This window comes from Nonomuraea sp. PA05 (assembly GCF_008086045.1).
GTDB lineage: Bacteria > Actinomycetota > Actinomycetes > Streptosporangiales > Streptosporangiaceae > Nonomuraea > Nonomuraea monospora.
Map to the genome: position 1 here is coordinate 1 of NZ_VSEY01000057.1, position 56,211 is coordinate 56,211.

Annotated in this window: 54 protein-coding genes (1 of these 54 only partly in view); 23 read left to right on the forward strand and 31 right to left on the reverse strand. The window is 72.5% G+C overall.

Going from position 1 to position 56,211, the window contains the following annotated elements; genetic code table 11:
- Together gndA and FXF51_RS53175 are read right to left on the reverse strand one after the other, a co-directional pair.
- On the reverse strand, positions 1-1,317 hold a 1,317-nt coding region (gene gndA / locus FXF51_RS53170; protein ID WP_148442495.1), incomplete at its 3' end, for an NADP-dependent phosphogluconate dehydrogenase.
- A gap of 62 nt (positions 1,318-1,379) precedes the next feature.
- Positions 1,380-2,072 carry an HAD family hydrolase gene (locus tag FXF51_RS53175; RefSeq protein ID WP_148442496.1) on the reverse strand — a complete coding sequence of 231 codons (693 nt, stop codon included), beginning with the start codon at positions 2,070-2,072 and terminating at the stop codon, positions 1,380-1,382.
- 23 nt (positions 2,073-2,095) lie between these two features.
- On the opposite strand from FXF51_RS53175, the gene FXF51_RS53180 reads away from it, so the two are divergent.
- Both FXF51_RS53180 and FXF51_RS53185 read left to right on the forward strand, forming a co-directional pair.
- Positions 2,096-2,752, forward strand: a complete 657-nt coding sequence (locus tag FXF51_RS53180; protein ID WP_148442497.1) for an SDR family oxidoreductase — start codon at positions 2,096-2,098, stop codon at positions 2,750-2,752.
- Between the two features lie 74 nt (positions 2,753-2,826).
- Positions 2,827-5,328, forward strand: coding sequence for an ATP-dependent Clp protease ATP-binding subunit (locus FXF51_RS53185; RefSeq protein ID WP_148442498.1), 2,502 nt, complete (start codon positions 2,827-2,829; stop codon positions 5,326-5,328).
- Between the two features lie 69 nt (positions 5,329-5,397).
- Here the strand turns inward: FXF51_RS53185 and ptsP are convergent, their stop codons facing one another.
- The 8 genes from ptsP to FXF51_RS53220 all read right to left on the reverse strand — a co-directional run bounded on the left by ptsP (position 5,398) and on the right by FXF51_RS53220 (position 11,962).
- Positions 5,398-7,032 carry a phosphoenolpyruvate--protein phosphotransferase gene (gene ptsP / locus FXF51_RS53190; protein ID WP_148442499.1) on the reverse strand — a complete coding sequence of 545 codons (1,635 nt, stop codon included), beginning with the start codon at positions 7,030-7,032 and terminating at the stop codon, positions 5,398-5,400.
- Positions 7,025-7,306 (reverse strand): HPr family phosphocarrier protein, encoded by a 282-nt coding sequence (locus FXF51_RS53195; protein ID WP_148442500.1) that lies wholly within the window; start codon positions 7,304-7,306, stop codon positions 7,025-7,027. The genes ptsP and FXF51_RS53195 overlap by 8 nt, the downstream gene beginning before the upstream one ends.
- Positions 7,307-7,319: 13 nt before the next feature.
- Positions 7,320-8,324: a zinc-dependent dehydrogenase gene (locus FXF51_RS53200; protein WP_148442501.1), complete on the reverse strand. Its 1,005-nt coding sequence runs from the start codon at positions 8,322-8,324 to the stop codon at positions 7,320-7,322.
- Positions 8,321-8,749, reverse strand: a complete 429-nt coding sequence (locus tag FXF51_RS53205; RefSeq protein WP_148442502.1) for a PTS sugar transporter subunit IIA — start codon at positions 8,747-8,749, stop codon at positions 8,321-8,323. Before FXF51_RS53205 ends, FXF51_RS53200 begins: the two co-directional genes overlap by 4 nt.
- On the reverse strand, positions 8,742-9,050 hold the full coding sequence (locus FXF51_RS62250) for a PTS lactose transporter subunit IIB (protein WP_222871875.1): 309 nt from the start codon (positions 9,048-9,050) through the stop codon (positions 8,742-8,744). The genes FXF51_RS53205 and FXF51_RS62250 overlap by 8 nt, the downstream gene beginning before the upstream one ends.
- A 3-nt stretch (positions 9,051-9,053) precedes the next feature.
- Entirely contained in the window at positions 9,054-10,148 is a 1,095-nt protein-coding gene (gene mtlA / locus FXF51_RS53210; protein ID WP_222871876.1) for a PTS mannitol transporter subunit IICB, read from the reverse strand.
- 96 nt (positions 10,149-10,244) lie between these two features.
- Positions 10,245-11,204: a 1-phosphofructokinase gene (gene pfkB, locus FXF51_RS53215; protein ID WP_148442503.1), complete on the reverse strand. Its 960-nt coding sequence runs from the start codon at positions 11,202-11,204 to the stop codon at positions 10,245-10,247.
- Positions 11,201-11,962: a DeoR/GlpR family DNA-binding transcription regulator gene (locus tag FXF51_RS53220; protein ID WP_148442504.1), complete on the reverse strand. Its 762-nt coding sequence runs from the start codon at positions 11,960-11,962 to the stop codon at positions 11,201-11,203. The genes pfkB and FXF51_RS53220 overlap by 4 nt, the downstream gene beginning before the upstream one ends.
- 102 nt (positions 11,963-12,064) lie before the next feature.
- On the opposite strand from FXF51_RS53220, the gene FXF51_RS53225 reads away from it, so the two are divergent.
- Positions 12,065-12,958, forward strand: coding sequence for a hypothetical protein (locus FXF51_RS53225; protein ID WP_148442505.1), 894 nt, complete (start codon positions 12,065-12,067; stop codon positions 12,956-12,958).
- Positions 12,959-13,037: 79 nt separating this feature from the next.
- Here the strand turns inward: FXF51_RS53225 and FXF51_RS53230 are convergent, their stop codons facing one another.
- Together FXF51_RS53230 and FXF51_RS53235 are read right to left on the reverse strand one after the other, a co-directional pair.
- Entirely contained in the window at positions 13,038-13,649 is a 612-nt protein-coding gene (locus tag FXF51_RS53230) for a class I SAM-dependent methyltransferase (RefSeq protein ID WP_148442506.1), read from the reverse strand.
- Between the two features lie 2 nt (positions 13,650-13,651).
- Positions 13,652-14,284, reverse strand: a complete 633-nt coding sequence (locus FXF51_RS53235; RefSeq protein WP_148442507.1) for a TetR/AcrR family transcriptional regulator — start codon at positions 14,282-14,284, stop codon at positions 13,652-13,654.
- 110 nt (positions 14,285-14,394) lie between these two features.
- Here FXF51_RS53235 and FXF51_RS53240 point away from each other — a divergent pair, with 110 nt between their 5' ends.
- Positions 14,395-14,835, forward strand: coding sequence for an iron chaperone (locus FXF51_RS53240; protein WP_148442508.1), 441 nt, complete (start codon positions 14,395-14,397; stop codon positions 14,833-14,835).
- A gap of 133 nt (positions 14,836-14,968) precedes the next feature.
- On the opposite strand, the gene FXF51_RS53245 is transcribed toward FXF51_RS53240, so the two are convergent.
- The 5 genes from FXF51_RS53245 to FXF51_RS53265 all read right to left on the reverse strand — a co-directional run bounded on the left by FXF51_RS53245 (position 14,969) and on the right by FXF51_RS53265 (position 18,825).
- Entirely contained in the window at positions 14,969-15,325 is a 357-nt protein-coding gene (locus FXF51_RS53245; RefSeq protein WP_148442509.1) for an MmcQ/YjbR family DNA-binding protein, read from the reverse strand.
- 17 nt (positions 15,326-15,342) lie between these two features.
- The gene (locus FXF51_RS53250; RefSeq protein WP_148442510.1) at positions 15,343-15,759 is read right to left on the reverse strand and encodes a CBS domain-containing protein; all 417 of its coding nucleotides are present in this window, start codon (positions 15,757-15,759) and stop codon (positions 15,343-15,345) included.
- Between the two features lie 104 nt (positions 15,760-15,863).
- A complete protein-coding gene (locus FXF51_RS53255; RefSeq protein ID WP_148442511.1) occupies positions 15,864-17,270 on the reverse strand; it encodes a pyridoxal phosphate-dependent decarboxylase family protein in 1,407 nt (468 codons plus the stop codon).
- The gene (locus FXF51_RS53260) at positions 17,263-17,883 is read right to left on the reverse strand and encodes a helix-turn-helix domain-containing protein (RefSeq protein ID WP_148442512.1); all 621 of its coding nucleotides are present in this window, start codon (positions 17,881-17,883) and stop codon (positions 17,263-17,265) included. The genes FXF51_RS53255 and FXF51_RS53260 overlap by 8 nt, the downstream gene beginning before the upstream one ends.
- A 39-nt stretch (positions 17,884-17,922) precedes the next feature.
- On the reverse strand, positions 17,923-18,825 hold the full coding sequence (locus FXF51_RS53265; protein WP_187415057.1) for a pyridoxal-phosphate dependent enzyme: 903 nt from the start codon (positions 18,823-18,825) through the stop codon (positions 17,923-17,925).
- Between the two features lie 157 nt (positions 18,826-18,982).
- On the opposite strand from FXF51_RS53265, the gene FXF51_RS53270 reads away from it, so the two are divergent.
- Genes FXF51_RS53270 through FXF51_RS53295 form a run of 6 tightly spaced genes read left to right on the forward strand, consistent with a single transcriptional unit; the run spans position 18,983 to position 27,949 of the window.
- On the forward strand, positions 18,983-19,717 hold the full coding sequence (locus FXF51_RS53270) for a hypothetical protein (protein ID WP_148442514.1): 735 nt from the start codon (positions 18,983-18,985) through the stop codon (positions 19,715-19,717).
- A gap of 11 nt (positions 19,718-19,728) precedes the next feature.
- Entirely contained in the window at positions 19,729-20,808 is a 1,080-nt protein-coding gene (locus FXF51_RS53275) for a hypothetical protein (RefSeq protein ID WP_148442515.1), read from the forward strand.
- Positions 20,809-20,815: 7 nt separating this feature from the next.
- Positions 20,816-22,072, forward strand: a complete 1,257-nt coding sequence (locus FXF51_RS53280; protein WP_148442516.1) for an ATP-grasp domain-containing protein — start codon at positions 20,816-20,818, stop codon at positions 22,070-22,072.
- Positions 22,069-23,385, forward strand: a complete 1,317-nt coding sequence (locus tag FXF51_RS53285; RefSeq protein ID WP_187415058.1) for an ATP-grasp domain-containing protein — start codon at positions 22,069-22,071, stop codon at positions 23,383-23,385. The genes FXF51_RS53280 and FXF51_RS53285 overlap by 4 nt, the downstream gene beginning before the upstream one ends.
- Positions 23,382-24,608, forward strand: a complete 1,227-nt coding sequence (locus FXF51_RS53290) for an MFS transporter (protein ID WP_148442518.1) — start codon at positions 23,382-23,384, stop codon at positions 24,606-24,608. Before FXF51_RS53285 ends, FXF51_RS53290 begins: the two co-directional genes overlap by 4 nt.
- Before the next feature lie 47 nt (positions 24,609-24,655).
- Positions 24,656-27,949 (forward strand): AfsR/SARP family transcriptional regulator, encoded by a 3,294-nt coding sequence (locus FXF51_RS53295; protein ID WP_187415059.1) that lies wholly within the window; start codon positions 24,656-24,658, stop codon positions 27,947-27,949.
- Positions 27,950-28,026: 77 nt separating this feature from the next.
- On the opposite strand, the gene def is transcribed toward FXF51_RS53295, so the two are convergent.
- Positions 28,027-28,572, reverse strand: a complete 546-nt coding sequence (def, locus tag FXF51_RS53300) for a peptide deformylase (protein WP_262380476.1) — start codon at positions 28,570-28,572, stop codon at positions 28,027-28,029.
- A 137-nt stretch (positions 28,573-28,709) separates the two neighbouring features.
- Here def and FXF51_RS53305 point away from each other — a divergent pair, with 137 nt between their 5' ends.
- The gene (locus FXF51_RS53305; RefSeq protein ID WP_148442520.1) at positions 28,710-29,516 is read left to right on the forward strand and encodes a methyltransferase domain-containing protein; all 807 of its coding nucleotides are present in this window, start codon (positions 28,710-28,712) and stop codon (positions 29,514-29,516) included.
- Positions 29,517-29,534: 18 nt separating this feature from the next.
- Here the strand turns inward: FXF51_RS53305 and FXF51_RS53310 are convergent, their stop codons facing one another.
- Together FXF51_RS53310 and FXF51_RS53315 are read right to left on the reverse strand one after the other, a co-directional pair.
- Positions 29,535-30,050 carry a hypothetical protein gene (locus FXF51_RS53310; protein WP_148442521.1) on the reverse strand — a complete coding sequence of 172 codons (516 nt, stop codon included), beginning with the start codon at positions 30,048-30,050 and terminating at the stop codon, positions 29,535-29,537.
- Between the two features lie 57 nt (positions 30,051-30,107).
- Positions 30,108-31,037, reverse strand: a complete 930-nt coding sequence (locus tag FXF51_RS53315) for a hypothetical protein (RefSeq protein ID WP_148442522.1) — start codon at positions 31,035-31,037, stop codon at positions 30,108-30,110.
- A 133-nt stretch (positions 31,038-31,170) separates the two neighbouring features.
- Here FXF51_RS53315 and FXF51_RS53320 point away from each other — a divergent pair, with 133 nt between their 5' ends.
- Complete coding sequence (locus tag FXF51_RS53320) at positions 31,171-32,112, forward strand: GNAT family N-acetyltransferase (RefSeq protein WP_148442523.1); 942 nt, start codon at positions 31,171-31,173, stop codon at positions 32,110-32,112.
- Between the two features lie 36 nt (positions 32,113-32,148).
- Here the strand turns inward: FXF51_RS53320 and FXF51_RS53325 are convergent, their stop codons facing one another.
- Positions 32,149-32,802, reverse strand: a complete 654-nt coding sequence (locus FXF51_RS53325; protein ID WP_262380477.1) for a nucleotidyltransferase domain-containing protein — start codon at positions 32,800-32,802, stop codon at positions 32,149-32,151.
- A 45-nt stretch (positions 32,803-32,847) separates the two neighbouring features.
- On the opposite strand from FXF51_RS53325, the gene FXF51_RS53330 reads away from it, so the two are divergent.
- Both FXF51_RS53330 and FXF51_RS53335 read left to right on the forward strand, forming a co-directional pair.
- A complete protein-coding gene (locus FXF51_RS53330; protein WP_148442525.1) occupies positions 32,848-34,713 on the forward strand; it encodes a propionyl-CoA synthetase in 1,866 nt (621 codons plus the stop codon).
- Positions 34,714-34,808: 95 nt separating this feature from the next.
- Positions 34,809-37,637 carry an NACHT domain-containing protein gene (locus FXF51_RS53335; protein ID WP_148442526.1) on the forward strand — a complete coding sequence of 943 codons (2,829 nt, stop codon included), beginning with the start codon at positions 34,809-34,811 and terminating at the stop codon, positions 37,635-37,637.
- Here the strand turns inward: FXF51_RS53335 and FXF51_RS53340 are convergent, their stop codons facing one another.
- From FXF51_RS53340 to FXF51_RS53365, 6 genes are all read right to left on the reverse strand, one after another.
- Positions 37,638-38,828: a sensor histidine kinase gene (locus FXF51_RS53340; protein WP_262380478.1), complete on the reverse strand. Its 1,191-nt coding sequence runs from the start codon at positions 38,826-38,828 to the stop codon at positions 37,638-37,640.
- A gap of 8 nt (positions 38,829-38,836) precedes the next feature.
- Positions 38,837-39,493 (reverse strand): response regulator transcription factor, encoded by a 657-nt coding sequence (locus FXF51_RS53345; RefSeq protein ID WP_148442528.1) that lies wholly within the window; start codon positions 39,491-39,493, stop codon positions 38,837-38,839.
- Positions 39,494-39,682: 189 nt separating this feature from the next.
- A complete protein-coding gene (locus FXF51_RS53350; protein WP_222871877.1) occupies positions 39,683-40,276 on the reverse strand; it encodes a response regulator transcription factor in 594 nt (197 codons plus the stop codon).
- Between the two features lie 26 nt (positions 40,277-40,302).
- Positions 40,303-41,421, reverse strand: a complete 1,119-nt coding sequence (locus FXF51_RS53355) for a sensor histidine kinase (protein ID WP_148442529.1) — start codon at positions 41,419-41,421, stop codon at positions 40,303-40,305.
- Positions 41,418-42,137 (reverse strand): ABC transporter permease, encoded by a 720-nt coding sequence (locus FXF51_RS53360; RefSeq protein WP_148442530.1) that lies wholly within the window; start codon positions 42,135-42,137, stop codon positions 41,418-41,420. Before FXF51_RS53360 ends, FXF51_RS53355 begins: the two co-directional genes overlap by 4 nt.
- Complete coding sequence (locus FXF51_RS53365; protein ID WP_148442531.1) at positions 42,137-43,027, reverse strand: ABC transporter ATP-binding protein; 891 nt, start codon at positions 43,025-43,027, stop codon at positions 42,137-42,139. The genes FXF51_RS53360 and FXF51_RS53365 overlap by 1 nt, the downstream gene beginning before the upstream one ends.
- 176 nt (positions 43,028-43,203) lie before the next feature.
- Between FXF51_RS53365 and FXF51_RS53370 the strand changes: the two genes are divergently transcribed.
- From FXF51_RS53370 to FXF51_RS53395, 6 genes are all read left to right on the forward strand, one after another.
- Positions 43,204-44,331, forward strand: a complete 1,128-nt coding sequence (locus FXF51_RS53370) for a sensor histidine kinase (RefSeq protein ID WP_148442532.1) — start codon at positions 43,204-43,206, stop codon at positions 44,329-44,331.
- On the forward strand, positions 44,328-44,990 hold the full coding sequence (locus FXF51_RS53375) for a response regulator (protein ID WP_148442533.1): 663 nt from the start codon (positions 44,328-44,330) through the stop codon (positions 44,988-44,990). The genes FXF51_RS53370 and FXF51_RS53375 overlap by 4 nt, the downstream gene beginning before the upstream one ends.
- 206 nt (positions 44,991-45,196) lie before the next feature.
- The gene (locus FXF51_RS53380; protein ID WP_148442534.1) at positions 45,197-47,266 is read left to right on the forward strand and encodes an MMPL family transporter; all 2,070 of its coding nucleotides are present in this window, start codon (positions 45,197-45,199) and stop codon (positions 47,264-47,266) included.
- A 141-nt stretch (positions 47,267-47,407) separates the two neighbouring features.
- Positions 47,408-48,199 (forward strand): hypothetical protein, encoded by a 792-nt coding sequence (locus FXF51_RS53385; protein WP_262380480.1) that lies wholly within the window; start codon positions 47,408-47,410, stop codon positions 48,197-48,199.
- Positions 48,200-48,232: 33 nt separating this feature from the next.
- Positions 48,233-49,141: a hypothetical protein gene (locus tag FXF51_RS53390; protein ID WP_262380481.1), complete on the forward strand. Its 909-nt coding sequence runs from the start codon at positions 48,233-48,235 to the stop codon at positions 49,139-49,141.
- A 21-nt stretch (positions 49,142-49,162) separates the two neighbouring features.
- The gene (locus tag FXF51_RS53395) at positions 49,163-50,047 is read left to right on the forward strand and encodes a hypothetical protein (protein ID WP_262380482.1); all 885 of its coding nucleotides are present in this window, start codon (positions 49,163-49,165) and stop codon (positions 50,045-50,047) included.
- 39 nt (positions 50,048-50,086) lie between these two features.
- Here FXF51_RS53395 and FXF51_RS53400 read toward each other — a convergent pair whose 3' ends face one another.
- Together FXF51_RS53400 and FXF51_RS53405 are read right to left on the reverse strand one after the other, a co-directional pair.
- On the reverse strand, positions 50,087-51,217 hold the full coding sequence (locus FXF51_RS53400) for a UDP-N-acetylglucosamine--N-acetylmuramyl-(pentapeptide) pyrophosphoryl-undecaprenol N-acetylglucosamine transferase (RefSeq protein ID WP_148442535.1): 1,131 nt from the start codon (positions 51,215-51,217) through the stop codon (positions 50,087-50,089).
- Positions 51,218-51,221: 4 nt separating this feature from the next.
- Entirely contained in the window at positions 51,222-52,037 is an 816-nt protein-coding gene (locus tag FXF51_RS53405) for a formylglycine-generating enzyme family protein (protein ID WP_148442554.1), read from the reverse strand.
- A 302-nt stretch (positions 52,038-52,339) separates the two neighbouring features.
- Here FXF51_RS53405 and FXF51_RS53410 point away from each other — a divergent pair, with 302 nt between their 5' ends.
- Positions 52,340-53,302 (forward strand): Ppx/GppA phosphatase family protein, encoded by a 963-nt coding sequence (locus FXF51_RS53410; protein ID WP_148442536.1) that lies wholly within the window; start codon positions 52,340-52,342, stop codon positions 53,300-53,302.
- A gap of 63 nt (positions 53,303-53,365) precedes the next feature.
- On the forward strand, positions 53,366-53,716 hold the full coding sequence (locus FXF51_RS53415) for a hypothetical protein (protein WP_148442537.1): 351 nt from the start codon (positions 53,366-53,368) through the stop codon (positions 53,714-53,716).
- A 96-nt stretch (positions 53,717-53,812) separates the two neighbouring features.
- Here FXF51_RS53415 and FXF51_RS53420 read toward each other — a convergent pair whose 3' ends face one another.
- Together FXF51_RS53420 and FXF51_RS53425 are read right to left on the reverse strand one after the other, a co-directional pair.
- Positions 53,813-54,232: an ATP-binding protein gene (locus FXF51_RS53420; RefSeq protein WP_262380483.1), complete on the reverse strand. Its 420-nt coding sequence runs from the start codon at positions 54,230-54,232 to the stop codon at positions 53,813-53,815.
- 102 nt (positions 54,233-54,334) lie between these two features.
- Positions 54,335-54,880, reverse strand: a complete 546-nt coding sequence (locus FXF51_RS53425; RefSeq protein WP_148442539.1) for a TetR/AcrR family transcriptional regulator — start codon at positions 54,878-54,880, stop codon at positions 54,335-54,337.
- A gap of 101 nt (positions 54,881-54,981) precedes the next feature.
- Between FXF51_RS53425 and FXF51_RS53430 the strand changes: the two genes are divergently transcribed.
- Positions 54,982-56,211: the 5' portion of an MDR family MFS transporter gene (locus FXF51_RS53430; protein ID WP_148442540.1), read on the forward strand. Its footprint extends 339 nt past the window's final position; the window shows 1,230 of its 1,569 coding nt (coding positions 1-1,230); it begins with the start codon at positions 54,982-54,984; its stop codon lies beyond the right edge, outside the window.

The following is a 56,211-nucleotide window of genomic DNA, read 5'->3' on the forward strand; positions in this document are numbered from 1 at the left end:
CAGCGCCGCCGGAAGGCGGTCGCGGCGCAGCCCGTCATAGTAGGCCAGGGCCGAGGAGAAGCCGGGCGTCGGCACGCCGATCTGCACCGCGGTGGTGACCACGCGCCGCCACGACTCCTGCGCCGCCTCCAGCGCGCCCGCGAACGTCGGGTCGGCGAGCAGCGTGGGCAGGTTCGGGTTCGCGTCGTACGCCGCCCGGATCCGGTCGAGGAACTTGGCGCGGATGATGCAGCCGCCCCGCCAGATCGTGGCCATGGCGCCCAGGTCGAGGTCCCAGCCGTACTCCTTCGAGGCCGCGGCCATCTGGTCGAAGCCCTGGGCGTAGGCCACGATCTTGGAGGCGTACAGGGCCTGCCGCACGTCCTCGATCAGCTCGCGCCCGCCGACGCCGGACAGCTTCGGCCCGGCCAGCGACTGGGCGGCGGCGCGCTGCTCGGGATGGCCGGACAGGGCCCGCGCGAACGTGGCCTCCGCGATGCCCGTCACGGGCACGCCCAGGTCGAGGGCGCTCTGCACGGTCCAGCGGCCGGTGCCCTTCTGCTCGGCCTGGTCGACCACGAGGTCCACGAACGGCTTGCCGGTCTCGGCGTCCACCTGGTCGAGCACCTCGGCGGTGATCTCGATCAGGTAGGAGTCGAGCTCGCCGCGGTTCCACTCCCTGAACACCTCGGCCAGCTCCGCCGGCGTCGCGCCCAGGGCCTGCCGCAGCAGGTCGTACGACTCCGCGATGAGCTGCATGTCCGAGTACTCGATGCCGTTGTGCACCATCTTCACGAAGTGCCCGGCACCGTCGGGTCCGACGTGCACGGAACACGGCACCCCGTCCACCTTGGCCGCGATGTCCTGCAAGATCGGGCCGAGCGCCTCCCACGACTCCTTCGAGCCGCCCGGCATGATGCTCGGGCCGTTCAGCGCGCCCTCCTCGCCGCCGGAGATGCCGGTGCCGACGAAGTGCAGGCCGCGCTCGCGCAGCGCCGCCTCGCGCCGCCGCGTGTCCTCGAAGTGCGCGTTGCCGCCGTCGACGATCATGTCGCCCGGCTCCATCAGGTCGGCGAGCTGGTCGATCACCGCGTCGGTGCCGGCGCCCGCCTTCACCATGATGATCGCGCGCCGCGGCCGCTTCAGCGAGGCCACGAAGGCGGCGAGGTCCTCGGACGGGATGAACGTGCCCTCCCCGCCGAACTCCTTCACCAACTGCTCGGTACGGCTGTGCGACCGGTTGTGCACGGCCACGGCGTAGCCGTGCCTGGCCAGGTTACGGGCCAGGTTGCGCCCCATGGTCGCCAGACCGGTGACGCCGATGTCTGCCAAGTCCATCTCAGCTCCTCTTTGGGGAATACGCATGATCCAGCTCGGGGGTTCGCGGAGATATTCCCATGTCAATCACTTTGACGGACCCCGAGCTCGTCGAGCCGGTCCAGCATGTCCGCCGGGTCGGCGTACACCCTGAACGCGCCCGCCCGCTCCAGCTCGTCCCTGCCGTACCCGCCGGACAGCAGCCCGATGCCCAGCGAGCCGGCCCGGCGGGCGGCGAGCAGGTCCCAGACGCTGTCGCCCACCACCATGGCGTGCGCCGGATCGACCCGCACCAGCGCCGCACCGGCGAGGAACAGGTCGGGGTCCGGCTTGGCCCGGCGCACCAGGTCGCGGGTGACCATCGGGGTGCCGTCCGGCAGGCCGAGCATGCCCAGCGCGAGGCGGGCCGTGCGGGCGTACCCGCTGGTGCAGATCGCCCACGGCACGCCGCGCGCGCTCAGCTCGCCCAGCAGCTCCTTCGCGCCGGGCAGCGGCTTGACGGAGCCGACCTGCTGCTCGTACGCGTCGGCGTGGTGGGTCTGCAACTCGTCGATCTGCTCCCGGGTCAGCTTGAGCCCGGTCTCGCGCAGCAGCGCGCTGACGAACAGCCCGCCGCTCATGCCGATGCGGCGGTGGATCCGCCACACCGACAGGTCGATGCCCATCCCGGACAGCGCCTGCCGCCAGGCCACCACGTGCTGGTAGACGCTGTCGATCAGGGTGCCGTCCAGGTCGAACAGGAACGCGGGGGTGGGTGCCTCCGGGAAGTCGTACATGCGTCCATGACACCATGGCGGCTATGCGGATCATCATCGCGGGGGGACACGGGAAGATCGCGCTGCGGCTGGCCGCCAGGCTCAAGTCGGGGGCGGTGGGCCTGGTACGCAACCCGGCGCACCTCGCCGACGTCGAGGCCACCGGGGCCGAGGCCGTGCTGTGCGACCTGGAACGGGCGAGCGTCGAGGAGGTCGCGCGGATCGTCGAGGGCGCGGACGCCGTCGTCTTCGCCGCGGGCGCGGGCCCCGGCAGCGGCGCGGCCCGCAAGGACACCGTGGACCGCGGCGCGTCCGTGCTGCTCGCCGACGCGGCGGAGCGGGCGGGCGTGCGGCGCTTCATCCAGATTTCCTCGATCGGCGCGGGAAAGCCGATCGCGCCCGGCCGTGACCCAGGCGATGACGGGGTCTGGGCCGCCTACATCAAGGCCAAGACAGAGGCGGAGGAGGACCTGCGGGGCCGCGACCTCGCCTGGACCATCGTGCGGCCCGGCCGCCTCACCGACGAACCCGGCACCGGGCTGGTGCGGCTGGCGCCCGAGGTTCCGCCTGGCGCGGTGCCGCGCGACGATGTGGCCGCCGTCGTCGTGGCGCTCCTGGACAACCCCGGCACGGCCGGGCGGACGCTGGAGCTGGTGGCGGGCGACACCCCGATCATCGACCTCGTGGCGTCGAACGAGTGACCTCTTTGCCGCTGGTTGGCATTGACATGCGGTGAGTGCGGCTAGATGTCCCCTGAGTGCGAGGGGGACCTGAGATGTCGAGATCGTTCTTCGGCGGAGACCCGTTCAGAGGGTTCGAGGAGCTCACCGGCCGGGTGTTCGGCGGCATGGAGGGCTGGCCGCCGTCCCGGCCCAGCGTCCAGCGGGTGGACGTGGGCCGGCTGCTCAGCGCCGAGGCCAGGCAGGTGCTGAGCGACGCGCTGGAGGGCGCGGGCCGGCGCGGCGCCGCCGACCTCGACGTGCTCGACCTGCTCGACGCGCTGACCGAGCTCGACTCCGGGCAGGCGCTGCTGCGTACGGCGGGCGTGGACGTGGGGCGGCTGCGCGACCGCATCGACGCCGCCGCGGGGCCCGGCGAGCCCGCCGAGCCGCCCACCACGCTCTCCCCGGCGACCAAGCGGGCCATCCTCGACGCCCAGCGCGTCTCGCGGGCGCTGCAGTCGTCCTACATCGGGCCCGAGCACCTGCTGCTCGCGCTGGCCGCCAACCCCGACTCCGTCGCCGCCCGCCTCCTCCAGGAGCAGGGCGTCTCGGCGAACGAGCTGCAACAGGCCCTCATGGCCCGTCCGGCGGGCGGCGGTGGCGGCGCGGGCGGGGGCCCCGGCGGTGGCCGCCGCGCCAGTGACACACCCTCGCTCGACGAGTACGGCCGCGACCTCACCGAGGAGGCCAGGCAGGGCCGCATCGACCCCGTCGTGGGCCGCGAGGACGAGATCGAGCAGTGCATCGAGGTGCTGTCGCGGCGCACCAAGAACAACCCGTGCCTGATCGGCGAGCCCGGCGTCGGCAAGACCGCGATCGTCGAGGGCATCGCCCAGCGCATCGTGAACGGCAGCGTTCCCGACACCCTCAAGGACCGCCGCGTCGTCGCCCTCGACCTGACCGGGATGGTGGCCGGGTCGAAGTACCGCGGCGAGTTCGAGGAACGCATCAAGAAGGTCATCGACGAGGTGCGGGCGCACGCCGACGAGGTCATCGTCTTCATCGACGAGGTGCACACCCTGGTCGGCGCCGGCTCCGCCGAGGGCGGCATGGACGCCGCCAACATCCTCAAGCCCGCCCTGGCCCGCGGCGAGCTGCACGTCGTCGCCGCCACCACCATCGACGAGTACCGCAAGAACATCGAGAAGGACGCCGCCCTCGAACGCCGCTTCCAGCCCATCCTGGTCGCCGAGCCCACCGTGGAGCAGACGGTCGAGATCCTGGCCGGGCTGCGGGACGCGTACGAGGCGCACCACCAGGTCCGCATCACCGACGAGGCCCTCGACGCGGCGGCCGGCCTGTCCGCCCGCTACATCTCCGACCGGTTCCTGCCGGACAAGGCCATCGACCTCATCGACCAGGCCGCCGCCCGGGTACGGCTGCGCTCCAGCACGCCCGGCAGCGACGTGCGCGAGCTGGAGGAACGCCTGCAGTCGCTGCGCCGCGACAAGGATCAGGCCGTCTCCGCCGACGACTTCGACCGCGCCAAGGAGCTGACCGTCCAGATCGACAAACTCCGCCCCGAGGTGGACCGGGCCAGGCACGGCGAGGACAGCGTGCCGCAGGTCATGGTGGAGGACATCGCCGAGGTCGTCTCCCGCCGCACCGGCATCCCCGTCACCCAGCTCACCGAGCAGGAACGCGACCGGCTCATGCGCCTGGAGGAGCACCTGCACGAGCGGGTCATCGGCCAGGACGAGGCCGTCGTCGCCATCGCCGAGGCCGTGCGCAGGGCCAGGGCCGGCCTGTCGGACCCGAACCGGCCCATCGGCAGCTTCCTGTTCCTCGGCCCCACAGGCGTCGGCAAGACCGAGCTGGCCAGGGCGCTGGCGGCGGCGCTGTTCGGCGGCGAGGAGCACATGGTGCGCATCGACATGAGCGAGTTCCAGGAGCGGCACACGGTCTCGCGGCTCATCGGGGCGCCGCCCGGCTACGTCGGGTACGAGGAGGCGGGGCAGCTCACCGAGGCCGTCCGCCGCCGGCCGCACTGCGTCGTGCTGCTCGACGAGATCGAGAAGGCCCACCCCGACGTCATGAACATCCTGCTGCAGATGCTCGACGACGGCCGCCTCACCGACGGCCAGGGGCGCACCGTCGACTTCACCAACACCATCGTCATCATGACCAGCAACATCGGCGCGCAGATCATCCTGGAGGCCACCGGGGACGTCGAGCAGCAGCTCATGGACCTGCTGCGCCGCTCGCTGCGGCCCGAGCTGCTCAACCGCATCGACGAGACGATCGTCTTCGAGCGGCTGGAGCGCGAGCAGCTCCGCCAGATCGTGGACCTGCTGCTGGAGCGGACCCGGCAGCGGCTGCGCGGCCAGGACGTGACGCTGGAGGTCACGGACGCGGCCAAGGACTGGCTGGCCGGGCGGGGGTACCAGCCCGAGTTCGGGGCGCGGCCGTTGCGGCGGACGGTGCAGCGGGAGCTGGACAACCGGCTGTCGACGATGTTGCTGACCGGGGAGGTGGGGGAGCACGGGAAGGTGACGGTGGACGTCGAGGGCGACCGGCTCAGCCTCAAGGCGCACAACCCGGAACCGGCCGCCTGACCTCCCGTCCTCCTCCATCGCGGCGCGCGTCCGTTCCCGTCCCTCGGGGCGGCGCGCGTCCGTTCCGTCCTACTCCAGCGCGGCGCGAGCCCGTTCGCGGCATTCGTCCAGCGTGACCTCCGCGAGCGCCTCGCGCACCGCCGGGACGCACACGCCCGCCATCGACAGGCTCGTCACCCCCAGCCCCACCAGCAGCGGCGCCAGCAACGGGTCACCCGCCGCCTCACCGCACACCCCGACCGGCTTGCCCGCCCGCCTGCCCGCCTCCCCGCACCTGGCGATCAGCTCCAGCAGGGCCGGCTGGCGCGGGTCCAGCAGGTCGGCCAGGACGGAGTGCTGGCGGTCGGCGGCGAAGGTGTACTGGGCCAGGTCGTTGGTGCCGATGCTGAGGAAGTCCACCTCCCGCAGCAGCCGCCCCGCGCCCAGCGCCGCCGCCGGGACCTCCACCATCACGCCCACCCGCGCGATGCCCCTGGCGCGCGCCCGCCGGGCGAAGTCGCCCGCCTCCCCGGCCGTGGTCACCATGGGCGCCATCACCCAGGGCTCGGCGCCCGCCTGACGCGCCGCCGCGGCGATCGCGTCGAGCTGGGTGTCCAGGACGCCGGGCAGCAGCCGGTCCACCCTCAGGCCGCGCACGCCCAGGGCAGGGTTCTGCTCCTCGGGGAGGCCGAGGAAGGGCAGCGGCTTGTCGGTGCCCGCGTCGAGCGTGCGCACGACCACGTGCTTGGCCCGGGCGAACACCTCCGCGTACGCCGAGACCTGCTCCTCGAACGACGGCGGCTGCCTGCGGTCGAGGAACAGGAACTCCGTCCTGAACAACCCGACCCCTTCAGCATCCGCCTCCTCCGCGTCGGCGGCCGAGCCGATGTTCAGCAGCAGCTTCACCGCGTGCCCGTCGGCGGTCCTGCCCGGCCCGCGGCTCGCCTGGAGCCGGGCCCTGCGCGCGGTCTCACCCTGGACGACCTCGGACGTCTCCCGCTCGCTGAGCCCGATCGCCACCTCGCCGGTGCCGCCGTCCACACCGATCATCGTCCCGTCGTCGAGAGCCATGACACCCGCGCACGCCACCACGGCGGGCAGCCCCCTGCCCCTGGCCAGGATCGCGGTGTGGCTCGTGGGCCCGCCGCGCTCGGTGACCAGCGCCAGCACGTCCGGGCCGAGACCCGCGGTGTCGGCGGGGGAGAGGTCGGTGGCGACCAGCACGTACGGGTGGCCGGGGGAGGGCAGGCCGGGCATCGGCAGGCCGAGGGCGGAGGCCACGGCGCGGTGCTTGAGGTCGTCGAGGTCGGCGGCCCGTTCGGCGAGGTAGCCGCCGAGCGCGGCCAGGGCCTCGCGGTGCTTGGTGAAGGCGGCGTCCAGGGCGTGGGGGGCGGCGTGGCCGCCGGCCGTGTGCCGTTCGGCCTCCTCCAGCAGGATGGGGTCCTCGGCGATCATGGCGAGGGCCTCCAGGATCTCGGCCGCCTCGCCGCCCGCCGCCAGGGCGCGCCGGTTCAGCTCGGCGGCGACCGCCTCCAGCGCCTTGCCGACGGTGGCCGCCTCGGCGCCCGGGTCGGTGACCGGCCCAGGGGCGGGCAGCTTCGGCGGCTCGCCCAGCCGGATCATCGGCCCGGCGGCCCGCCCCTGACTCACCCCCAGCCCGGCCAGCCGCCCCCCGGCCCCCTCCCAGCCTTCCGTACCGCCCCCACGCGCGCCGTCGTCAGGCATCGAGGGCCTCTTCCGCGTCCAGGTCGCGGGCCAGCAGCGCCGCCAGCGCGTCCAGCGCCTCCTCGGCCCCCGGCCCCTCCGCCTCCAGCGTGACCTCCGTGCCCTGCACGACCCCGAGCGACAACACCCCCAGCATGCTCTTGGCCGGCACCGCCTTCTCCCCGGCCCGGATCGTCACCGGCACCCCCGACTTCACCACCGCCTGCACGAACAGCTTGGCCGGACGGGCGTGCAGGCCGCTGGCCGAGGCCACGACCACCGTTCGCTGCGCCATCGCAGACCTCCTCTCAGGGTTCAATGGTGACCTTGATGGCCTCGCCCCGCCGGACGAGGTCGATCCCGTCCAGCACGCGCGGCAGCGGCAGCCGGTGGGTGATCAGGTCGGACACCGGCACGGCGCCCTCGGCCACCAGCCGCAGCGCCTCGGCGTTGTGGGCGGGGCTGGAGCCGTTCGCGCCGACGATCGTCAGCTCCCGGTAGTGCACGAGGTTGGAGTCGAGCGCGATGATCGGGTCGTCCTTGGGCAGCCCGCCGAAGAAGCTGATCCGCCCCTGCCGGGCCGCCATCCGCACCGCCTGCTCCTGCGCCGCGCCCGACGCCGCCGCCGTGATCACGACGTCGGCGCCCCGGCCGCCGGTCAGCTTGAGCACCTGCTCGACGGGGTCGGCGTCGACGGCCGCGTCGGGACGGACGAGCTCGGCGGCCATCGCCAGGCGTTCGGCGTTGACGTCCACGAGGAACACCCGGTTCGCCCCGCGCGCCCGGGCCAGCCGCACGTGCAGGCAGCCGATCGGGCCCGCGCCCATCACGACCACGTCGTCACCGGGCCCGACGCGGGCGAGCGTCTGGCCGTTGAGCACGCACGCGAGCGGCTCGGCCACGGACGCCTCCGCGAAGCCGACGCCGTCGGGGATGGCGTTGACACCGTCCACGGCCAGCACCTTCGCGGGGATGATCATGTATTCGGCGAACCCGCCGTCGTAGTGGTAGCCCATCGACTCCTGGTTCGGGCACACCGTACGGCGGCCGGCCGCGCAGTCGGGGCACGTGCCGCACGGGATCGCGGCGATCACCTGCACGCGTGCGCCGGTGTCCACCACCTCCCCGGCGATCTCGTGGCCCATGACGCGCGGCGGCACGATGTGGTGGTGCCCGAACTTGTAGATCTTGGCGTCGGTGCCGCAGGTCGAGCAGTTGCGTACCCGGATCTTCAGCTCGCCGGGGCCGGCGACCGGCTCGGGCGCGTCCTCGATCCTGATGTCGCCGGGCGCGTGGAAGCGCGCGACCTTCATACGGTCAGCTCCTTGATGACGTCGGGGACCTCGGTGGCCTCGCGCAGTGCTCGCGCCCGGTCGGGGTCGAGCAGGATCTCGGCCAGCGCCGCCAGCAGCGGCACGTGACCGTCGTCCTTGGCCGCGATGCCGACGCAGAGCGTGACGTGCTCGCCGTCCCAGTCGACGCCGGCGGGGAAGCGCACGACGCAGATGGCGTCGCGCGTGACATCCCCCTTGGAGGCGTTCGTCCCGTGCGGGATGGCCACGCCCTCGCCGACGTAGGTGGAGATCGACCGCTCGCGTTCGAGCATCGCCTCGATGTACGGCTCCGCGACCGCGCCCACCTCGACGAGCGCCCGCCCGCACCGGCGGATGGCCGCGGCGCGGTCGGGGGCGCTCTCGTGCAGCAGGACGGCCCGCGGGTCGAGCAGGTCGTCACGCATCGACCGTGCCGCCGTTCTTGATGGTGTTCACCAGCCGGGTCACCGCCGGGTCGCCGAGGAAGATCTGGAACGACACCAGTACCTTCCCCGGAGCGGCCGCCTTCGCACGTGCGGCCAGGCCCGAGTGGCACAGGACGACGTCGGCGTCGTCCGGGATGGAGTTGACCGGGGTGTGCTCCACGGTCACACCGGTTCCCTTGAGCTGCTTCTTGAGCTGGGAGGCGAGCATGACGCTGCTGCCCATGCCCGCGTCGCAGGCCACGATGATCTTGTGGATGTCCTTGCTGTCGATGCCTGCCATGTCTCAGCTCTCCTTCTGGGTGGTTTGCGCGGCTTCGGCGGGCTCGGCCTTCTCGCCCCTGCCGAACCCGAGCAGGACGGCGGCGACGGCGAACGTCACGCCGGTCGCCACGAGGATGCCCAGGCTGGAGCTGAGCCAGCCGCCCTTCGGGGTGACCGCGAGGTAGGCGAAGATGCTGCCGGGTGACGGCGTGGCGACCAGGCCGGCGCCGGTGACCATGAACGTGAACACCCCGGCCGCGCCGCCCACGATGACGGCCAGGATGAGACGGGGCTTCATGAGCACGTACGGGAAGTAGATCTCGTGGATGCCGCCGAAGAAGTGGATGATCATCGCGGCGGGGGTGCTCGGCCGCATGGCGCGCGGGCCGAAGAGCAGGAACGCCAGCAGCAGGCCCAAGCCGGGCCCCGGGTTCGACTCCAGCATGAACAGGATCGACTTGCCCGTCTCGGCGGCCTCGGCCACGCCCAGCGGGCTCAGCACGCCGTGGTTGATGGCGTTGTTCAGGAACAGCACCTTGGCCGGCTCGATCAGCACGGAGGAGATCGGCAGCAGGTTGTTGGTGATCAGCCACTCCACCGCGTTGCCGGCGGCGGTGGTGACGGTCTGGACGATCGGGCCGATGCCGTAGAAGCCGACGATGGCCATCGCGCCGCCCACGATGCCGGCGGAGAAGTTGTCCACCAGCATCTCGAAGCCGGCCTTGGTGCGTTCCTCCGTGAACTTGTCCACATATTTCAGGATCAGGGCGGTGAGCGGGCCGATGATCATGGCGCCGAGGAACATCGGCGACTCCGTGCCCACCACGACGCCCATCACCGCGACGGCGCCGACGACCGCACCGCGCTGCCCGTGCACCATCCGGCCGCCGGTATAGGCGATGAGGACCGGGAGCAGCGTCCCGATGATGGGGCCGACCATCTTCGCGAGGTCCTCGTTGGGCAGCCAGCCCGTCGGGATGAACAGGGCGGTGATCAGGCCCCAGGCGATGAACGCGCCGATGTTCGGCATGATCATGCCGGCCAGATGGCCGCCGATGCGCTGGATGGTGGCCTTGACTCCGGTCCCGGTGACCGGAGGGGTGTAGGTGTCGGCCATGGACGTGCTCCTTTGGGGGGTTGAGCAGCCGCTTTCTCTGTCGGGATGCGTGCGCCGGGGCTTTCGGGGGGAGGGAGGGCGGGAGCTTCTGGAGATTCAGGTGAGGAGGGCGGTCGAGAGCCGGCGTTCGGGGTCGGGCGGGCCGATGGTGACGGCGCCGTGGTCGATGTCGGCGGGGCCCGGCATGCGGCTGCCGGGCAGACGGACGGCGGCGGCGCCCCAGGCCAGCGCCTGTTTCAGCGCCTCGGGCCCGGAGCCGCCCGCGGCGAGGAAACCGGCCAGCATGGCGTCGCCCGCGCCGACGGAGCTGCGCGGCTCGGTGACGGCGGCCTCGCCGTACCAGCTGCCGCCCTCCTCGACGAGCACGGCGCCGTCGGCGCCCAGGCTGGCCAGCACCGTACGCGCGCCGGCGGCCCGCAGCTTGCCCGCCGCCTCGGCCACGTCGCCCAGGCTGCGGATCGGCATGCCGGTGGCCGCCGACAGCTCCTCCAGGTTCGGCTTGACCAGGGCGGGCGCGGCGCCGAGCGCGCAGGACAGCGCGGGGCCGCTGGTGTCGACGGCCACGTGGATGCCGGCGCCGGCGAACCTGCGGCACAGCCTGGCGTACACGTCGGCGGGCACCTCGGGCGGCAGGCTGCCCGAGGCCACCACCCAGTCGGCCCCCTGGCCGCCCGCGTGGGCGGCGGCGAGCACGGCGTCGGCGATCGTGTCCAGCTCGGCGGGCGACAGCGCGGTGCCCGGCTCGTTGATCTTGGTGACGGTGCCGTCGGGCTCGGCGAGCGTGACGTTCGACCGGGTCGGGCCCGTCACCGGGACGGTCACCATGTCGAGCCCCTCGGCGGCCAGCAGGCGGACGAGCTGCCTGCCCTCGTCCCCGCCGTACGGGATCACCGCCCTGCTCGCCACGTCGTTGGCCAGCAGGGCGCGCGAGACGTTCACCCCCTTGCCGCCCGGGTCGAGGTGGGCGGCGGCGGCGCGGATGACCGCGCCGCGGTCGAGTGAGGCGATCTCGATGGTGCGGTCGAGGCTGGGGTTGAGGGTCAGGGTGAGGATCACGCCCTGATCACCTCCGGACCGGCCGCCGCCAGGTCGGCGGCCAGCGTCATGTCGAGGCCGGTGTCGGTGATCACCACGTCGATCTCGCTCAGCTCGGCGAACGTGGACAGGTACGTGTTGCCGAACTTCGTGTGGTCGGCCAGCAGCACGCTGCGCTGCGCGGCCTTGACCATGGCCCGCTTGATCGCCGCCTCCGCCGGGTCGGGCGTGGTCAGGCCCCGGGTCGGCGAGCAGCCGTTGGTGGCCATGAACGCCACGTCCACGTTGAGGTAGGCCAGCGGGCGCAGCGCCCAGTCGTCCACCGTGGCGAGCGTCTTGCCGCGGACCCGGCCGCCCAGCATGATCACGTGCAGGTTGGCGCGCGCGGCCAGCACGGTGGCCAGCGGCGGGGAGTTGACCACCACGGTCAGCTCCCGGTCGGTGGGCAGCACCTGCACCAGGCGGCCCGTCGTGGTGCCCGCGTCGATGATCACGGACCCGTCCTCGGGCAGCTCGGCCAGCGCCGCCTTGGCGATGCGCTCCTTCTCGGCCGTCATGACCTCGTCGCGGGTGGCCAGCGCGGGCTCGAACCCCAGCCGCTCCACGGGGATAGCGCCCCCGTGCACGCGGCGCAGCACGCCCGCCCGCTCCAGCGACGTCAGGTCGCGGCGGATCGTCTCCGTGGTCACGTCGAGCTCGGCGGCCAGCGTCACCACGTCGACGCGGCCCGCTGCCCGCGCTCTCCGCAGGATCTCCTGCTGCCGCTCCTCGGCGTACATGATGTTGATTCACCGCCGTTTCGGGTTGGTTTCATCTGTGTTTATACCCGCTTTCGTTGGTTGGTCAAGGGCGGGGCGGCTGAATCTGGTAGTTATAGGCGGGTGCGAATCAAGCCCCTGGCCGTAGTCCCCGTTCTCGTCGCCGCGCTCGCGAGCCCCGCCCACGCCGCGCAGGAGGCCGGGCCGCCCCGGGTCCCGGCCGGGACGACGGCGGCCTGGGTGGTGTTCGACCGGCAGGCCGGCAAGATCGTCGCCACCCGGAACGCGCACAGGAAGTACCGCTCGGCCTCCGTCGTCAAGATCCTCATCGCGATCGACTACCTGGAGCGGCGCAAGAGCGTGCCGGCGGCCGACGCCAGGCTGCTGAAGGTCATGCTGCGCTCCAGCGACGACGACGCGGCCTCCACGCTGTGGGACCGCCTCGGCAAGGGGCAGATCATCGTCCGGCAGGCACGCAAGCTGGGGTTGTCCGACACTGCGCCGCCGCCCGCCACGCACCCCGGGTTCTGGGGGTACACGTCGCTGAGCGCGTACGACATCGTGCGCACCTACCGCTACCTGCTCGACAGGGCCGAGCCCCGCGTCAGGGACACCATCCTCGGCCACCTGCGGCAGTCCACGCCTTGCGGCACCGACGGCTTCGACCAGACCTTCGGCATCCCCGACGGGGTGCCGCGGCCGTGGGCGGTCAAGCAGGGCTGGTCGGGCTTCGGCACCACGCCCCCGGTCCGGTGCAACGGGCGCGCCCAGACCGCCTCCTACACCACGGACGCCAGCGCCATCGGGGCGCCCATCTCGTGGATCTCGCAGCGGGCCACCGGCTCGGGCGTGCCCGACTACGGCCGGCCGGTGCTGCACACGACCGGCCTGGCGGGCAAGGGCGACCGGTTCGTCATGGCCGTGCTGACGGCGCACCCGGCGGGGGGCACGTGGAGCTCCTCGGTCAAGCGCACCACCGCGATCGCCCGCGACCTCTACCGCTACGTCACCCGCTGACCGGCCGCACGCCGAAGCCTCACCTCTGACGGGCCGGGCGCGCAGCCCTCACCGGCTGACCGGCCGCGCGCCGAGGTCGTCAGCGGACGAAGGTGAACATCCGCCGGTCAGGCTCCAGCGCCACCGGCGGGCCGGCGTACCGGTGCACCCCGACCCCGTACTTCGTGCCCTCGCCCTCGGCCGCCACCCGCTCGAACCCGCCGCCCTCGAACCACCCGCAGATCACCGGCACCAGGTCGGGCTCGTGCCGCCCCCTGGTCCAGATCACCATCGCCCCGGGCGCGCAGAGCTGCGGCAGAGTGGCGACCGTGCGGCGGATGTCGTCGTCGGTGATGTTCCCGAACACCCCGCACACCAGCACCAGGTCCGCCGGCACGGCGCCCGCGTAGGCCCCCGTCACCGCCGCGTCCCCGCACACCACCTCGGCCCCTTCGGGCGCGGCGCTCCTGGCGACGGCGGCGTTCCGCTCGTCCAGCTCGACGAGCCGCGCCCGCACCTGGCCGCGCCGGGGATGCCCGGCCAGCACCGGCAGCAGGTCGCGGCCCTGCCCCGCGCAGAGACTCACCACCTGCGACGCGCCCTCGTCGAGCGCCGTCCCGACCCACCTGCGCACGAGGTCGAGGCGGTCCTTCAGGGACGAGCCCGGCTCGTCGTAGGCGTCATGCCAGCGCATCCAGTCCTGCTGCGTCATGATCAGTGATCCTGGTCGAGCACGGTGGAGCGGGCAAGCGCTTTTCCCTTCGGCGCGAGGGCGCTCAGGACGTGGTCGATGAGCGCCCCGAGCTCCGCGCGGGTGTGCAGGTCGCCCTGGTGGAGCAGGAGGCGGTAGTAGACGGGGCCGTACAACAGCTCCAGGGCCAGGTCCAGGTCGGCGTCCGGGTCGAGCTGGCCGGCGGCCCTCGCCTTGGTGAGGCGGGCGCGGGCCTCGTCGGCCCGTGGCTGGATCAGGTCGGCGTTCAGGCTGCGGGCCAGGTCGGGATCGTGCTGGGTGTCGGCGATCAGGCCGGTCAGCGCGCGCCCGGTGCGGGGCTCCGCCATGACGCCGTGGAGGAGGCCCCACATCTGGGCCTCCAGGTCGGCGCGGAGGTCGCCGGTGTCGGGGAACGCGATGGCGGGGTTGACGGTCTCGTCCAGCGCGTCCAGGACCACCGCGCCCTTGGACGGCCACCAGCGGTAGATCGTCTTCTTGCTCACCTTGGCGCGGGCGGCGATCGCCTCGACCGTGACGTGCCCGTACCCGTGCTCGGCGCACAGCTCCAAGGCGGCCTCGATGATCGCGGTCCGGCTCTTCTCGCTGCGTCGCTGCGGGTTGGGCTCCTGGGGCATGCGGCCCACCCTACAGGAAACGACACGGCGCGTGTTGACACGCTCGGGGGAGGGATGGCAAGGTCTGCTGCGGGAAACGACACGTGTCGTTTGTTGAAGGAGAGTATGGGATGACCAGCACGTATGAAGGATTCACCGCCGACGAGCGGGCCGCGATGCGGGACCACGCCAAGGAGCTGAAGACGGCGGCGCGCCGCGGCTCGAAGGCGGACAAGGCGGAGGAGGCGAGGCGGGACGTGCTCGCGAAGATCGCCGAGATGGAGGAGCCGGACCGGATCCTGGCCGAGCGCGTCCACGCCGTCATCACCGCCAGCGCCCCGGAGCTCGCGCCGAAGCTCTGGTACGGCATGCCCGCCTACGCGCGGGACGGCAAGCTCGTCTGCCACTTCCAGCCCGCGGCCAAGTTCAAGACGCGGTACGCGACGCTCGGGTTCAGCGATCAGGCGCGGCTGGACGAGGGGGCGATGTGGCCGGCCGCCTTCGCGCTGACCGAGATGACGGCCGAGGTGGAGGAGCGGATCGGGGCGCTGGTGAAGCAGGCGGTGAGCTGAGCCGCACGCCTGCTACCGCCTGCCACCGCCTGCTACCGGCTGCTGCGGGCGCACGCTGAGCTGGGCGCTCGCGGCATGCGTGCGCGCGGAGGCGATGCTCGCCGTCAGAGCGCGCGGAGGCGGGTGCTCGCCGTCAGAGCGTGCGTCTGGCGGCGAGCTCCTGCTCCAGCCGCACCTTCTTGGGCACGCACATCCGCCAGGCCTCCAGCACCAGCTCCCGCATCTCCGCCACGTCGATGGCGGCAGTCCGCACCTCGACCCAGTGGAAACGCATGTCGGACTCCCGTGGAAGCAGGAACTTCTCCGGCTCCGCGGCCACCAGCGCCGCGCGTTCCTCCTTGGGAAAACCGAACCCCATCAGGCTCTCGTCACGCGAGAACGCCACGTAGACGATCTTGCCTACGCGGAACTTCACGCGGTCCCTGATGAGGTGCTCCGAGGAGCGCGGGAGCGTGCGCGCGAACTGCCGTACGTCATCGACCGTCACCACACGGCCGACGCTACTACCTACCGGTTGCCCGCCGCGGCCGAGATGTCGGCGAGGGCGGAGTTCGGGTCGCGCTCCATGGCCAGGTCCCCCAGGCTGACGACGCCGACCGCGCGGCCGTCCTCGACCACCGGCAGGCGGCGCACGGCGTGCGTGCGCATGAGCTGGACGGCCTGGTCGATGCTGGTGTCGGGGCCGACGGCCTCGACGGACGGGCTGCACGCCTCGCGCACCGGGGTGTCGGGGCCGCGCTCGTCGGCGACCACCCGGACGGTGATGTCGCGGTCGGTGACGATGCCCTTGATGCGGCCGTTGTCGTTGACGATGACCGCGCCGGTGTCGTTGTCGCGCATGAGCGACGCCGCGACGGACACCGGCTGGTCGGCCTCAACCGTCGCCGGGTGAGAGGTCATCACATCTGCCACGGTCTTCGCCATGGGATCCTCCTGTAGGTCGGGTCAGCCGACCCTCTACCCGGGTGGATGTGCCTCTCACTGCCCCGCGCCGCTTCGCCGGGCGGGCGGGGCGTGCCGATCTCCCGCTAGAGCAGCGCCTTGGCCGCCAGGCGGATCTCGTCCAGGAGCACCACCAGGTCCTGCTCGGTCGTGTCCGGGTGCAGGATGCAGGTGCGCAGCGCGTCCCGCCCGCCGAGCCTGGTACCGGTGAGGAACGCGTTGCCGCGCGCCTGCACCGCTACCGGGATGGCCCGGTTCAGCTCGTCCAGCCCGTCGGCCCGAGGGGTGTGCCGGAAGGCGGTGATGGAGGTGGTGACCGGGGCGAGCAGCTCGAAGTCGGGGGCCGCCTCGATCATCGCGCCGAGCGTGCGCGCCATCCCCGTCGTGTGGTCCACCAGGCGCTTGACGCCCGACCGGCCCAGGTGCGACAGCGTCGCCCAGGTCTTCAGCGCGCGGAACGGCCGGGTCTGCTCGGGCCCGTACTCGGCGAACCAGCCCAGGTCGCCCGCGTTCTCGTCCACCAGGTACGACGGCACCAGGCTGAAGGCGGCCCGCGCGGCGGACGGGTCGCGCAGCAGCGCGCAGCCGCAGCCCACCGGCACGCCGAGCCACTTGTGCGGGTCGAGGGCCAGCGAGTCGGCCCGCTCCAGCCCCGCGTAGTGCGGCGCCGCCCCGTCGGCCAGCACGCCGAGCGCGCCGTAGGCGCCGTCCACGTGGAACCACAGCCCGTAGGACGCCGCCACGTCGGCGATCTCGTCCAGCGGGTCGACCGCGCCGGAGTTCACGGTGCCCGCGCTGCCCGCCACGCAGAACGGCCGCAGCCCCGCGTCCAGGTCCTCGGCGATCATCGCGCGCAGCGCCCGCACGTCCATCCGGTACGCCGCGTCCACCGGCACGGTCCGGACGTTGCGCGCGCCGAGGCCGAGGAGCTGGGCCGCCTTGTGCAGGCAGCTGTGCCCCTCCTCGGTGACGTACATGACCATGGGCGGGCGGCCCGACAGGCCCTCCTCGCGGGCGTCCCAGCCGGCCGCGAGCGCCGCCTGCTGCCGGGCGGTGGCCAGGCAGATCACGGTGGCCATGGACGCGCCGCTGGTCAGCAGCCCGCCGCCGGGCGGATGCGGGAAGCCGACGAGCCCGGCCAGCCAGCGCACCACCGCCCGCTCCAGGTGCGGGCCCGCGTGGTCGCCGCCCGCGCAGCTCGGGTCGAGCGCCGCGGCCAGCGGCTCGACCAGCACGCCCGCCGGGTTGGGCGGGGAGTTCACCCAGCCGAAGAAGCGCGGGTGGCCGTTGCCCATCGGGTACGGCAGCACGTGCTCGCGCGCGTCCTCCAGCAGCTCGTCGAGCGCGCGGCCGGTCTCGGGCAGCTCCTGGCCGGTGAGCCAGGCCCGCTCGCCGTCCGGCACCGGCTGCCACACCGGCCGCTCCGCGACGCCTTCGAGATGGTCGGCCATGATCTGGGCGGCCTTGAGGCCGGCGCGGCGAAGCTCATGCATCGGGGGATTCCCTCCGTCGTTCGTGGTGCCCGACTCCGCCCACCTCCATGGCGAGGTAGAAGACGCAGTCGGTGGTGCCGTGGTTGGCGTAGGCGTGGCGGCAGTCGCCCGGGTAGTAGACCGAGTCGCCGGCCGCCAGCTCGTACGGCCTGCCGTTGATCGTCAGCCGCAGGCTGCCGTGCTCGACGGCGAGGTACTCGCGGGAGCCCGGCGCGTGCGGCACGAACTCGCCCGCGTCCACGCCGGGGCCGATGGTCGTGCGCATGAACTCGAACTCCACCTCGCCCAGCACCGGCGACAGCACCCGCCGCTCCCAGCCGGACGGGTCGCGCAGGACCCGCTGCTCGGCGTGGCGCAGCACCCGCATCGCGCCGTGCGCGGGCTCGTCGAGCAGCCGCGAGATGGACGTGCCCAGCGCCGTGGCCAGCCGGTCGAGCACCAGCACGGTCGGCGTCTTCGTGCCCCGCTCGACCTCGGAGACCATGCTCCTGCTGATGCCGCTGAGCTCCGCCAGCCGCTCGATCGACAGCCCGCGCGCCTGCCGCTCGCCGCGGATGCGCTGCCCCAGCTCGGCCATGGACAGGCCGCTGGACAGGACCCCTTCGCCTTCCATTCCTCCACTATAGCGGTGGTTTATCCGCTTTAGTGGTCATCAGGCCATGCCTGTGAGGAGGACACCCGTCTTCCCGGTGACGCCGTCTCCGCCGATCGCGGCGAGGTGAGCGGCGTAGCCGGCGGCGGCGCCCGGCTCCACCGTGATCCCGTAGGAGGCCAGGTGTTTCGTGGCCAGTTCGATCTCCGGCTCGGAGACCAGGACGACGTCGGCGAGAACCGACCTGGCGACGTCCAGGATGATGGCGTCAGCCTCGGGTTCCCCGGCCAGGCAGTCCGCCATGGTGGGGGAGGCTTCGGCCGTACTCCGGCCGAAGTGAAAGAAATCATGGATGGGCCGCGAATTCGCGGCCTGCACCCCGATGATTCTCGGCTTCCCGGCCTCAGGAAGGGCCGCGTAGGCGGTGCCGACGGCCGCGGCCAGACCGCCTCCGCCGACCGGCACGAAAAGCGTGTCCAGGTCCGGATGCTGGTCATGAAGTTCGAGCACGATGCTGCCCAGGCCGTGCAGGAAATCCCAGTCGGCGCCCGACGAGCAGTACGACATCCGGTGCTCGTCGGCGAATTCACGGGCCATCACGCCCGCCGCGAGAAAGGAGCGTCCCGCCACATGCACGGTGGCGCCCAGCCGCCGCAGGTCGTCCAGCTTGCCGGCGTCGCAGTCCTCCAGCACGAAGACGTGCACCGGCACGGAGAACCACCTCCCGATGGCGCACAGGGCGCGGCCCGTGTTCCCGGTGGAGACGGTGACCAGCGCCCGCTCGCGCCGCTCCCGCGCGGCGGTCAGGTAGGTGTTCACGGCGCCACGGATCTTGAACGATCCGCTCACCTGAAGGTCCTCCCGCTTGACCAGGACGTCTTTTCCGAGCGGGTGGAACGGCGTCCGGACGGTGTGCGTGCCGATTCTCCTGGTGGCGGCGCGAATCTCGAAGGCGTGGTTCACGGTGACTCCCTCGCTGGCGCTTTGCTCGACCTGGGGAGGATGAGAGGCCGTCATGACGCCTGGCTGACGGCTGACTGACCCCGCGTGAAAGCCGTGTCAGACAGAAGTCAGGCCCTGCGGTCACGCTGGCCATTCCCCGAGCGAGACGGGAGTCGCGATGGTCGACTGGGACGGCTTCGACAGCCACACGTACGTGAACCAGAACTACGGGCGGCGGATCCTGCAGGAAGACCTGCAGATCATGCGATTCGTGATGGACGAATTGCGCGACCTCGCGGTCATTCCGGAAAGCCTCCGGCTGGCCGCCGACATCGGGGCGGGCCCGAACCTGTATCCCGCTCTTCTGCTGGCCCCCTACCTGCACGGGAAAGGCACCCTGGAGTTCGTCGAGCACTCCGCAGCGAACCTCGCCTACCTGCGTGACGCGCTGGAGCGCGGGGACGGCGCGACCTTGGCCGTGTGGGCGAAGTTCGAGCGCCTCATGCGGGAATCCGGCCACCGTACGAGCCTGCGCAGGGTGCGCGACGCCGCCGTCGTCAAGGCGGGCAGCATCTTCGACCTGCCGGTCAGCCACTACGACGCGGTCATGTGCTTCTTCGTCGCGGAGTCGATCACCACGGATCCCGCGGTGTTCACCACCGCCCTGGACTCACTCCTGCGCTCGCTGAAGCCGGGCGGGCTGTTCGTCACCGCCCACATGGTCGGCTCGACGGGCTACCAGGCGAGCCCGGAGGCTCCCGAATATCCCGCGTGCTCCATGTCGATGGCGGACATCGAGAAGAGCTACATCCCGTACGGGCCCTTCCGCTCGACCCTCACGCGGCACACCCCTGAACAGGCTCTCCGGTCCGGCTACGACGGCATGGCCGCACTGGTCGGCCGACGCGACTGAAAGGCAACCTCATGCGATCCCTGAACCTCGACGACGTCGTACGGCTCGCCCTGGCTGAAAACGTTTCCCCCAGCGGCTACACGATGGACTGCTTCGTGACCTCCGAGGTCGCCCACAACGACGCCATCGCCAAATGCCGGCCAGGCACGGGGAAGGACGGCACCGGCGCCTACATCGGCGTGGGCCCCTGCCAGAACCTGACCTACATCGGCGCCCTGCGGCCCCGCCTGGCCGTCATCTGCGACAGCCGCCTCGACAACCTGATCGAACACCTCATGTTCAAGCTGCTCATCGAGCGGGCCGGCGACCCGCTGGACTATCTGCTGCTGCTGTTCTCGCGACGGCTGGAGGAGCCGCCCCCGGTTCTCGATGAGCCGGAGGACCTCGTCGCCGCCTTCGAACGAGGCACCCCGGACCCCGGGACCTACCGGGACAACGTGGAATGGCTCCGCTCCGAGGCGAAACGGCGATGGGCGTTCGACGACGGGCAACTGGACCGCCTCTCCTACCTGTACGGCCAGTTCTTCGCCAGGCAGCTCGCCATCACCGCGGTGAACAAGGAATGCGCCGACGCGCTGGGCAGCCCGACCCTGCGTGACGTCATTCTCGCCAGGAACTCCTACCGCCGGAACTTCCATTTCCTCACCGACGCCGACCGGTTCGCGTACGTGCGCCGGATGTGCCTGGAGGACCGCATCATCCCGATGCTCGGGAACTTCTCCTCGGCCCGCAGCATCAAGCTGATCAACGAGCTGCTGGACGGGTTCGGCGAGCGGGCGGACACCGTCTACCTGTCCAACATCGAGGACTACGTGGTCAGCCGGTACCTGCTCGACTCCCACGGGATCGCGAGAGAGCCCAACCCGGACGGCCTGCTGGAAGGCGCGTACGCGGACGGCTACGCCCGGTTCGTCGAGCGCCTCTCCGCCCTGCGCACCGCTCCGGACGCGTTCCTCATCCGGTTCATCTTCCAGGGCGAGCGCTGGGGCAGGACGGTCGGCGAGGACCTGGAGCCCACCGTCTCCCGGCTGGAGACCTTCCTGGCCGCCTACCGGCGGGGAGCGCGGTCCCTGCTCGACACCTGCCTGTGAGACGCGCATGTCGGAGCATGTATGCATCGTGGAGCCGCTGAGCTCGGGAGCCGGGCTGCCCGCCGCGGCCAAGGCGCTGGGCGCCCACGTCAGCGTGATGGCGCTGGACGCGGGCCCGGTCCGGCTGGAGGACTCCTGCCGGCCATGGATCGACACGCTGATCCGGATCAACGTCAGCGACACGGACGCGGTCCTGCGCGCGGCGGAGCGGCTGCACGACACCCACCCGATCACCGCGGTGATCCCCGGATTCGAATACTTCGTCCCGCTCGCGCACCGCCTCGCGGCCCGGTTCGGCCTCGCCTGCAACGACCTGCGCCACATCGACGCCCTCCGGCTCAAGGACCGCATGGCGGAACGGGCACGCCAGTGCGGGCTGCGCATTCCCCGCACCCACAAGGTCGCCACCGAGCGGCAGGCTCTGAAGGCGGCCGGCGACGTCGGCTATCCGGCCGTGGTGAAGGCCCCCGACACGGCGGCGAGCTGCGACGTCTACAAGGTCCGCTCCCCGGAGGAACTGCTGGAGTGCTGCGCGCGCATCTGGCGCCGGCCGCCCGAGGCGGACTGGGAGTACCCGGTGGCCGCCTTCGCCCTCGTCCAGGAGATGATCACCGGACCTGAGATCAGCGTCGAGACCGTCGCCTTCGGCTCCGGCCCCGCGCTGGTCAACGTCACCGACAAGCTGGTGACCGACGGCCCCCACTTCGTCGAGCTGGGCCACACCGTGCCGTCCGCCCTGCGGGGGCCCGAGCTGGCCCGCGTCCACCGCTTCGCCCAGCGCGTCCACGAGGCGTACGGGATCCGCGTCGGCGCGGCCCACATCGAGCTGCGGCTGCGGGACGGCGACCCGGTGCTGATCGAGGTCGGCGCCCGGCTCGCCGGCGATCGCATCATCGACCTCGTCGAGCTGGCCACCGGCGTGGACATGACCAGGGAGACCGTCCGCGCCTTCCTGGGGGCGCGCGCTCCCGAACGGGAGCCGGCCCACGCGGGCGGCGCCTGCGTCCGGTTCATCACCGCGCCCGCCGCAGGACGTTTCCGGCTGGACGGCTCCGCGGCGCTGCGGTCGCCGTCCGTCCACGACCTCGTCCTCCCGGCGGAAATCGAATCCTCGGGCTTGCTGCGCGACTACCGCGACCGGCACGGACACCTCCTCGTCCGGGCCGGGACGGCGACCGAAGCGGCCCAGCACGCCGACAAATGCCTCGGCCTCATCACCTTCACCCCCCTGCCGGCCACACCCCACCCCCGGAGCAGCACATGACCGCCAAGACCCCGGCCATGCTCGTCATCGGGCTGAGCCTGTCGACGGGCCTGCCCACCTTCGTCGAGGCCTGCCACCGGCAAGGCGTCGCCGTGGTGGTGATCTGCGAGCCGTTCCAGCGGGACACGCCCGCCGCCAGGCAGCTCACCGAGCTGTACGAGCGCCGCCTCGCCCTGGCCGACGTGCCCGTCGAGGTGGCCGTCCTCGACTCGGTCCGGGTGCTGAGCGCCGTCCAGCGCCTGGCGAACAACCTGGAACTGAAAGGCGTGTACGCCGACAGCGAGAAGCACGTGGAAGTGGCGGCGCGCGTGGCCACCATCTACGACCTGCCCGGCCCCGGCCTGCGCGCGGCCACCATCTCGCGCAACAAGGTGATGCAGCGGCTGCTCTGCGCCGCGCACGGGGTGGCCGTGCCGCCCTTCACCGTCGCCACCACGGCGGACGAGGCCTACGCGTTCCTGGCCGAGCACGCGCCCGTGGTCGCCAAGCCCTGCTCCAGCTCGGGCAGCGACGGCGTGCGCCGGCTCGACTGCGCCGCCGACCTGAAGGACTACCTGGCCGAGGCGCGCAACGCCCCCTTCCTGCTGGAGCGGTATCTGGCCGGGCGGGAGATCAGCGTCGAGTGCCTCGTGCTCGACGGCCTGCCGATGCTGACGAACTTCACCGGCAAGGGCAAGGGCGCGGAGCCGTACTTCGTGGAGACCGTACAGGTCGTGCCCGCGGAGCTGGCCGCCGGGCAGCAAACCGCCTTCGCCGGGCTGGCCATGCGGATCATCGAGCTGACCGGGATGGAGACGGGCATCCTGCACCTGGAGGCGATCGACTGCGGGACCGTGTACCCGGTCGAGTGGGCGGTTCGCGAGCCCGGCCACGCCGTCATGGACCTGATCAACTGGCGCTACGGCGGGCAGGCCACCCCCTTCCTGGTCGGCATGCACCTGCGCCACGACCTGCCGCAGGTGCCCGCTCCCGCCGCCGAGCGCATCGCCCTGACCGTCTTCATCGACCTGCCCCCGGGCACGATCGTCCGCGTGCGCCAGGACCGCGACCCCAACACCATCCCCGGCGTCGTCGACTTCGACTTCTACGGATCCCCCGGGGACGCCACCGGCTACGCCCACGACAACTGGAGCACCTTCGGCGCCTACAGCGTGTGGGCCGAGAACAGGACGGACCTCGTTCGCGTCCTGGACGACCTCGACGCCGCGTTCGGCGTGCTGCTGCGCGCGGCCGACGGCGGGGAGACCTGGTGCTGCGTGTCGTCGCAGGCCCGCGCCGAGATCTTCGGCCACGACGCGTCCCCCACGCCATGAGAGGCCTGCCCCGGCAGGTATGGGTGCTCCTGTCGCTGACGCTGATCACGGTCGCGGCCGACTTCATGGTCATCCCCTACTTCGCCGTCTACTTCTCCCAGGTCCTGGGCCTCGGCATCGGGTTCGCGGCGGCCGTGCTGACGGCCTTCACCCTGGTGTCCAAGGGGGCGCAGGTCCTCGGCGGCCACCTCACCGACCGGCTGGCCCCCGACCGGCTGCTGACGGCGGGGTTCTGCCTGATGGTGACGGGCTTCTCGACGCTGTCGATCGCCCGGTCCGCGCCCGTCGCCACCGCCGGCATCCTCCTGCTGGGGCTGGGCGACGGCTGCCTGGTGATCGCGATGAGATACAAGCTGATCAGCGGTTGCGAGGCCGGGCTGCGGGCCCGCGTGTTCTCGCTGACCTCGGTGTGCTTCAACCTCGGGTCCATGGTGGGCCCGCTCGCCGGGGTCGCGGTGTTCGCCTTCTCGCCCTCGCTGACCTTCGCCTGCGCGGCCGGGATCTACGTCCTGTCCTACGCGGCGCTGCGCCTGCTCACCGCGCCCGCCGCGCCCTCGCCGGCCCCCGCCGCCTCCCCGGGCGGGGCCAGGCCGGCGTTGCGGGAGATCCTCACCCACCGGCCGCTGCTCCTGGCGGCGCTGCTCATCATCGCCTTCTGGGTGAGCTTCTCGCAGTTCCAGTTCTCGATCCCGCTCGTGGTCACGGCGCTGGACAGCGTCCACGGCACGACCACCGTCGCCACCCTGTTCGTGCTCAACGGCGCCCTGATCGTCGCCTTCAGCCTGCCGCTGACCCGCGCGCTGGAGAAGCTGCCCGCCCGGATCCCGATGTTCGGCGGCTTCCTGCTCACCCTGCTGGGCTTCCTTCTGCTCGCCGCCGTCCAAGGGCTCCAGGCCTCGTACGCGTGGATCTACCTGCCGATCGTCGTCCTGACCGTGGGCGAGATCCTCTTCACCACCTTCGCCAGTACGCACGTCGCCGCCATCGCACCCCCGCACCGGCTGGCCACCTACCTCGGACTGCTCGGCCTGCTGTCCGGGCTCGGCACGGCCATGGGCAACGCGCTCACCGGAGCGCTCGTCCCGCCCCTGCTGACCGGCGGCCTTCCGTGGCTGATGTGGGTGATCATCGCTGTGGTGTCCGCGCTGCCGCTGGCCGCCCTGCCGGGACTGCGAGGCGCGCGGGCGCGTAGTTTGATCCACTCCTCTTCTCACGGATCATGACCTAGATCATAATGACGGCGACGATTCCCGTGCGAACGGAGAAGGTCGTGAAGATCCGGTTGCTCGGACCACTCCAAGTCGCCCGCAGTGACGGATGGGCGACGATCCGCGCACCTCAGCAGCGTGCCGTGCTGGCGGTGCTGCTCCTCGCGAACGGCAGCCTGGTCACGATCGACCGGCTCATCGACGAGCTGTGGGGCGAACGGCCGCCCGCCTCCGCCCACAACACGATCCACGCGTACGTGATGCGCCTGCGGCGAGTCCTCACCGGCGAACTCGGGCACCGCCTGATCACCCGCCCCCCTGGATACCAGTTCCAGGTCGAGACGCAGGCGCTGGACTGCGGCGTCTTCGAACGGCTCCTCACCGAAGGGCAGGCCGACCTGGCCGCCGGACGCTGGGAGCCGGCCTCCGAACGGCTCACCCAGGGGCTCGCTCTCTGGCACGGCTCCGCCGCGCTGGCCGACGTGCCCTCGACCCCGGCGGTCGAGGCCGAGCGGGCCCGGCTGGACCGCTTCCGGCTCACCGCCCTGGAGGCCGGCATCGACGCGAACCTGGAGCTGGGGCGGCACGCCGAAGTGCTGCCCGAGCTCGAACGGCTCGCGGCCGAGTACCCGCTGCGGGAGAACCTCCGCCGTCTCCTCATGCTGGCGTTGTACCGGTGCGGGCGGCGTACCGACGCGCTCGAGGTCTATCGCGAGACCCGCCGCCTGTTCATCGACGAGCTGGGCATCGAGCCGGCGAAGGAGCTCCGGGACCTGGAGCACACCATCCTGCGGGACGAACGGCCCCTCGGCACGGCACCGGGCTCGCGCGGTCCTGCCCGGCTCCGCGACAACCCCCGCGACCCTGCCCGGCTCCGAGACGACTCACGCGATCCTGCCCGGCTCCGCGACAACCCCCGCGACCCTGCCCGGCTCCGAGACGACTCACGCGATCCTGCCCGGCTCCGCGACGAGCAGCCCGCCGCCCCCGACACGACGCCACGCACGCGTCCGGCCGGGACAGGGCCGGTGGAAGCGGGGCCGGTGGGAGCGGGGCTGGTGGGAGCGGGGCCGGTCGGGGCGGGGCTGGTCGGGGCGGGGCTGGTCGGGGCGGGGCCGCCGTGCATGCTGCCGCCGGACATCGCCGACTTCACCGGCCGGGAGGAGCAGGTGCGGCAGCTCATGGCCCGGCTCGCCCGCGACGACGAGACGACGGCCCCGGCCGTGACAGCGCTGTGCGGCCACGGCGGCATCGGCAAGACGGCGCTGGCCGTGCACGTCGCGCACCGCCTCCGCACCCGCTTCCCCGGCGGCCAGCTCTACGTCGACCTCCACGGCGCCGAGCAGGACCCGGCAGACCCCGGCGAGGTACTGGCCCGCTTCCTAACAGCGCTGGGCGCCGACGGCAGAGCGCTCCCCACCAGCACGGAGGAGCGCGCGGAACGGTATCGCGGGCTGCTGGCGCACTCCCGGCTGCTGGTCGTCCTGGACAACGCGGCCAGCGAACGCCAGATCAGGCCGCTGCTCCCCGGCAGCCCGAGCTGCGCCGTGATCGTGACCTCCAGGCGCAGGCTCCGTTGGATCAGCTCCCAGCCCCTCCACCTCGACGTCCTCGAATCGGGCTCGGCCCGTCAGCTGCTGACCAGGATCGTCGGCGCCGAACGCCCGGCCGGCGCGCCCGAGGCCGCCGAGACGATAGTGCGGCTCTGCGGCTACCTGCCGCTCGCCATCCGGGTGGCCGGCGGACGGCTCGCCGCGCGGCCGCACTGGCCGCTGGAGCGGATGGCCACCCGGCTGCTGGACGAGCGGCAGCGGCTGGACGAGCTGTCCGAGGACGACATGGCGGTACGGGCCAGCCTGGAGCTCAGCTACGCCGCGCTGGAGCCCGGCAGCCGGTTCTTCTTCCGCTCGCTCGGCCTGCTCGACGTCCCCGACTTCGCCGCCTGGCTGCCGGCCGCCATGCTCGACATCGCGGTCGAGCAGGCCGAGACCCACCTGGACTCCCTCCTCGACGCCCAGCTCCTCACCTGGGCCGGCACCGACGGGCTCGGGCAGAACCGCTACCGCTTGCACGACCTCGTCCGCCTGTACGCCCGCGAACGCGCCGAGCACGAGGACCCTGCCGAGGTGCACGCCCAGCTCCGCACCCGCGCGCTGGGCGCCTGGCTCGCCCTCGCGGAGACCGCCGACCAGCTCCTGTCCGAACGTGTCGCCGCCGACATCTACGGATCGGCGCACCGGTGGCCTCCCGATCCGGCCATCGTCCGGGCGGTCCAGGCGGATCCCACGGCGTGGTTCGACAGCGAGCGCGCCGCCCTGCCCACGCTCATCGCCCAGGCGGGCGCGGCCGGCCTGGACGACACCGCCTGGGAGCTGGCCGCCACCGCGATCAACTACTTCGCGTTCCGCGGCCTCTACCACAGCTGGCTGCAGACCCACGAGCTGGCCCGCCAGGTGTGCGCCCAGTCAGGCAACCGCCGCGGCGAGGCCGTCATGCTCCGCAACCTCGGCTATCTGCGCATGACGGGCGTCAAGGCGACCCCGAGGATCATCCTGGTCGGAGCGGAGTCCGCGCTGGAGACGTTCCGGCAGACCGACGACCTGCACGGCCAGATCGACGCCCAGTTCCTGTGCGGGGTCGCGCTGCGCCACAAGGGCGACTTCGGGCAGGCGCACGCGCACGCGACCGAGGCCATGGCGGCCGCGATAACGGCGGCGTACGAGCTGGGCCAGGGCCGCCTGTGGTACCTGCGGGCCATGATCGCGCGCGAGCAGGGACGTCCGGACGCCGCCGGCTACGCCGAGCTCAGCTTCAAGCTCGCCGAACGCAGCGGCGCCATCCACGACCGGGTGCTGGCCCTGTGGGAGCTGGCTGCCGCGCCCGCCGACACGGGTGCCGCACGGCAGCAGACGCTGGAGCGCGTCCACGACCACATCGACGTGTGCCGCAGGCGCAGCGAGCGGCTGCTGGAGGCGTACCTGCTGCTCTGCGCGGGCAACCTCGACCGCGCCCTGCGGCGGGCGGACGCGCGGGACGAGATCGAGCGCGCGCTCAAGGTCTTCGAGACGTACGCCGTCCCCCTCGGCCGTACCGTCGGCCTGCGGCTGCTCGGTGAGCTCGACCACGCGGCGGGGGAGTACGCGCACGCGTGCGGCTACCTCCACGACGCCGCCGAGATCGGCCGCCAGACGAACAACACCTACGAGCAGGCCCTCGCGCTGAAGGCCCTGGAGGCCGCGTGGCACGCCAGGGGGGATCGCGACGCGGCGCGGCAGGCGCGGGAGGAGGCGCTGGCGCTGTTCAGGAAGCTGAACAACCTGCGCGAGGTCGTGGAGATCACCGGCCTCATCCGCTGACCCGCCGCGCCACTGTCCGCCGCGCATGTGTCAGCCGCGCATGCCATCTCGCCGCGCCTGCTGGTCCCACCACGCTGCTATCCGGCCGCGCCGCTGTCCCGTGCGGTGGCGAGGGACTCCTGGTACGCCGCCAGCACCTGCTTGCGCCGCTTGACCGGCAGCCGGTCGATGTACAGGTACCCGTCGAGATGGTCGGTCTCGTGCTGCAGGCATCGGGCCAGGAACCCGGTGCCCTCGACCGTCACGGGCTCGCCGGCCGCGTCGAAGCCCCGCACGGTGGCGCGGTCGGACCGGGCGAGCGGCGCGTACTGGCCGGGCACCGACAGGCACCCCTCGTCGCCGCCGTCGAGGCGCCGCTCACCGAGCCCCGGCACCTCCAGCACCGGGTTGACCACGACGCCCTTGTGGCGCACGTCCTGGTCGTCCGGGCAGTCGTAGACGAAGACGCGCAGCGGCACGCCGATCTGGTTGGCGGCCAGGCCGACGCCCTCGGCCGCGTACATGCTGGCGAACATGTCGTCCACGAGCGCCGCCAGTTCCCCGTCGAACCGGGTGACCGGCTCGCACGGGCGATGCAGCACCGGGTCCCCCACGGTCACGATCGGCCGGACCTCTCCCACCACCAACGCCCCTTCCTCGGCTGAATCCGGCACAAGTCTACGCAGTCTCCGACATGTCTCGAAATATAAGACAGTTTCTCTTGAATAGTGAGATGGCGTTAGGGTTGCGGCAACGTCGCCGAGACCGAGGGAGTTCACCGATGGACGCCGTCTACACGCATGGCCACCACGAGTCCGTGCTGCGCTCGCACCGCTGGCGCACCGCGGAGAACTCCGCCGCCTACCTGGTGCCGCACCTCAAGCCGCACATGAAGATCCTGGACGTGGGCAGCGGCCCCGGCACGATCACGGCCGACCTGGCGGCGCTCGTCCCCGACGGCCGGCTGACGGCGTCCGAGGTCACCGCGGACGCGCTGGAGCTGGCCAAGGCCGAGGTGGCGGCCAGAGGTCTGACGAACGTGGACTTCGCCGTGGCGGACGTGCACGCGCTGGACCACCCGGACGAAACGTTCTGCGTGGTCCACGCCCACCAGGTGCTGCAGCACGTCGGCGACCCGGTGCGGGCGCTGCGGGAGATGCGGCGGGTCACCAGGCCGGGCGGGTTCGTGGCGGTGCGGGACAGCGACTACGCGGCGTTCACCTGGTGGCCGCGGGTTCCGGCGCTGGACGAGTGGATGGCGCTCTACCAGCGGGTCGCGCGCGGCAACGGGGGCGAGCCCGACGCGGGGCGGCGGCTGCTGTCCTGGGCGCGGCAGGCCGGTTTCGAGGACGTCACCGCCACGTCCAGCACCTGGACCTTCGCCGACCCGGAGGACCGGGCCTGGTGGGGCGGGATGTGGGCGGAGCGCATCGTGAGCTCCGCGATGGCGGAGCAGGCCGTGGCCACCGGCGCCGCCACGGAGGCGGACCTGCGGCGCATGTCGGAGGGGTGGCTGGAGTGGGCGGCGGCCGGGGACGGATGGCTGTCCGTCCTGCACGGCGAGATCCTCTGCCGCGTCACCACCTGACCGGACGCGGAGCGCTCGTCAGAAGCCCAGGGTGCGCACCCGCTGCCACTGCGGGTCGCGGTAGAGCACCATGTCCGTGCCCACCATCTCGTCGGGCGCCGACAACATGGTGATCTCACCCGCCGCCTGCAACTGCAGCAGCAGGTCGCGCACCCGCGGCCCCACCGGCAGCCGCCCCGTGGGCAGCCCGAGCCCGTTGCGCACCGTGTCGGCCACCTCGGACAGGCGGAAGGGCCCGTCGAACGCCGCCACGACCCCGCGCACCACCGTGATCGTGATCAGGTGCTCGGCCTCGGCGTGCGCGAGCTGCCAGGTCACCTGCTCCCTGCGCCGCCCGGTGCCCGCGCAGGACGTGCAGGGCCGGCTCAGCTCCGGCGCCACCTCCTCCTCGGCCGTGCCGAGACAGGCCGAGCACAGGCCGTTCTCGGCGGCGTGCAGCTCGGCGGTCATCCGGCCGCCGAGGATCACGCCGCAGCCGCAGGCGAACGCGTCGCCCAGGATGCCGGACCGGGGGGAGATCGCATGCTCACTCACCGAGCCGACTCTACCCCCGCCCCCGCCGTCACAGGGCCACCACGGGTCACCCGGGCCTCACCCCCGCAGGTCGGCCAGCCCCCTCAGCCGCCGCAACGCCTTGCGTGCCGCCGCCACCACCCGCTCGTCCGGATGATGGTCGATGAACACCCGCAGCACCTGCCCCGTCCACGGGTGATCGCCGAACGCCAGGATCGCGATCGTCCCCGCCTGCTCCTCGGGCTTCATCCCCATCGCGATCGACTCGATCACCTCGCCCGTCTCCCCGCCGAACTCCAGCAGCGCCGCCGCCATGTCGACCAGCACCCAGGCGATCTCGTCCGGCGTCGGCTGCCGCTCCTCCCGCCCGGTCCTGGCCGCGATCACCGCCCCCAGCTTGGGCTCCTCCAGCAGCCGGGCCAGCGCCTGCCGCCCCTCCTCGCCGAACGCCGTGGACAGCAGCTCCACGCCGACCGCCCGGCTCAGCGGGCTCACGGCGCCCAGCACGGACGCGATCTCGTCCGCCGCCGCCTGCTCGTCGCGGCCCTCCAGCCACCCGGCCAGCTCCTCGCCGCGCTCACTCTCCGGATACGACCGCAGCCCGTGCAGCAGCGTCGCCGCGTCGGCGTCCGCGAGCGTCCCCATGACGGGGATGTCCTGCCCGGTGGTCTCGGCGATGATCTGCCGCGCCACCCACAGCCCGAGCCAGCTCAGCGTGTACGGCTCCGCCTGCCGCACCAGGCCGAGCCCCGTCAGCGTCGGGGACGCCTTGCCACTGAGCGGCTCCCTGGACAGGAACAGCCGGACCAGCTCCAGCAGCAGCCCCTCGTCCCCGGCCAGCCGCTTGCGGCAGTGCTCCGCCCAGAAGGCCAGCACCTCCGTGTCGTCCCCTTCCGGCTGCAGCGCTCCGGCCATGGGAGCGGCGCGCACGGCGGACGCGAGCGTGGCCTTGCCGGGCAGCCGGATGGGGGGCTGCAAGGGCAGCGTGTCGTCGTCGTAGGAGCTCACCCGCCCATCCTTTCGCGAGTTCTCCGCTAGAGTGGCCCGCCGACGCCGAAAAGTCAGAAGAAAGGAGGCGCACCGAGATGTTCGGCACGTTCCGTGGCGCTCGCCGCGCCCGCTTCTGCTTCCCGGAGGATCCATGCGTTTCCGTCCCGCCGTCGAGGACGATCTAGACCGCCTGCTCGGCTGCGTCGTCGACGAGTCCATCAGCTGGTCCCATCCCGACCGGCTGCTGTCGTTCCTGGAGAGTGGCAACTACCGCTACGACCGCGTCTGGCTCGCCGAGGACGAGCCGGGCGGTGAGATCATGGCGCGCGCCGTGTGGTGGGGCTTCCCCGGCGACCGGCCGCTCGCGCTCGACTGCCTGTACGTCGCCCCCTCGGCGCCCGACCGCGTCGGCCTGGCCGCCGAGCTGCTGCGCCGGGCCCATGCCGCGTTCGGCGAGTCGCCCGCGTACCACGTCTTCGTCTCCAACGGCTGGCGCGACGACCCGAAGGCGAGCGCGGCCATCGCGTGGCGGTGGGAGGCCGCGGGGCGCGCGGGGCTGACCGACGAGCTCGAACGCCTGCGCTACGAGTGGACGGCGGCCGACGCGGCCGTGCCCGAGCCGTCCGGCCGGCTGGAGTTCCGCGAGGAGGACGACGACGAGGCGTTCGTGTCGGCGTTCGTCAGGGTGGCGGCCGGGACGCTCGACCACCACACCCGCCAGGCCCTGGCCACCATGGGGCCGCAGGAGCAGGCGCGCGAGGACCTCCGCGACCTCAGGTCCATGCCGGGCGACCGGGCGTGGTGGCGGCTCGCCTACGACAAGGCGGGCGAGCTGGTGGGGGTCGCGCTGCCGTCGGCGAACAACGCGGGGCCCGTGGTGGGCTACCTCGGGGTGGTGCCGGAGAAGCGCGGCCACGGCTACGTCGACGACCTGCTCGCCGAGATCACGCGCTGCCACGCCGAGCGCGGCGTGCAGCGCGTCGTGGCCGACACGGACGCGGGCAACGTGCCGATGGCCCGCGCGTTCGAACGGGCCGGATACCGCAACTTCTCCGTGAGACTGGTCCTGTCGGCCGATCCCGCCGCGACGTGATGGCGCGGCGGGCCCCTACCCGCCGCCGCGCGAACGTCACGGCCGCCCCCGCGGCAGGTTCTCCTGCCGCACCCGCACCAGGAACTCCTCCACCCGCCCCCGATCCGGCGACGCGGGCAGGGCGCCGGGCTCCGCGGTCAGTTCGGCCGACAGGGCGGCCCGCCAGGCGAGCAGCGAGTCCCAGGGCATCTCGCCGCGCCGGACCGCGAGCAGCCGCTCCCGGTGCTCGGCCATCCCGACGAGTGGTTCGCCGTGCCGGACCAGGTGCAGCCCGCTGATGAGCAGCCGGATCATGTGCATGGCCTGCTTCCAGTTGGGCCGTTCCGGGTCGAGCCGCCGCAGTTGCGCCTCGGCGTACCCGGCGAAGGAGCGTTGCGCCCGTACGGACAGGAAGGCCTCGCGCAGGTCGCGCAGCCGCTGCCCGGCGGGGGTGATCACCTCGACGAGAGGGGACCACAGGCACTCCAGGACGGTGGGGTTGGCGTCGAGAGCCAGCCCGCAGAAGCGCTCCACCTCCCAGGAGAACTGTTCGGGCAGCGGCCCGTCCCGGTGCGTGGGCGGCTTGTCGAGCCGCCAGAAGGCCGAGGTCGGCGCCACGAACACGCCGCGCCGGTCGGTGTCGGAGTCGTCGGTGTCCAGTTCGTACGCCCTCGACCCCACCACCACGGAAAGGATCACGTCATCGCTCACCCGGATATCTTGCGTCATGGGGCCGCGGGCTGTTCTGATCGACGGGTGAGCGCTTTCGACGAGGTCTACCGGCGCAGCATCGACCAGCCCGAGCAGTTCTGGGGGGAGGCGGCCCGCGGGATCGACTGGGACGTGGCGCCCGCCACCGTGTACGGCGAGGGCCGCTGGTTCCCCGACGGACGGCTCAACACCTGCCACAACGCCCTCGACCGGCATGTCGAGCGGGGCCGCGGCGAGCAGGCGGCGCTGATCTACGACAGTCCGGTGACCGGCACGGTCCGCGTGTACACCTATGCCGAGCTGCTGGACGAGGTGGCCAGGGCGGCGGGCATGCTGCGGGGGCTCGGGGTGGCGGCGGGCGACACCGTGGTGATCTACATGCCGATGGTGCCGGAGGCGGTGGTCGCGATGCTGGCCTGCGCCCGGCTCGGGGCGGTGCACTCGGTGGTGTTCGGCGGGTTCGCGGCCAGGGAGCTGGCGGTGCGGATCGACCACGCCAGGCCCAAGGTGGTGCTGTCGGCGTCGTGCGGGATCGAGCCGGCGCGGGTGGTGGCGTACAAGCCGCTGCTCGACGACGCGCTGGAGCAGGCGGAGCACCGCCCGGAGCGGTGCGTGATCCTGCAGCGCCCCCAGTGCGTGGCGGAGCTGCGCGAGGGCCGGGACCTCGACTGGGCGCGGGCGGTGGCGGGCGCGCAGAGCGTGCCGTGCGTGAGCGTGGCCGCGACCGACCCGCTGTACATCCTGTACACCTCGGGCACGACGGGCATGCCGAAGGGTGTCGTGCGCGACAACGGCGGCCACGCGGTGGCGCTGCACTGGAGCATGGCGCACGTGTACGGCGCCGCCCCCGGCGAGGTCTACTGGGCCGCCTCCGACGTGGGCTGGGTGGTGGGCCACTCCTACATCGTGTACGCGCCGCTGCTGGCGGGCTGCACGACGGTCCTGTACGAGGGCAAGCCGGTCGGCACCCCGGACCCGGGCGCGTTCTGGCGGGTGGTGGCGACGCACGACGTGCGGACGCTGTTCACGGCGCCGACCGCAATCCGCGCCATCAAGAAAGAGGACCCTTCCGGCAATTTCGCGAAAAAGTGGGACCTGTCGGGGTTGCGGTACCTGTTCCTCGCGGGCGAGCGGCTCGACCCCGACACCTACCACTGGGCGGGCGACCTGCTCGGCATCCCCGTCATCGACCACTGGTGGCAGACCGAGACCGGCTGGCCGATCGCCGCCAACTGCGTCGGCATCGAGCCGCTGCCCATCAAGCCAGGCTCCCCGACCAGGCCGGTGCCGGGCTGGGACGTGCACGTCCTCGACGGCGACGGCGACGACTGCCCGCCCGGCACCGAGGGGTCGGTCACCGTGAAGCTGCCGCTGCCGCCCGGCGCGCTGCCCGCCCTCTACCGCGACGAGGCCCGCTTCCACCGCTCCTACCTGGAGCGCTACCCCGGCCACTACCTGACGGGCGACGGCGGCCACCTCGACGGCGACGGCTACCTCTACGTCATGGGCCGCATCGACGACGTCATCAACGTGGCCGGGCACCGCCTGTCCACCGGCGCCATGGAGGAGGTCATCGCCGCCCACCCCGACGTCGCCGAGTGCGCGGTGATCGGCGTGGCCGACGAGCTGAAGGGCCAGCTCCCGATGGGGTTCGTGGTGCTCAAGGCGGGCGCGGAGCGCGACCCGGAGGAGATCGAGCGGGAGCTGACGGCGCTGGTGCGCGAGCGCATCGGCCCGGTGGCCGCGTTCCGCCGCGCCGTCGTGGTGTCCCGGCTGCCGAAGACCCGCTCGGGCAAGATCCTGCGCGCCACGATGCGCAACATCGCCGACGGCGACCCGTACGACATCCCCTCCACCATCGAGGACCCGGGCGCGCTGCCGGAGATAGCACAGGCCGTGAAAGGAACGTGACGCGCGGGTGACGTCTCGGTCGCTGTGGCGAACAAGCCTGCGCCGATCGGGGCGTTCATCGCATGATGGGACATCCCAGTCCCAGGGAGAAGGCCATGATCGACACCCCGAGCTACGCCGACGCCCTGAGGATTCTCGGCTGCAAGGACGGCAGGCTCGTCAAGGTGATCGGGCTCGCCTCCGAGGCCGAGCGCACCGGCTGGGCGCTGGCGGGCGGCACCCGGCTCACCACGAGCCTGCGCGACATGCGCGACGGCATCGTCTCCTACGGCGAGGACCTCGTCCGCCGCATGCCCGAGCTGAAGAGCGGCGTGAACCGCTTCACGCGCACCCAGCGGCTGGCCGCGGCGCACGCCGCGATCGTCGTGGCGGCCTGGTTCGAGGCGCTCGGCGAGGCGAAGCTGCCCTTCACGCTGGACCAGCTCGACCGCGGCGACCGCATCTCGCACGGCGTGCCGACGGCAGAACGCTACGCCAGGCTGCTGGCGGGCCTGCTGCTGGAGCGGCTGCCCACGCCCGAGCCGCACGTGCCGTACGCCGAGACCCGCGCCGACGTGGAACGTGCCTACCTGCGCATGTCCGAGGCCATGACCGGGTACGTCGGCGGCCTGTCCGTCTGGGACGAGCTGGCCGTGGAGGACCAGCTCGCGCTGCCCCGCCTGCTGTCGGAGGGGCCGACCGCGCACGCGCTGCGCATCTACGACGAGGACTACCGGTCGCTGGCGCTCGACAGCCACGAGTTCGGGGTGCGCAGCCTGGTCACCGAACGGCCGCAGCCGGCCACGGCGCTGTCGCGGGTGGCGTGGCTGCTGGCCGAGCTGGCCCCGCCCCGGGTCGGCGACCGCCCGATGATCCACCAGGTCAGGATGGCCGCCAACGCCCTCGACCAGCCGCTCCTGCTGGCCGGCAAGCTGCCCGAGGACGTCTACCTGCCGCTGCTCGGCGAGGGCTACCTCAGCCCGCGCTGCCGGGTGGCGGAGCTGAGCCGCGAGTCCTCGCCCGCCGAGCGGAGCTGGTGGGACAGGCAGCGGCTGCTGCCCGACGCGGAGGCGTTCCTGGTCGGCCACCTCACCTCGCTGCGCGCCACGCAGACGCCGCTGCTCGTGCTGGGCGAGCCGGGCTCCGGCAAGACGAAGCTGACCGAGGTGCTGGGCGCCCGCCTGGCCAGGTCGGAGTTCCTGCCGTTCCGGGTGGAGCTGCGCGCCGTGCGGGCCCTGGCGGACCTGGACGGGCAGATCGAGCAGGCCGTCGGCGAGGTGCTGGGGCGGGAGGTGCCCTACGCCGACCTGGTGGCCGCCGGTGACGGCGCGATGCCGGTGATCCTGCTGGACGGCTTCGACGAGCTGGTGCAGGGCGGCCTCAACCGCTACGACTACCTGGAGCGGGTGCGCGAGTTCCAGGCCAGGGAGGCGGCGCTCGGGCGGCCCGTCGCGGTCATCGTGACCAGCCGCACGGTGGTGGCCGACCGCGTCCGCTTCCCCGACGGGCTGCTGGCGCTGCAGCTCCTGCCGTTCGACGACGACCAGGTGCGCCAGTGGCTCGACATCTGGGACCAGGCCAACCGCGGCCTGCTCGCCAGGCGCGACCTCAAGCCGCTGCCCGCGCGGGCGGCGCTCGTCCACGGCGAGATGGCCAGGCAGCCGCTGCTCCTGCTGCTGCTCGCGCTCTACGACGCCGGCGGCAACGCGCTGCAGCACGACCACGGCCCGCTGCGCAGGTCCCGCCTGTACGAGGTGCTGCTGCGCGACTACACCGAACGCGAGACGGGCGGCGCCCGCCGGGTCGTCATCGACCAGGAGCTGGTGCTGCTCGGCGCGGTCGCGCTGTCCATGCTGGCCCGCGGCAGCCAGGTCATCACCGACGAGCAGCTCGACCGCGACCTGCCCGCCCTCTGCCACGGCGGCGAGGACGACCAGGACGACGAGGAGGAACGCGTCGACTGGGCGCGCAAGGCCACCGAACGCTTCTTTTTCGTGCGCAGGAAGGGGCACGCGTTCCTGCACTCCACGTTCGGCGAGTTCCTGGTGGCCTGGCTCACCCTGTACGCGCTGCGCGACCTCGACCGGCGCCGCCGCCTGGCGGGCGACGAGCCGCTCGCCGTCGTCCAGGCGGTGGACGACGACCTGCTGTACGCGGTCACCTCCCACTCGTGCCTGGCCGAGCGCGGCCCCGCCGTCGGCTTCATCGTGGAGCTGCTGGAGGAGGTGCCGGCGGCGGTGCGGGCGCGCTGCGCCGAGTTACTCGCGGGCCTGCTGCGGCGGGCCCTGTACGAGCGGACGCGCCGCCACTTCACCGGCTTCCGCCCCGTCCGGCACACGATCACCCGCCGCCTGGCCGCCTACTCGGCCAACCTCACCCTGCTCATCGTCGCCGTCTCGGACGAGCCCGTCGCGGTGTCGTCCATCCTGCCGGGGCCCGGCCACCTGGAGCGCTGGTCGGCGCTCACCCACCTGTGGAAGGGCCAGCTCGGCGTGGACGGCTGGGCCGGGCTGGTCACCGCGCTGTCCGCGCACCGCGTGGTGGTGGACGGCGAGGAGGACGTCGTGCTCGGCGGCACGGAGCCCAGCGGGATGGGCGACGTCGTCGTCGCGGTCGCCACCGGGCACGCGCCCCGCCACCGCAGGCTGCTCGACCTGCTGCTGCGGGCGCTGGGGGAGGGGCAGGCGCTGCCGTTCCGCGACCGCGCCGGCATCCTGGACGAGCTGCTGCGCACGGTCGCCGTCCGCTCGCCCGCGATGCACCAGGCGCTGGGCGCGATGTGGCACGAGGAGGGCGCCGACCGGGCCGCGCTCAAGCCGCTGCTGCAGGCGATGCTCGCCGACCCGGCCGACCGGATGGCGACGTGGGAGCAGCTCGTCAAGTCCGGCGTCCCCGAGAGCGCGCTGTGGGAGATCCACCAGGACGTCCTGCACCCGGACGGCTGATCACTGCGTCGAGGCGGGGTCGGCGGGCAGCTCCACCGTGATCGTCAGCCCGCCCTCGTCACGCGGCCTGGCCAGCACCGTCCCGCCGTGCGCCTCCGCGATCACCCGCACGATCGACAGCCCGAGCCCGCTGCCCCGGTCCGACCGCAGCCGGTCGCCGTGCAGCCGCCTGAACGGCTCGAAGATCGTCTCTATCTCGTACGGCGGCACCTGCAGCCCGGTGTTGGCCACCACCAGCTCCACCCGGTCGGCCCGCCCGCGCGTCGTCACCCACACCTCGCCCTTGGCATGGTTGTGCCGGATCGCGTTCTCCACCAGGTTCTGCACCAGCCGCTCCACCAGCACCGCCTCCCCGGCCGTCGGCGCGGAGTCCAGCAGCCGGTGGATGCTCACCTCCCGCTCGGCCGCCTCGGCCGCCGCCTGGTCGAGGACGTGCTCGGCCACGTCCGTCAGGTCGAACGGCCGCCGGTCCAGCACCGCCTGCTCGCCCTCGGCCAGCGCCAGCAGGCCGTCGATGAGGCGTTCGTGGCGGGCGTTGACCAGCAGCAGCGACTCGCCGAGCCGCTTGACGTCGTCGGTGGCGTCGGGGCGGCGCACGGCCACGTCCACCAGCGTGCGGTTGATCGTCAGCGGGGTGCGCAGCTCGTGAGCGGCGTTGGCGACGAACTTGCGCTGCCCGTCGAACGAGCGGGCCAGCCGGGTGTGCATCGTGTCGAAGGTATCGGCCAGCGCCTTGATCTCGTCGTGCGGGCCGTCGAAGCTGATCCGCTGCTTCAGGTCCTGACCCAGCAGGACCCGCCGCGCGTCCTGACCCAGCAGGACCCGCTGCGCCGTGTCGTTGACCGACCTGAGCGGGCGCAACACCCATCCGGCCGCCCGCCAGCCCAGCCCGAAGGCGAGCCCGGCCCCGCCCAGCACGCCGACGGGGCCCCAGACGCGGATGCCGGCCAGCGTGTCGGCCTGGTAGACGGCCCTGACCTGGTCGGCGCGTTTCCTGGCGACCTCGTACTGCTGCGAGAAGCGCTCGAACCAGCCGGGGCCGTACTGCTCCGGCACGTCCACCTGGATGTGCGCCGGCGTGAGCAGGCCGTTGCGGTACTCGAGGCTCTGCCGCACCACGACGTAGAGCGCGGCCACGACGGCGACGCCGAGCACCAGGAACACGCCGGCGCACGCCAGGGCGAAACGCATGCGCACGCTCATGGGATGCGGTACCCCGATCCCGGCACGGTCTCGATGACCTGCGGCTCGCCGAGCTTCTTGCGCAGCTTCATCATCGTCGTGCGCACCGTGTTCGTGAACGGGTCGATGTGCTCGTCCCACACCTTCTCCAGCAGCGTCTCCGCCGACACCACCGCCCCGCGCGCCCGCAGCAGCTCGGCCAGCACGCCGAACTCCTTACGGGCCAGCGGCACGTACCGGCCGTCGCGGAACACCTGCCGGTGCGCCCAGTCCAGCCGCACCCCCGCCCGCTCCAGCATCGGCGGGTCCGCCTTGCGCGCCCGCCGCCCGAGCGCGTGCACCCGCGCCACCAGCTCCTCGAACGCGAACGGCTTGGGCAGGTAGTCGTCGGCCCCCAGCGACAGCCCCGCCACCCTGGCCCGCACGTCGGAGGCCGCCGTCAGCATGAGCACCCGCACCAGCCAGCCCTGCTCCACCACCGCCCTGCACACCTCGTCGCCGTGCGTGCCCGGCAGGTCCCTGTCGAGGATCAGCACGTCGTAGTCGTGCACCCCGAGCCGCTCCAGCGCCGCCTCGCCGTCGTAGGCGACGTCCACGGCCAGCGCCTCTCCGCGCAGCCCCTCGGCGATCGAGTCGGCGAGCATGCGCTCGTCCTCGGCGATCAGAACACGCACCCGCGCCCCCCAAGATCTTCAAATGCCGTTCAGTGTGGAGGGCCCGGCATAACGCGGGCATAACCACCACTTCCCTGGCAGGCTAGCGGGATTCGCGGTCAGACCCGGCCGCGCTCCGCAGGTTCGCGATCAGATCCGGCCGCGCTCACCCGCCACGCGTGAGAGCCGGCCGCGCTCACCCGCCACGCGTCAGAGCCAGCCGCGCTTTTCCGCCACCCGGACCGCCTCCGCGCGGTTGCGCGCGCCCGTCTTGCCGATCGCCGACGACAGGTAGTTGCGGACGGTGCCCTCCGTCAGGAACAGCCGCCGGGCGATCGCCGCGACGGTCGGCTCGCCGGACGCCACCCGCAGCACCTCCGCCTCCCGCTGGGTGAGCGGGCTGGGGCCGGTGGTCAGCGCCGTCACGGCCAGCCTGGGGTCGATGACCTGCTCGCCCGCCATCACCTTGCGGACGGCCGCGGCCAGCTCGGCGGCCGGCGCGTCCTTGACCACGAACCCGGCCACGCCCGCGTCCAGCGCCCTGCTGAGGTAGCCGGGCCTGCCGAACGTGGTCACGATGATCACCCGGCGGTCGCGGAGCCGTTCGGCCACCTCCAGGCCGGACAGGCCGGGCATCTCGATGTCGAGCAGGATCACGTCGGGGTCGTGCTCGTACGCCGCCGCCGGCACCTCGTCGCCGCGGCCGACCTCGGCCACCACCTCGATGTCGTCCTCCAGGCCGAGCAGCGCGGCCAGGCCGCCCCTGACGAGGTCCTGGTCGTCGGCGATCAGCACCCGGATCACGCCGTCGGCGCTCATGCGGCCCTGGGTCACGGCGTCTCCACGGGAATCTGCGCGTAGAGGCGGTAGCCGCCCCCGGGCAGGGCGCCGACCTCCAGGCGCCCGCCGGCGGCGCCGACCCGCTCCGCCAGCCCCGTCAGCCCGTTGCCCTTGCCCGGTGCCTCCCCGGCCGGACAACCGTCGTCACGAACCTCCACCGCCGCCATCCTCCCGTCCACCCCCAGGCGGATGTCGCACCGCCGGGCCCGGCTGTGGCGCAGCACGTTCGTGGCCGCCTCCCGTACGACCCACGCGAGCTGCGCCTCCGCATCGGCCGGAATGGGCCCGTCGGCGGGGGAGACCGCCACCTCGATCCCCGCCACCCCCAGGTTGCGGGTCGCGTTCTCCAGCTCCTGCGACAACGACGGCGCGCGATACCCGGCGATGGCGTGCCGCACCTCGTCCAGCGCCCGCCGCGCGGCCCCCTCCACCTCGGCCATCTCCCTGGCGGCCCGCCCGGCGTCGGACGCGGCCAGCCGCGCGGCGAGCTGGCTCCTGATCGTGATGGAGGTGAGCGTGTGCCCCAGGGTGTCGTGCAGGTCCCTGGCGAAGCGCAGCCGCTCGTTCTCCACGGCCAGCCGCGCCACCTCGCCCCGCGCCTCGTTCAGCCGGGCGATGAGCAGCCCCATGCTCTTCATCGCCCCTCCGGCCATCGCCTGCACCGCGATGACCAGCGGCACCCACCACACCTGCGACGGCGGCACGCCCTTCCACAGCAGCGCCGCCACCACCACGACCGCCGTCGCGGCCGCCGCCGCGGCGAAGGCGCGGGTGCCCATCGACGCGCCCAGCGCGCTGACCGCGAACACGAACGAGACGTACGCCCACGGCGCCCCGAACAGCGGCAGCAACGCCAGCCCCGACCCGATCAGCCCCGCCAGCGCCCACGGCAGCGGCGAGCCCGCCGACGGGCTCAGCATCCGCCACATGATCATCATCCAGCAGGCCGCGAACACCGCCACCAGCCCCAGCGCCGCCACCACCGCCGGTGGCCGGGGGCCGTCGGCGAGGAACGTCCAGAGCGGCCAGGAGATCAGCAGCAGCCAGGCGGCGGAGCTCACCCGGGCCGCGGTCCCGCCCCTGCCGACGTCGAGCTGCGAGAGCGTCATAGTGCCCGACGGTAACGCCACAGGGCCAGCGCGGCGAAGAGCGCGGTCCACGCCGCCAGCACGGCCAGCGACGTGCCCGCCGGCGCCAGCCCGTCCAGCGTCCGCCAGCCCAGCGAGCCCGCCGCGTAGGCGGGGCTGTACTCGGCCACCGTGCGCATGCCCGCCGGCATGGACTCCACGGGCAGCCACAGCCCGCCCAGGACGGTCAGCAGGAAGTAGACGATCATCATGGCCAGGTTCGCGCCCTGCCCCCGGATCGCGTACCCGAAGGCCGTGCCGAGCGCCGCGAACGGCAGCACGCCCGCCCAGATCAGCACGGCCAGCAGCGGCCACGTCTCGAGCGGCAGCCGCACGCCCGACAGCAGCGCCCCGCCGGCCAGCACCACGACGATGCTCGGCAGCACCATGATCGCGCCGCTGACCAGCTTGGCCGTCACGTAGCCGTGCGCGGGCAGCGGCGTGATCGCGAGCTGCGCCAGCCAGCCCTTCGAACGCTCCAGCGCGATGGCGCCCCCGATGAACAGCGCAGAACCCATCGCGCCGTACGTGGCCATCGACACCATCGCGTACGCCTCGAAGTCGTCCACCCCGGGCGGCGTGACGCTGAGCACCCGCGTGAACACCAGATAGATGCCGAGCGGGAAGAACGTCGTCATGACCAGCCCCATCGGGTTGCGCAAGCCGCGCACCAGCTCCAGCCGCAGGTACGGCCCCATCAGTCCCGCCCTCCCGTCAGGCTCACGAACGCGCTCTCCAGGTCCGCGCTCTCCACCCGTACGTCCCTGACGTCGTCGAACATCGCGAACAGCGCCCGCAGCGTGGCGTCCGAGTCCTTCGTCCGCAGCGACACCGACCGGCCCTCCACGCTCACCCGCAGCACCCCCGGCAGGATCTCCAGGTCCGACAGGTCCGCGTCGTACAGCGTGCACCGCACCTCGGTCCCGCCGACCAGCGACTTCACGGTGGCCACCGAGCCGTCCGCGACGACTCTGCCACCGGCGAGCAGCACCACCCGGTCGGCGTAGTCGTCGGCCTCCGCCAGGTAGTGGGTGGCGGAGACGGCGGTACGGCCCTGCCCGGTCCTGGCCCGCAGCTCCTGCCACAGGGCGCGGCGGCCCTCCACGTCCAGGCCGACCGTCGGCTCGTCCAGCACCAGCAGGTCCGGATCGCCCACCACGCACAGCGCGAAGCGCACCCGCTGCCGCTGCCCGCCCGACAGCCGCCCCACCCGCTGCCCGGCCAGCTCCTCCACGCCCGCCGCCCGCATCGCCCGCTCCGGCGGCAGCGGCGCGGGATACATCCCGGCGACGGCCGCCACCAGCTCGCCCACCCGCACGTCCTCCAGCAGCCCGGACTCCTGCAACAGCACCCCGACCCGGCCCGCCCGCAACGCCTCCAGCGGCCTGCGTCCCAGCACGGTCGCGGTGCCCGAGCCGGGGGCGCGCAGGCCGAGCGCGATGGACAGCAACGTGCTCTTGCCCGCGCCGTTGGGGCCCAGCAGGGCCACCGTCTCGCCCTCGCCGACGTCCAGATCGACGTCCGCCAGCGCGGTCACCGGGCCGTAGTTCTTCGTCACGGCCCTCAACTCCAGTGCGCTTCCCGTCATGCGCCCAGCCTGGGTCAACGGGGTGGCGCGGGTGTAGTGCCGTACGTCAGCCGGGCCCGTATGACGGATGTCATGGGTACGGCGGCAGGCGATGGATGTCATACGGCGGCGGGCGTACCCCGGATACGCCGGCGGCGGTATCGCGTGCCGCGCACGACACGCACTACCGTGCGACCATGCGGACGATTGCCCTGGTTTGCGGCATGGGGGTGGCCGTCTACTCCTCCACCGTCATGGCACTCGGCAACCAGCCCGGCGCCCGGCCCCTCGACCTGCCCGGCTGCGCGCTGCTGGCCGTCGCGGTGCTCGCGCTGCTGTGGCAGCCGCGGCGGCCGGAGGTGGCGCTGGCGCTCGGCGCGGGGGCGGCGGCGGTCGTCTTCACGCTCGGGTACGCGCTCGCGCTGTGGCCGGTGCCCGCGCTGATCGCCCTGTTCGCGACCATCGCCGACGGCAGCAGGACGGCAGGGTGGGCGGGGGCGGCGTTCCTCGTCGCGGTGCCGGGAGCGGTGGCGTTCGCGCGCGGCGAGGCCGACGTCGTCATCGCCGTGGTCGTGTGGACGCTGCTCCTGCTGGCGGTGGCGCAGGCGGCGGAGGTGTCGCGGGCGCGGCGGGCGTACACGGCCGAGGTGGAGCGGCGGGCCGCCGACGCCGAGCGGACGCGCGAGGAGGAGGCGCTGCGGCGGGCGCAGGAGGAGCGGCTGCGGGTGGCCAGGGAACTGCACGACGTCACCTCCCACACGGTGTCGGTGATCGCGCTGCACGCCGCCGTCGCCGCCGAGGCCGTCTCACGCGCCGGCGGGCCGCCGGAGGCCGCCGAGGCGCTGCGGGTCATCCGGGCGTCGAGCAGGCAGGCGCTGTCGGAGATGAAGGCGGCCCTCGGCGTCCTGCGCACCGCGACCGTCGCGCCGCAGCCCGGAGCGGCGCAGCTTCCGGATCTCCTCCGGAACGCGGGACTGCCGGTGACCCTCGACGTCGAAGGCGAGCGCCGTCCTCTGCCGCCCGCCGCCGACCTCACCGTCTACCGTGTCGTTCAGGAGGCGCTGACCAACACCCTGCGTCACGCCGGCGCCACCACGGCGAGCGTGACGCTGACGTACGAGACGGGAGCGGTGACCGTGCGGGTGGACGACGACGGGCGGGGCGCGCGGGTGCCGCACGGGCATGGGCACGGGCATGGGCATGGGCATGGGCATGGGCACGGTCTCACCGGCATGGCCGAGCGCGTAGCCGCCGTGGGCGGCCTGCTTACCACCGGGAACGCCCCGGAGGGCGGCTTCCGCGTCACCGCCCGGCTGCCCGCGTGATCACGGTCCTGCTCGCCGACGACCAGCCCCTCGTCCGGGCCGGCCTGCGCGCCCTCCTGGACCCCGAGGACGACCTCACCGTGATCGGCGAGGCCGCGGACGGCGCCGAGGCGGTCCGGCTGGCCCGCGAGCTGCGCCCCGACGTCGTGCTGATGGACATTCGCATGCCCGGGCTCGACGGCCTCCAGGCCACCCGAGCCCTGGCCGGGACCGGCGTGCGGGTGCTCGTGGTCACCACGTTCGACCTCGACGAGTACGTCTACGAGGCGCTGCGCTCCGGGGCGGGCGGCTTCCTGGTCAAGGACGCGGAACCGGCGGAGATCCGGCACGCCGTCCGCGTGGCGGCCCGGGGGGACGCGCTGCTGTCGCCCGGGGTCACCCGGCGGCTCATCGAGGAGTTCACCGCGCGTCCCGCCCTGCTGGACGAGGGCCGGCTGAGGGCGTTGACGGGGCGCGAGCGGGAGGTTCTGGCCAGGGTCGCGAGGGGGCTGACCAACGCGGGCATCGCGGAGGAGCTGTTCATGAGCCCGCTGACGGTCAAGACGCACGTCAACCGGATGATGACCAAGCTGTCGGCGCACGACCGCGCCCAGCTCGTCGTCATCGCCTACGAGAGCGGCCTGGTCCGCCCGGGCGACCCCGCCCCGCCACAGACCTGATCGCCCGAGCCATCCCGCCCGCCGCAAGCCCGGCCGTCCAGCGGACCTCGCCCGGCGGACCTCGCCCGGCGGACCTCGCCCGGCGGACCTCGCCCGGCGGACCTCGCCGGGCGGACCTCACTGGGCGGAAGGTACCGCGGCCGGTGCAGCCGGAAGCCCGCGCCGGGACGACGACGCCGGGCACCCCGCCTTCCTAGCGTCACCGCATGATCCGTTTCTGCATCCACCACAGGCGCCTGGTCATCGCACTCTGGCTGGCCCTGACCGCCGCGCTGACCGCGGCCGCCGCCACCTGGCCGGCCCCCGCCGCGGACGGCTTCTCGCTGCCGGGCTCCGAGAGCCAGCGCGCCGCCGCTCTCCTGAACGGCACCACCCCCGAGCCACCGGGCGCGCTGATCGTCTCCGCCCCCTCCGGCCGAGCACAGGAGTCCGCCGCCCTGCCCGGCCGAGCACAGGAGTCCTCCGCCCCGCCCGGCCGAGCACAGGACCCCGTCGCCCCGCTGATCGCCCAGATGAACGCTGTCCCCGGCGTCCAGGTGAACCCCGGCGCCCGCCGCGCCTCCCCGGACGGCACGATCACCTCCATCCCGATCGACTACCCCGACGAGGAGGCGGCGGCACAGCTCACAAGGCTGCGCGAGGAGTTCCGCCCGCCCACCGGCGTGACAGTAGAGCTGGCGGGCGACGACTTCGCCGACTTCACCCCCGGCGGCGTCACGGAGATCGTCGGCCTGCTGGCCGCCGCGGTGGTGCTGCTGGTCGCGTTCCGGTCGTTGATCGCGGCGGCTGTGCCGCTGATCGTGGGGGTGGTCGGGGTGGCCTGCGGGGTCGCCGTGTTCACGCTGCTCGGGCACGTCGTCGGCAGCCCCGGCTTCGCCGTCTACCTGACGATCATGCTCGGTCTCGGGGTCGGCATCGACTACGCCCTGCTGATCGTCACCCGCTTCCGCACCGCGCTGAAGGAGGCGCCGGACGAGGCGCCGGACGAGGCGCCGGACGAGGCGCCGGACGTGGAGGAAGCGGTCGCCGAGGCGATGCGCACCGCCGGGAGGTCCGTGCTGTTCGCCGGGATCATCGTGATCGTCACCGGCGCCGGGATGTTGTTCCTCGGGCCGTCGCTGGGCGGCGGGGTGGCGCTGGCCGCCGGGTGCGGCGTGGCGATGGTGATGCTGGCGGCCCTCACCCTGCTGCCCGCGCTGCTGGCCGTGATCGGCAGGAGGATCGACAGGTTCGCGCTGCCGAGGAGGGCCGCGGCGGTGCCGTTGTCGTACCGGTGGAGCCGGGTGGTGCAGCGCAGGCCGTGGCCGGCGGGGACGGCGGCGCTGGCCGCGCTGGTGCTGCTGGCACTGCCCGCGACGCAGTTGCGGACCGGCTGGTCGGACGCGGGCAACCGGCCGGTCAGCGACACCACGCGGCGTGCGCACGACCTGCTCGCGCAGGGGTTCGGCCCCGGCATGGCGGGCCCGCTGATCCTGGTGGCCCCTTCCGCCGGCCACGGCGCGCTCGGGCGGGCGGCCCGCACGCCCGGCGTCGCGCAGGCCTTCCCCATCGGCGCGGACGGGCGGGCGGTCATGGTGGTCCCGGGCACGGGCCCGCAGGACGAGCGCACCGACGCGCTGATCCGCCACCTGCGCGCCACGCTGCCCGCCCCGGTGCTCGTCACCGGCTCCACCGCCGCCGCCCTCGACTTCGCCCAGCACACCGCCGATCGCCTCCCGTGGGTGGTGGGCATGGTGCTGCTGGCGGCGTTCGCGCTGCTCGTGCCGGTGTTCAGGAGCCTGGTGGTGCCGCTCAAGGCGATCGTGGTGAACCTGCTGTCCATCGGCGCGGCCTTCGGCGTGGTCGTGGCCGTCTTCCAGCTCGACGTGCTGGGCGGCGGCACCGGGGGGCCGATCGACGCGTGGGTGCCGCTGATGCTGTTCACGATCACGTTCGGCCTGTCGATGGACTACGAGGTGTTCCTGCTGTCACGCGTCAGGGAGGAGTACCTGAGGGACCGCGACAACACGCGCGCGGTCGCCGCCGGGCTCGCCGAGACGGCTCGGGTCATTACCGCCGCGGCTACGATCATGTTCTGCGTGTTCGCGGCGTTCGGCGCCTTCGACGATCGCGCGCTGCGCGTCATGGGGGTGGGGCTGGCGGTCGCGGTGCTGGTGGACGCCACCCTGGTGCGCCTGGTTCTGGTGCCCGCCGCCATGGAAGTGCTCGGTGAGCGCAACTGGTGGTTTCCTGTCCTGACCTTTCGGAGGCTGACACCGAGGCGGAAACGTACGTAATATCCAGACATCACGAGCGTTGGGGGCGCCAGGGTGCCAGGACAGAACGTGGGTGTGGTAGTAGATCCGCAAGTGCCGCGCGAGGTGGCCGGTCTGTTACGCGCCAACGCCCCCTTACTGTCCAGGGTGAGAGCCGGTTGGGTGCCCCCCGCCGTGACCCCGGCGCGCCGCCGCAGCCCCTCCAGCGCGCTGCTGCTGGCCGCCACCCCCGTGGTGATCGCGCTCATGGCCGTCCTGCTCGCCTCGCAGGCCTCCGCGGCCGGGTTCGTGCTGCTCGGCACGTACGTCTTCATCGTCCTGGTGAAGATCGCCTCCATGAGCGAGACCCCTGAGGAGGAGCGTCCGCAGGAGCGCGGCGTGTACGAGCAGGCCCGCTGGTACGACGGCCGCTTCCTGCTCCCCGAGGACTTCGACCACGACGCCAGGCTCGTCCTGTCCAGGGCGCAACGCGCCATCGGCTCGGTGCTGCGCTCGCACGTCAACGCCGAGGGCATGCTGGACGACGCCCGCAACGCGGTGATGCTGCCCGCGCAGGAGTGGGAGATCGCCCGGCTGCTGGCGAAGCTGTCGGCGCTGCGCCTGGAGCACAGGGAGCTGCTGGCCAGAGGCATCGCGCCCGAGGTGGCGGCGGTGATCGAGCCGCTCGAACGGGCCCTGGTCAACAGCGAGGCCGCCGTGGTCGCGCGGGTCGAGGCGCTGGAACGTTACGCCGGGCACGTCGCCGAGGCCGAGCGCGCCTACCACGCCCGCGGCCAGATCGAGGAGCTGCGCGCCCGCCTGCCCCGCTACGAGGAGCTGCTGGCGGAGGCGGGCGCCGACCGGCTCGGCGTGGCCGAGATCGAGCGGCTGGCGCAGGACGCCGACATCCTGGAGCGCACCTTACGCCGCAGCGTCGAGTCCGCCCACGAGGCGTTCCGCTACCTGGAGAGCTGACACTCCGACAGAAAGTCACAGAGGATCGATAACGTGCCAGGACGTCAGGCGAAGGTGATAGTCGATCCGGCGGTGCCCGACGACGTCGCGGCCCTCCTGAAGGACCACCGCAAGCTGCTCATGCGCATGGAGTCGGGTTGGGTCGCGCCGCGCGGGAGGCGTTTCCCCGTGGCGGCCGCGGGAGCCAGGCTGGCCGCCGCCGCGACGGCCCTGGCGGCGGCGGTGTACGGGCTGGCGCTGTTCGTGGACGAACGCTACACGCCCTTCGTGGTGATCATGACAGGCTCGGCGCTGCTGATGGTCAGCGTCCTGCTGCGGCCCCGGCCCGACGCCGAGGTGCAGCGGCGGCGCGCCAAGGAGCGCGAGGTGTACGAGGCCGCCCGCCGCCACGAGGGCCGCTACGTGCTGCGCGAGCGGCTCGACGACCCCGCCAGGACGCTCATGTCCCGTGCCCAGAGCGCCATCGAGCAGGTCGTGGACTCCACCGTGAACGCCGAGGGCCTGCTGGACGGCGTGCGCAACGGCGTGATGCTGCCCGCGCAGGAGTGGGAGATCGCCCGCCTGCTGGCCAAGCTGTCGGAGCTGCGGGCCGAGCACCAGGACGTCGTCGCCGAGGGCGTCACCCCCGAGGTGGCCGCCGTGGCCGAGCCGCTCGCGCACGCCCTCGACAGCAGCCAGGAGGCGGTGCTGGCCCGCGTCGAGGCGCTCGAACGGTACGCGGGCCACGTGGCCGACGCCGAGCGCGCCTACCGCGCCAGGAACCAGATCCAGCGCCTCAGCGCCAAGCTGCCCCGCTACGAGGAGCTGCTCGCGGAGTCGGGCGCGGACGGCTCCGTGGTGCCCGAGCTGGGCAGGTTGTCCGACGACGCCGACCGTCTTGAGCAGGCGCTGCGCGACAGCGTCAGCTCAGCTCACGAGGCTTTTCGTCACTTGAATGGCTGATTTCCCTTAGGATCCGGATTCGTGGCGGATGTGGTAGTAGACCCCGAGGTACCACCCGACGACGCCCAGCTCCTCAGGGACAGCCGTCAGGTTCTGATCAAGATGCGCCAGGGCTGGACGCCTCAGCCACGACCGTCCGTCTCCAACGCCCACCGCCGCATGATGGTGGCGTTCGCCGGGGCGGCCTTCTTCGGGCTCCTGATGGGCTTCGGCTCGCCGGCCCGCGGTCTCGGGCTGCTGATGATGGTGCTGTTCGGCATCCCGCTGGTGATCGTGCTGTTCGTCCGCAACGACATGCCCGAGGACGACGAGGACGCCTACGAGCGCGAGGTCTACGACCAGCTCCGCTGGTACGAGGGCCGCTACGTGCTCACCGACGACCTCGACGAGTCCTCGGCCAGGCTCCTCACCCGCGCCCAGCGCGCCATCGCCGCCGTGACCGGCTCCCGCGTCAACGCCGAGGGCCTGCTGGACGACGTGCGCAACGGCGTGATGCTGCCCGCGCAGGAGTGGGAGATCGCCCGGCTGCTGGCCAAACTGTCCGCGCTGCGCGCCAAGCACAGGGAGACGGTCTCGCAGGGGCTCACCCCCGAGGTGGAGGCCGTGGCCCGGCCGCTGGCGCGGGCGCTGGACAACAGCGAGGAGGCCGTGCTGGGGCGCGTCGAGGCGCTCGAACGGTACGCGGCCAACGTCGCCGACGCCGAGCGGGCGTACGTGGCGCACCACCAGATCGAGGAGCTGCGCAGCCGGATGCACCAGTACGAGGAACTGGTGGCCGAGACGGGGGCCGACGGGTTCGTCGTACCGGAGCTGGAGCGCCTGGCAGCCGACGCCGACCGGCTGGAGCAGGCGCTGCGGCGCAGCGTGAGCTCGGCCCAGGAGGCCTTCCGCCACCTGGAGCCGTGAAGGCCCAGCCGACGGAAGGCTCCAGCCGGCGCAAGGCGGTCAGGCGTGGTGGGCGGCCCGCAGCAGCAGGTCGCACAGCGCGTCGGCGGCGTCCAGCCGGCCCAGCTTGGCCGCCGCCTGCCCCATGCCCTGCCGCAGCCCGGGGTCGGCCAGCAGCGGCATCAGCTCGGCCAGCAGCATGTCGGCCGTGGGATGCGGCTCCAGCAGCGCGCGGGCCGCGCCCGCGGAGGCCAGGTAGCCGGCGTTCTTGCGCTGCTCGTCGCCGCCGGTCGGGATGAGCGGGATCAGCACGGACGGCTTGCCGATGGCGGTCAGCTCCGACACCGTGCCTGCCCCGCTGCGGGAGATCACCACGTCGGCCGCCGCGAACAGGTCGGCCAGCTCGCTCCCCACGTACGGGACCGGATGGTAGCGGTCGGCCAGCTCGGGCGGCAGCGCCACGGCGCGCATCTGGTCGATCCAGGCGGGCCCGCACTGGTGCACGATCTGCGCGTGCGGCAGCAGCCGGGGCAGGCTCTCCGCGATGAGCGTGTTGATCTGCTTGCTGCCCTGTGCGCCGCCGGTCACGTAGATGAGCGGCACCTCGAAGGTCAGCCCGAACAGGTCGTAGGCCGCCGCGCGGTTGCCCTGCAGCAGCTCCGGCCTGATCGGGTTGCCGGTCACGACGGCCTTGGCGCGGGCCGAGGCGGGCAGGTACTGCATGGACGACTCGTGCGACAGCGCGATGGTGGTCGCCAGTCTGGACAGGATGCGGTTGGCCAGGCCCACCACGGTGGTCTGCTCGTGCATCACCAGCGGCCGGCGGATGATCTTGGCGGCCACGCCGATGGGCACCGCCACGTAACCCCCGGTCGACAGCACCACGTCCGGCAGGTAGCGGGCGGCGTGCCCGATCGCCTGGAACACCCCGACGGGGATGCGGAACACGTCGGCGATGTTGGTGCCCAGCTCCTTGAGGTTGGGCCGGCGGCGCAGTTTGCCCGTGGTGATCGCCTTGAACGGGATGCCGTGCTCGGCGGTGATCCGCGCCTCCAGGCCGTTGGCGGTGCCCACCCAGAGCACGTCGTGCGGCACCTGACGTCGCTGGACGGCCGACAGGGTCGTCAGAGCCGGATAGGTGTGACCACCGGTGCCGCCGCCGGTGATCAACAGTCGCAGGGTTCGTGACATGCGATCAGCGTAGGGCCGCGCAGCGGAAGCCGGTGTGCCCGGTCGAGGAGTCGGGCGTGTTGTTCGTCCGCGCGGCCACCCGATAACGGTTGCAGTAGGAGTCGTGACACATGTACGACCCGCCGCGGATCACCTTGGCCGCGCCCTCGGCGGGCCCGGCCGGGTTGTCGGCGAACGGCTCCCACTCCACGCCCCACCAGTCGGCGGTCCACTCCCACACGTTGCCGGAGACGTTGTAGAGGCCGTAGCCGTTCGGCTGGAACGACTTGACCGGCATCGTCCCCTTGCTCGGCGCCGTCGGGAAGCGGCCCTGCCAGATGTTGCACCGCTGCCGCCCCTTGGGCGCCAACTCGTCGCCCCACGGGTAGCGCCTGCGCTCCAGGCCGCCCCTGGCCGCCATCTCCCACTCCGCCTCGGTGGGCAGCCGCTTGCCCGCCCAGGCGGCGTACGCGGTGGCGTCGTTCCACGAGACGTGCACGACGGGATGGTTCTGCCGGTCGCCGATCGTCGAGCCGGGGCCCTCGGGGGAGCGCCAGGCGGCCCCCTCGACGCCCGCCCACCACGGCGCGCCCGGCACCGTCGCCTCCATCACGCCGGTCGTGGCGAACCGGCGGAAGACGAACGACCAGCCGATCCGCTCGGCCTCGGTGACGTAGCCGGTCTCCTTGACGAACGTGGCGAACTGCGCGTTCGTCACGCACGCAGGGTCGATCCAGAACGGGTCCACCCGCACCTCGCGCACCGGGCCCTCGCCGTCCTCGGGGCGCCCGTCGGGGTCGTCGCCGCCCATGAGGAACGTGCCTCCGGGGACGCGCACCATCCCGCGTGGCGGCCCGCCCGGCGCGGGGCGCCGCACGGCGATCTGGACCTCGCTCACCTGCCCGGCGGCGGAGTCGCGGCTCGGGCCACAACAAGCGCTCAAGAGTTCCCCCCAAGTGTCACGACACCAAGGAAGGGTAGTGCCTGGGGCATGGCCAGGATGACGCGCCCGCTCGGCTGGGCGCACTCCTGCGTGAGCACTCAGTCACTCCGTCCGTCACGTTGGAGGATCCGGTGCCCGTCGAGCTTCGCCACAGCCACCTCAGTTTCGCCGTAAAAGCCGCAGACCGGTAGCTTTCTACCATGCGACTCGGCGTGCTGGACATCGGCTCGAACACCGTCCATTTACTGGTCGTCGACGCCCACCGTGGCGCGCGGCCCATGCCTGCCTACTCCCACAAGGTCGACCTTCGCCTCACCGAGCACCTCGACAAGGACCAGAAGCTCGGCAAGGTCGGCGTCGAGCGGCTCGGCAGCTTCGTCGAGGAGGCCGTCCACCTCGCCGAGGACAAGGGGGTGGAGGACCTGCTGGCCTTCGCCACCTCCGCCGTGCGCGAGGCCGCCAACGGCGAACAGGTGCTCGCCGAGATCGACAAGCGCTGCGGCGTGCACATCGCGGTGCTGTCCGGCCGTGACGAGGCCAGGCTGACGTTCCTGGCGGTGCGGCGGTGGTTCGGCTGGTCGTCCGGCCGGTTGCTGGCCTTCGACATCGGGGGCGGCTCGCTGGAGATCGCCGCGGGGGTGGACGAGGAGCCCGACGTCGCCGTGTCGCTGCCGCTGGGCGCGGGGCGCCTGACGCGCGACTGGTTCACAGGCGACCCGCCGACGGTGGACGAGGTGCGGAAGCTGCGCAAGCACGTACGAGCCGAGATCGCCCGCAGGGTCGGCGACGTGGTCAGGTTCGGCGAGCCCGACTGCGCCGTGGCCACCTCGAAGACGTTCAAGCAGCTCGCCAGGATCGCCGGGGCGGCGCCGTCGAGCGACGGCGCGTACGTCTCCCGCTCGCTGTCGCGCGAGGCCATGGCCGACTGGGCCGTCAAGCTGACCACCATGAAGTCGGCCGAGCGGGCCCAGCTCTCCGGTGTGTCCGAGGGGCGGGCGGCGCAGCTCGCGGCGGGCGCGCTGGTCGCCGACGCGGCCATGGACCTGTTCGAGGTGGACCGGCTGGAAGTGTGCCCGTGGGCGCTGCGCGAAGGCGTGATACTGCGCAGGCTCGACCTGCTGCCCGGGCGGCTCGACCAGCTCAACGGCGGCCCTGACCAATGAAGTAAGGTCGATATATCCTAATCTGTTGGCATAAAGCGCTGGTGGGCGGGCACTTTCCGCCGAATGATGACAGTGCTCGGCGCGATCGGATCCCTCGCAGTCGTCCTCCTTCTCATCGTCCTATCGGTGCTGCTCATCTCGGTCGTCGCGATGCTCGCCCTGCTCGCGATGGCCGCCTCGATGACCCACTGGAAACGGATCTGGAGGCGGCTGTCCAGGCGGGAGCCCCGGCTGGAGCTGAAGCTCAGCGGGGAGACCGTGCCCGAGCGGCGGCGGGCGGAGCTGAGCGGGAACGAGCCCCGGGTACGCCGCCGCTTCCTGCTCGGCGACGCGCGGCCCCACGAGGCCAGGCGCGGCGCCGGCCTGCGCGGCTACCGCATGCACCGCCCGCTGGACCGCCGCACCAGGGTCTGAGGGCACAGGGGCCTCGCCCGGAAAGAAGTGCCGCACCAGAACTCGCGAGCCCTGGTGCGGCACCTGGTGGGATACGGCGGGAGCTCCGCCTGGGGGTCAGGTGGCCATGAGGTGCTGCCCGGCGGCGCCCGGCGCGTAGCGCAGGCGTTTCTCCAGGCAGACCACGGAGCCGTGCTCCCGCCGGTTGGTGAAACGGATGTCGTCGGCGAGTGCCCGCATGATCTGCAGCCCGCGCCCGTGCTCGGCGCCCGGTTCGGGCTCCGCCACCTCGCGCGGGTCGAATCCGTCGCCGTTGTCGACCACCTTGATCACACACAGGTGGTCGTGGACGGACGCGCTGACCGTGTAGTCATCGCTGGGCGCCGCATGTCTGATCACATTGGAGCACGCCTCGGTGAGCATGAGCTCGATGTCATCTCGGACCTGGGGCTCGACGCCGAGCGACCGCAGCGTGCCGTCCAGCATCTGCCTGATCAGCGGGACGCTCGCCGCATCCCTGGGCAGTCGGAGTGCCATCGTAGCCTCCACTGCGCCTCCTCCCGTCTGGATGCGTGCGAGCCTTCTGCCCACGAATCCGTGTCCCAATCGTCGTTATCGGACGGGACGGGGCCGAAAAGCTCATCGCTCCAGGAGGCGGTGGGCCACTTCCAGGCAGGCCTTGTGGATCTCGTCCTCGGAGAGCTCGCCCTCCTTCATCAGCCACTTGCCCGCGTGCAGGGCGAACAGCGCCAGCGAATGGCTGATCCGCTCGGCGGGCGGGGCGCCCGGCTCGCTGATCTCGGACGTGAGCTCTCCCATGCGCTGCCGGATCTTGATCAGCGTGGGGTGGTCGCGCAGCGCCGTCTGGTTGCGCTCCAGGAACCTGGCGATGCCGAGGTGCCGGGTCGCGCGGATCTTCTCGGCGTAGCGGTCGACCAGCTCACGGCGCGTCTCGGGGCCCCTGGGCCGGCTCCTGACCCAGGCGAGCAGCTCGTCGAGCTCCTCCAGCCGCTGCTCGACCAGGCTCGCCACGATGTCGTCCTTGGTCTTGAAGTGGTAGTAAAGAGCGGCTTTCGTCACGCCGAGCTCCTCGGCGATCTCCCGCAGGGACGTCGCCTCGTACCCCTGCTCGGTGAACAGCCTCAGCGCGATCTCCTGGATTCGGGTTCGCGTGTCTTCCCGCACTTCGCACCTTTTCTACTTGACGGCCGGCAAGTAAGTATTTACCTTATCTTACGCTTGCCGGTCGGCAAGTAAGCAAACGTTCAACCAGATGGGGGTAAAGGATGACGGAGGCTGCCGCCGGCCGCCGCCGCGAGGTCATGGTCGTCCTGCCCGGCCTGATGCTCGCGATGGTGCTGGCCATGCTGGACAACATGATCGTCGGCACGGCCATGCCGCGCATCGTGGGGGAGCTGGGCGGGCTGACCTACCTGTCGTGGGTCGTGACGGCGTACGTGCTGGGCACGACCGTCTCCACGCCGATCTGGGGCAAGATCGGCGACCTGTACGGGCGCAAGACCATCTTCATCATCTCGATCCTCATCTTCATGGCCGGCTCGGTGCTGTGCGGCATGGCGGGCTCCGCGATGTTCGGCGGCCCGGAAGGCGGCATGGCCGAGCTGATCGCCTTCCGCGCGGTGCAGGGCCTCGGCGCCGGCGGCCTCATGGTGAACGTCATGGCCATCATCGGCGACCTGGTGCCGCCCCGCGAGCGCGGCCAGTACCAGGGCATCACCGCCGGCGTCATGTCGCTGGCCATGATCGCCGGGCCGCTGGTCGGCGGGTTCATCACCGACCACCTCGACTGGCGCTGGGCCTTCTACGTGAACCTGCCCGTCGGCGCGATCGCGCTGGCCCTCATCATCGCCAAGCTGCACCTGCCCCCGGTGAACAGGACGAACGTGCGCATCGACTGGGCGGGCGCCGCCCTGCTGTCGATCAGCATCACCGCCATGGTGCTCATCACGACCTGGGGCGGCAACGACTACGCCTGGAACTCCTGGCAGATCCTCGGCCTCGGCGCGCTGGCCCTGCTCACGCTGGCGGTGTTCATCCTGGTCGAGCGGCGCACCGTCGAGCCGATCATGCCGCTGCAGCTCTTCCGCAACCGCAACTTCACGCTGATCTCGATCATCGGCTTCCTGCTCGGCTTCGCCATGTTCGGCGCGATCAACTTCCTGCCGCTGTTCCAGCAGCTCGTGCAGGGCGCCACCGCCACCAACTCCGGCCTGCTGATGCTGCCCATGATGGGTGCCGCCATGGTCGTGTCGATCTTCGTGGGCCGGGCCATCACCAGCACCGGCAAGTACAAGATCTACCCCGTGATCGGCGGCTTCGGCATGGTCGCCGGCATGTGGCTGCTGTCCACCATGGACGTCGCCACGCCGGCCTGGGAGACCGGCCTCTACATCGCGGTGCTCGGCCTCGGCATGGGCTTCCTCATGCAGACCACGATGCTCATCGCGCAGAACAGCGTCGAGCAGCGCGACCTCGGCGTCGCCAGCAGCACCAGC

What these genes read in the sequence shown, in the direction of transcription:
- FXF51_RS53335 (WP_148442526.1), top strand. Translation starts at nt 34,809, where the DNA reads ATGATCGACACCCCGAGCTACGCCGACGCCCTGAGGATTCTCGGCTGC.
- FXF51_RS53340 (WP_262380478.1), bottom strand. Translation starts at nt 38,828, where the DNA reads ATGCGTTTCGCCCTGGCGTGCGCCGGCGTGTTCCTGGTGCTCGGCGTC.
- FXF51_RS53230 (WP_148442506.1), bottom strand. Translation starts at nt 13,649, where the DNA reads ATGACGCAGCAGGACTGGATGCGCTGGCATGACGCCTACGACGAGCCG.
- FXF51_RS53220 (WP_148442504.1), bottom strand. Translation starts at nt 11,962, where the DNA reads ATGTACGCCGAGGAGCGGCAGCAGGAGATCCTGCGGAGAGCGCGGGCA.
- FXF51_RS53175 (WP_148442496.1), bottom strand. Translation starts at nt 2,072, where the DNA reads ATGTACGACTTCCCGGAGGCACCCACCCCCGCGTTCCTGTTCGACCTG.
- FXF51_RS53405 (WP_148442554.1), bottom strand. Translation starts at nt 52,037, where the DNA reads ATGGTGCGCGTCCCCGGAGGCACGTTCCTCATGGGCGGCGACGACCCC.
- FXF51_RS53365 (WP_148442531.1), bottom strand. Translation starts at nt 43,027, where the DNA reads ATGACGGGAAGCGCACTGGAGTTGAGGGCCGTGACGAAGAACTACGGC.
- FXF51_RS53360 (WP_148442530.1), bottom strand. Translation starts at nt 42,137, where the DNA reads ATGGGGCCGTACCTGCGGCTGGAGCTGGTGCGCGGCTTGCGCAACCCG.
- FXF51_RS53200 (WP_148442501.1), bottom strand. Translation starts at nt 8,324, where the DNA reads ATGAAGGTCGCGCGCTTCCACGCGCCCGGCGACATCAGGATCGAGGAC.
- FXF51_RS53240 (WP_148442508.1), top strand. Translation starts at nt 14,395, where the DNA reads ATGACCAGCACGTATGAAGGATTCACCGCCGACGAGCGGGCCGCGATG.
- FXF51_RS53260 (WP_148442512.1), bottom strand. Translation starts at nt 17,883, where the DNA reads ATGGAAGGCGAAGGGGTCCTGTCCAGCGGCCTGTCCATGGCCGAGCTG.
- FXF51_RS53205 (WP_148442502.1), bottom strand. Translation starts at nt 8,749, where the DNA reads ATGCGTGACGACCTGCTCGACCCGCGGGCCGTCCTGCTGCACGAGAGC.
- FXF51_RS53290 (WP_148442518.1), top strand. Translation starts at nt 23,382, where the DNA reads ATGAGAGGCCTGCCCCGGCAGGTATGGGTGCTCCTGTCGCTGACGCTG.
- FXF51_RS62250 (WP_222871875.1), bottom strand. Translation starts at nt 9,050, where the DNA reads ATGGCAGGCATCGACAGCAAGGACATCCACAAGATCATCGTGGCCTGC.
- FXF51_RS53280 (WP_148442516.1), top strand. Translation starts at nt 20,816, where the DNA reads ATGTCGGAGCATGTATGCATCGTGGAGCCGCTGAGCTCGGGAGCCGGG.
- FXF51_RS53305 (WP_148442520.1), top strand. Translation starts at nt 28,710, where the DNA reads ATGGACGCCGTCTACACGCATGGCCACCACGAGTCCGTGCTGCGCTCG.
- FXF51_RS53320 (WP_148442523.1), top strand. Translation starts at nt 31,171, where the DNA reads ATGCGTTTCCGTCCCGCCGTCGAGGACGATCTAGACCGCCTGCTCGGC.
- FXF51_RS53415 (WP_148442537.1), top strand. Translation starts at nt 53,366, where the DNA reads ATGATGACAGTGCTCGGCGCGATCGGATCCCTCGCAGTCGTCCTCCTT.
- FXF51_RS53420 (WP_262380483.1), bottom strand. Translation starts at nt 54,232, where the DNA reads ATGGCACTCCGACTGCCCAGGGATGCGGCGAGCGTCCCGCTGATCAGG.
- FXF51_RS53195 (WP_148442500.1), bottom strand. Translation starts at nt 7,306, where the DNA reads ATGGCGCAGCGAACGGTGGTCGTGGCCTCGGCCAGCGGCCTGCACGCC.
- FXF51_RS53355 (WP_148442529.1), bottom strand. Translation starts at nt 41,421, where the DNA reads ATGACGCTCTCGCAGCTCGACGTCGGCAGGGGCGGGACCGCGGCCCGG.
- mtlA (WP_222871876.1), bottom strand. Translation starts at nt 10,148, where the DNA reads ATGGCCGACACCTACACCCCTCCGGTCACCGGGACCGGAGTCAAGGCC.
- FXF51_RS53275 (WP_148442515.1), top strand. Translation starts at nt 19,729, where the DNA reads ATGCGATCCCTGAACCTCGACGACGTCGTACGGCTCGCCCTGGCTGAA.
- FXF51_RS53400 (WP_148442535.1), bottom strand. Translation starts at nt 51,217, where the DNA reads ATGTCACGAACCCTGCGACTGTTGATCACCGGCGGCGGCACCGGTGGT.
- ptsP (WP_148442499.1), bottom strand. Translation starts at nt 7,032, where the DNA reads ATGCCTGACGACGGCGCGCGTGGGGGCGGTACGGAAGGCTGGGAGGGG.
- FXF51_RS53370 (WP_148442532.1), top strand. Translation starts at nt 43,204, where the DNA reads ATGCGGACGATTGCCCTGGTTTGCGGCATGGGGGTGGCCGTCTACTCC.
- FXF51_RS53235 (WP_148442507.1), bottom strand. Translation starts at nt 14,284, where the DNA reads ATGCCCCAGGAGCCCAACCCGCAGCGACGCAGCGAGAAGAGCCGGACC.
- FXF51_RS53180 (WP_148442497.1), top strand. Translation starts at nt 2,096, where the DNA reads ATGCGGATCATCATCGCGGGGGGACACGGGAAGATCGCGCTGCGGCTG.
- FXF51_RS53270 (WP_148442514.1), top strand. Translation starts at nt 18,983, where the DNA reads ATGGTCGACTGGGACGGCTTCGACAGCCACACGTACGTGAACCAGAAC.
- FXF51_RS53285 (WP_187415058.1), top strand. Translation starts at nt 22,069, where the DNA reads ATGACCGCCAAGACCCCGGCCATGCTCGTCATCGGGCTGAGCCTGTCG.
- FXF51_RS53380 (WP_148442534.1), top strand. Translation starts at nt 45,197, where the DNA reads ATGATCCGTTTCTGCATCCACCACAGGCGCCTGGTCATCGCACTCTGG.
- FXF51_RS53185 (WP_148442498.1), top strand. Translation starts at nt 2,827, where the DNA reads ATGTCGAGATCGTTCTTCGGCGGAGACCCGTTCAGAGGGTTCGAGGAG.
- FXF51_RS53250 (WP_148442510.1), bottom strand. Translation starts at nt 15,759, where the DNA reads ATGGCGAAGACCGTGGCAGATGTGATGACCTCTCACCCGGCGACGGTT.
- FXF51_RS53410 (WP_148442536.1), top strand. Translation starts at nt 52,340, where the DNA reads ATGCGACTCGGCGTGCTGGACATCGGCTCGAACACCGTCCATTTACTG.
- FXF51_RS53255 (WP_148442511.1), bottom strand. Translation starts at nt 17,270, where the DNA reads ATGCATGAGCTTCGCCGCGCCGGCCTCAAGGCCGCCCAGATCATGGCC.